The following is a 56,390-nucleotide window of genomic DNA, read 5'->3' on the forward strand; positions in this document are numbered from 1 at the left end:
AGGGCCGTGCCAGCGCCGAAAGATCGCGAACACTCTGTTATCTCAACACCATCGGTCGAAACTCTCGCCCCGCTTGGAATCGCCGGATCTTTCGGCGCGACCTCATGAAATATCCGGGTTAGCCGATTTTTCCCGTGCAGAGCCGCACGGCGGATCGACCTCCGTTTGGCTGCTCACCCTGCTTCAAGACGGTCAGCGGTTTTCGCGCGTGGCGCAAGCCGTTGCCTTCGTCGGACTCAATCCCAGAATGCGGTAAGGCGGGCTTGTCGCTTAGTCGGCGAGACGGTATCTACGCTTGCTCGACCTCGTTAGCTGCCGCATCAGTGATTTGGCATGTGGCAGTGAATGTCTCGTGCCGGACTATGTCGGCGGAACAACGGGTGTTGACCTGCGGCGGGCGATTCGCGCTTCGCGGTGTGCGATGTAGGCGGTGGAGAGGAAGATCACCGCGGCGCCGGTGAGGGTGAGGGTGTCGAGTGTTTCGTCAAACAGCCACCAGGCCAGGGCGGCGACGATGGGGAGTTGGACGAAACTGAGCGGGGTGAGGGCCGAGGCTTCGGCGGCGCGCAGGGCGCGGGTCCAGAGCAGGTGCGCGGCGGTGCCGAGCAGGCCGGCCATGCCGCCCCAGAACCAGCCCATGGGGGTGGGCCAGACCCACACAAACAGGGCCGGGACGAAGGATAGCGGTACCCAGATCAGGGTCGTGTAGATGACGATGGCGTTGGCCGGCTCGGTGCGTGAGAGAATCTTGATGCTGATTGCCACTGCGGCGCTGGCCAGGGCTGCGCACAGCGCGACCAAACTGCCAGAGGTGAAATCCGGGCTGCCTGGTCGCACGATGATCAACACGCCGACAAAGCCGATGAACACGGCGGTCCAGCGTCGCAGGCGTACTACTTCGTGCAGCACCAACACGGCGCCGATGGTGATGAAGATGGGTGTTGAGTAGGAGATGGCCACTGCTTGGGCCAGGGGCAGGTGGGCGATGGCCCAGAACCCGCACAGCATCGAGACGATGCCGATCGAGCAGCGGACAAAGTACAGCGGCAGCTTGTCGGTCTTGAGTAGCGCAAGGCCGCCGCGCAAGAGCAGGGGCAGGGCGAACAACAGCCCGAACAGGTTGCGCAAGAACGCCACCTCGAAGGCGTGCATGTGATGCGAAGCAAATCGGATCGCCACCACCATCAGGGCGAACAGGGCGGCGCTGCCGATCATGTAGGCGCTGGCAAGTGCGGTAGCGCCGGATTCCTCTGCGCGCTGCCCGCCAGGCACGCTCACCAGGTTGCGCCGATCAGGCGTACTTCGGGCTCGAGCCGCACACCGAAGCGTTGGTCGACAGTCTCGGCAACACGGCGGGCCAGGTTCAGCAGTTGCTCGCCGCTGGCTCGGCCATGATTGACCAGCACCAGGGCATGCTGCTCGGCGATGCCGGCATCGCCTTCGCGAACCCCGCGCATGCCACTGCGTTCGATCAGCCAGGCAGCCGATAACTTGGTGTGGCCGTCGCTGGCCGCAAAGCGCGGAACATCGTGATGTTCGGCAGCGATGGCCTCGGCCTGAGCGACCGGCACTTCGGGGTTCTTGAAAAAGCTGCCGGCGTTGGGCAAGAGCATCGGGTTGGGTAGTTTGCGCACCCGGATTCGACTGATCACTTCAGCGGCATGCAGAGGTCGTGGCGCATCGACACCAAGCTGCGCCAGTTCCTCGCGTACGCCGGCATAGTCGAGCTTGAGTTCGCCCTGGTCGTGCAGGTCGAACGCCACACGGGTGACTATCCAGCGTCCCGGTTGCTGCTTGAACAGGCTGTCGCGGTAGCTGAACTTGCATTGCTCGGCATTCAGGCGAATCTGTGTGTTGTGGTGACGATCAAAGGCATCGACCCAGGCCAGGGTCTGGGCGAGTTCGGCACCGTAGGCGCCGATATTCTGGATCGGCGCAGCACCGACCGAGCCTGGGATCAATGCCAGGTTTTCCAGGCCGTAGAGGCCGCGGCCGACACTCCAGCGGACCAGGTCATCCCAGCGCTCGCCGCCGGCCACCGAAACCCGAAAGCGGCTGCCTTCCTGCTCGATGATGTCGATGCCGGCGCTGCCCAGGCGCAGAATGACGCCGTCGTAGTCGCCGATGAACAGCAGATTGCTGCCTTCGCCGATCATCATCACCGGCTGTTGCTGCAGGTATGGCTGAGCCAGCAGTTCCGCCAGGCCAGCATCGCTGCGTACGTCGGCCAGCAGTGCAGCTCGGCTGGCGACCCGCAGCGTGTTCAGTGCTTCGAGGGGGGCATTCTCGCGCAGCAGATAGCCGCTCATCCGGTGGAGCTGGGCGCCTCGCGTCGCCGTCTAATGGCATTGACCGCTTCGGCGACCAGGCCTGGCCCGCGATAGATCAGGCCGGTGTAGAGCTGCACCAGGCTGGCGCCAGCGGCGATCTTGCCTGCTGCTTCGGCCCCCGACATGACGCCGCCGACGCCGATGATCGGGATCTCCTTCGGCAGATGCGCACGCAGCCTTCTTAACACATAGGTTGAGTGGCCATACAGGGGGCGGCCGGACAGGCCGCCCTCTTCAGTGGCATGTCGCTGGCCTTCGACCTGACTGCGGTCGATCGTGGTGTTGGTGGCGATCACGCCATCGATCTGCGCCTCGGTGAGTACCTTGGCGATGCTGTCGATCTCTTCATCGACCAGATCGGGTGCCAGCTTGATCAGCAGCGGCTTGCGCTGAGCATGGCGGGCGGCCAGCGATTCCTGCGCGTCACGCAGGCGCATCACCAGGCGACGCAGCGCATCTTCCTGCTGCAGGTCTCGAAGACCCTGTGTGTTCGGCGAAGAGATGTTGACCGTGATGTAGTCGGCCAGGGTGTAGACACGCTGCAGGCAGAACAGGTAGTCAGTGGCGGCGTTCTGCGAGCTGGTGTCCTTGTTCTTGCCAATGTTGATGCCCAGCACGCCCTTGTAGCTGGCCTTCTCGACGTTGCGCACCAGGGCATCGACGCCATGGTTGTTGAAGCCCATTCGATTGATGATTGCCTCGCTGTGGGCGAGGCGAAACATGCGCGGCAATGGGTTGCCCGGCTGTGGGCGCGGAGTGACGGTGCCTACTTCGAGGAATCCGAAACCCAGGGCGCCCAGCGCATCGATATGTTCGGCATTCTTGTCCAAGCCTGCGGCCAGACCGACCGGATTGGGAAACTCGATACCGAAGGCCTTGGTCTTCAGCGGTTTGGGCTGATGCGCCAACAGCGGTCGCAGGCCCAGACGATAGGCGGTTTCCAAGCCAGAAAGGCCCACTTGGTGGGCCTTCTCGGGATTCAATGCGAACAGCAGCGGTCGCAGCAGGGAGTACACGGCGCGAGTGGCTCCGCTTAGAACTCGAACTTGATGCCCTGGGCCAGCGGCAGCGCGTCGGAGTAGTTGATGGTATTGGTCTGACGGCGCATATAGGCCTTCCAGGCATCTGAGCCGGATTCGCGTCCGCCACCGGTTTCCTTCTCACCACCAAAGGCTCCACCGATCTCGGCGCCCGAAGTGCCGATGTTGACGTTGGCGATGCCGCAGTCGGAGCCGGCGGCGCAGAGGAACTGCTCGGCGTGTTTGAGGTTCAAGGTGAAGATGGCCGAGGAAAGGCCCTGCGGCACGGCGTTCTGCATCTCGATTGCCTCATCAAGGCTGTCGAACGGAATCACGTACAGAATGGGCGCAAAGGTTTCGGTCTGCACCGCATCACAGCTGTTGCTGACGCCGGTGATGATGGCCGGGGTGACGAAGTTGCCCGGACGTTCCAGCACGCTGCCGCCGGTCAACAGCTTGCCGCCGGCGCTCTTGGCCGAGTCGATGGCGGTGAGGAAGCGCTCCACCGACGCGGCATCGGTCAGCGGACCCATCAGGGTGGCCGGATCGGTGGGGTCGCCGATCTTGGTTTCGACCTGCTTGTAGGCGGCCACCAGCTTGTCGACCACTTCATCGTGGCGTGAGCGATGCACGAACAAACGACGGGTGGTGGTGCAACGCTGACCGGCCGTGCCGACGGCGCCGAACACGATGGCAGGGATAGCCAGTTTCAGATCGGCGGTTTCGTCGACGATGATGGCGTTGTTGCCACCGAGCTCCAGCAGCGAACGGCCCATGCGCTTGGCGACGCGCTCGCCGACCATGCGACCGACGCGGGTCGAGCCGGTGAAGCTGACCAGGGCCACACGATGGTCATCGACGAACTTCTGCGCCAGGCGATCGCCAGCGTCATTGAACAGGAAGAACAGGTCCGGGAAACCGGCCTTGGCCAGGGCTTCGTTGCAGACCTTCATCGAAGCGATCGCGGTGAGCGGGGTCTTCGGTGAGGGCTTCCAGATCGAGATATTGCCGCAGACCGCAGCAATGAAGCTGTTCCAGGCCCATACCGCGACCGGGAAGTTGAACGCGCTGATGATGCCGACCAGACCCAGCGGGTGCCACTGTTCGTACATGCGGTGGCCGGGGCGCTCGGAATGCATGGTCAGGCCGTACAGCATGCGCGACTGGCCGACGGCGAAGTCGGCGATGTCGATCATTTCCTGCACTTCGCCATCACCCTCGGCCTTGATCTTGCCCATTTCCAGGCTGACCAGGGTGCCCAGGGCGTCTTTGTGCTTGCGCAGCGCTTCGCCGCACAGGCGAATGGCTTCACCGCGCTGCGGGGCCGGGGTGGTGCGCCAGATCTTGGCGGCGGCCTGAGCGCGGGTGATCAGGGTTTCGTAGTCGGCTTCACTGCTGGCCCAGACGCTGGCAATGGTCTCATTGCGGCTCGGATTGTTGGCGTGGATCTGCCCGGCATCCTGGGTGTTCGACCATTCACCTTGGCCAAGGTAGGTGCCAGAGTTGAGCTCGGACAAACCAAGCGAAGTGAGAAGCTGTTGCGACATCGGAAACTCCATGTGCCCCGAGTGTGACCGGGGTCAAGAAAAAAGACGTGAAAGTTTAGCAGAGGCGGGCGGCCGGGTCGCGGGCTTCGGGCCACTACGGACGCTGGGTTGAGGTGGGCTTCAGCTGAGCGTGGCGCGTTGTGCCTTGGGTCGAGCTGGGGTAGGGTCGGCGGGTTCCGGGGCGCCCGTATGCCTTGGACGCTTACTCGAACCAGGATTTCTACATGCAAATTGCCTCCAAAACCGTCGCCAGCTTTCACTACACCTTGACCAACGACCAGGGCGACGTGGTCGATTCCTCCTCGGGCCGCGATCCGCTGGTTTATCTGCACGGCGCCGGCAATATCGTTGCTGGTCTGGAAAAGGCCATGGAAGGCCGTGCGGCCGGGGACAAGTTCGAAGTCGCCGTGCCGCCTGAGCAGGGCTATGGCCTGCGCGACGAACAGCTGGTTCAGCAGGTGCCGCGCGAGGCCTTTCAGGGGGTCGACACGATCGAAGTTGGCATGCACTTTCAGGCCAGTGGGCCGCACGGCGTGGCTTCGGTGGAAGTCACCGAGGTGAACGAGCAGGTCGTGACGGTTGACGCCAATCACCCGCTGGCCGGCCAGACCCTGCACTTCGCGATTGAAGTGATGGATGTGCGGCAGGCGCAGCCGGAAGAGCTGGAACACGGCCATGTGCACGGCGCCGGCGGTCACCACCACTAACTTGGTGGGGGCAGTTCCGGGAGAAGCTGGGCTTTGTCGAGGCAGGCTTCGGTGAGCTCAGGCTGCGTGCAGCTGCAACATGGTGTGCAGCTGCAACCGGGCCGGTCCAGCAACATCGAGTTTGGGCCTGATCTGGGCGTACAAGGCCTGAAAATTTCACGTGACCTGCACATATCATTCCACTTTCCGCCCGTCGATCGCTTTTTTAAGCTCGATGTTCAAGAAAAATGCAGTGTTTTGCTGCATCTTGCGCTGAATAGGTTTAGCATCGAACTTCGACAGCGGTAGCCGGCCTGGGTGAGGCTCGAACCGGTCCGCGGTCAGTCCCCAAACGAGGAGAGGGAAATGGCCAGAAAGAAACCTACCGGTGCATCACGCGTTGATCGTCCAGCCAACGGTGCCGTTGGCTGGCTGATGCGAATCCGACGTGGCGACACCTTCGTACAGGAGTTTTTCTCCGATGCAGCCTACGGCGGCAAGCGCAAGTCGCAACTGGCGGCTCAGAAGCGCTACGGCGAGCTGTCGGAATCGCTGCCTGCTCCGAGCACCTCAGAAGGCACCATGAGCGTGCGCAATACCAGCGGAGTGGTGGGCGTGCGTTTGGCCCGCGAGGGTACCAATGCTGCTGGCGAGCCGCGCGAATCGTATGTCGCCAGCTGGCGTGAAGGTGGTCAGGACAAGACGGTACGCTTCTCCTGCAGTCTGTTCGGCAAGCGCAAGGCGTTTCAGCTGGCCTGTCTGGCCCGCGACAAGCGCTCCACCGATCGCGATGCGCTGCTGCAAGAGCTAGGTGGCGCCAAGGCCAAGGCGCCGAAGGCAGCCAAGAAGGCAGCTGCCAAGAAAGCGGCACCGGCCAAGAAGGCGGCACCGGCCAAGAAGGCGGCAAAAGCAGCCAAGCCTGCGAAGAAAGCGGCCAAGAAGGCCGCCAAGCCAGCGAAGAAGGCAGCCAAGAAGGCAGCTAAGAAGCGCTAAGCGAAGCAGCATTGCGGAAAAAGAAAGGCCAGGGCGACTGCCCTGGCCTTTTTTCTTGTCTGGCCTTTGGCCTGCCCAAGGGGCGTCGATATCGGTGGCGCAGACGCTCAGCTGTTCTGCACGTGACACGCGAAGGGGCGATGTCAGACCGCCCCTTCGGAGGAAGTGCAACGAACCCGCGATCGGGCGCGGGGAAACCCGAGGGCGTGGTTCAGTCGATTACGCCCAGCCCAGCTTGGTCATGATGCCGTGGCCCATGACAATCGCGATCAGAAGGGGGGCGACTACCCGCAACAGCCATTTCCACACAGTGATGACCAGTGCAGGCTCGCCTTCGACTTGGCTTCGCACAACACGATCGTTCAGCATCCAGCCCGTGAAGATGGCAATCAGCAAGCCGCCAAGCGGCAGTAGGAAGTCGTTGGCCAGCAGTTCGATGAAGTCCATGATGGCAAAGCCAAGGATGCGAACGTGCGACCAATGGTTCAGCGACAGCACGGAGGCCAGGCCGACAAACCAGGTGAAGATCGCCATCGAGGTGGCCGCCGCCTTGCGCGACATCTTGGTGCTCTCAACGATGAAGGCGGTAGCCGGTTCGAGCAGCGAGATCGAGCTGGTCCAGGCAGCAACCGACAGCAGGGCAAAGAAAATCAGGCCGAAGATGGCGCCCATCTGATTGAAAGCCGAGGGCAGGGAGGTGAAGATCAGGCCTGGTCCGCCGCCGGTCGGTGCCCCCAGGTACTGAATCACGATTGGAAAGATGGCCAGGCCAGCCAGAAGGGCCACGCCGGTGTCGGCCAGGGCCACGCTCACCGCCACGCGAGGAATCGACACGTTCTGCGGCAGATAAGCGCCATAGGTCATCATGGCGCACATGCCGAGGCTCAGGCTGAAGAACGCCTGGCCCATGGCACTGAGCACGACGTTTGCATTGATCTTCGAAAAGTCGGGTTGGAACAGAAAGGCTGCAGCCTCGCCGAGGTGACCGGTGGTGGCACCGTAGCCGGCCAGGATCAGCAGCATGATGAACAGCGCGGGCATCAAAAACTTAACTGCGCGTTCCAGCCCCTTCTCCACGCCGAGGGCGACCACGCCAACCGTCAATACCATGAACACGGCATGCCAGAAAGTCAGCTCGGTCACGTTGCCCAGCAATTCGTTGAAGGTGGCGGCCGGATCTTCGATGCCGGCACCACCGAACAACTGCGCGGCATACAGAAAGGCGTAGTGCAGGGTCCAGCCGGCCACCACGCTGTAGAAGCTCAGGATCAGCACCCCGGCCACCATGCCTATCCAGCCGATACCGGCCCAGGCGCGGCTTCGATTGCTCTCCTTCGCCAGCGTGATGATGGCGTTGACCGGGCTCTTGCGGCCTTCGCGGCCCATCATGATCTCGGCAATCAATACCGGCAGACCACACAAGGCAATGCAGCCCAGATACAGCAACACGAATGCGCCACCACCGTTATCTGAGGTCAGATAGGGAAAGCGCCAGATGTTCCCCAAACCCACTGCCGAGCCACTGGCGGCCAGGATGAAAGCAAGGCGCGAGGACCACATTCCATGTTGTGAGGTTGTTTGCATTGTTGCTTGATTCCCTTATGACGAAGACGTGCGGGCGGCCCGCAAGCGGCTGTGGCGGTAACCGTACCCGAAATAGATCAGCATGCCGACCGCTGTCCAGCCGGCCAGCAAGGCCCAGTTGGCCCAGCCCATCGAGCTCAGCAGGTAAAGGCAGGCCAATACGCCGCCGCTGCACACCAGCGGAGCGAACGGTACCCGGAACGGTCGGCGAAGTTCCGGTCGGGTGCGACGCAGAATGAATACACCGGCACAAACCGTGGCGAACGCAAGCAGGGTGCCCATAGAAACCAGATCACCCAGCACGCCGAGCGGAAACATCGCGGCCAGCAGACCTGCCACCAGTCCGACAACAATCGTGGCTTTGTGTGGGGTTTGATGCTTGGGATGCACGGTGCCGAACATCGGCGGCAGCAAGCCATCGCGTGACATGGCGAAGAAGATGCGCGGTTGCCCCATCATCATCACCAGAATCACCGAGCTAAGCCCGGCAATCGCTCCGAGCTCCACCAGTGTTTTGAGCCAGGTAAGCTTGGGATAGGCCTCGAGTGCCGTGGCCACCGGTTTGGCGGTGCCAAGCTCCGTGTAGGACAGCATGCCGGTAAGTACGCCGGACACGATGATGTAGATCAGGGTGCATACCGCCAACGAGCCCAGAATGCCGATCGGCATATCGCGCTGCGGATTCTTGGCCTCCTGTGCCGCCGTGCTCACAGCATCAAAGCCGATGTAGGCGAAAAAGATGATCGAGGCGCCGCGCACTACGCCTTCCCAGCCGAACTTGTCGCCGCCCTCATTAGCCGGAATGAACGGTACCCAGTTGTCTGGATTGATGTAGTTCGCACCAAAGCCGATGAACAACAGAATCACCGTTACCTTGATGGCGACTACCACTGCGTTCGCCGTAGCCGATTGCCGGATACCGACGTAACAAAGGTAGGTGACGCCAGCCACGATCAGCACCGCCGGCAGATTGAACAATCCGCCAGTTAGCTGGAATTGCCCGCTGTGAAAGGTGAACGGCGCCGAGGTCAGCATGGCCGGCAACCCCAGCCCAAGCGTTTGCAACAGACTGTTGGTATAAGCAGACCAGCCGACGGCGACCGCTGAGGCCGCGAACAAGTATTCCAGCACTAAACTCCAGCCGACGAACCAGGCCACCAGCTCGCCGAGCGTGGCATAGGTGTAACTGTAGGCTGAGCCAGAAACTGGCAGCATTGCTGCAAACTCGGCATAGCAAAGGCCGGCAAAGGCGCAGGCCGTGCCGGCCAGCACAAAACTCAGCATGATGGCGGGGCCGGCATGATTTGCCGCAGCCTGGCCAGTCATGACGAAAATGCCGGCGCCGATAATGGCTCCGATTCCAAGCAGCAGCAGTTCTTTCGCACCAAGCGTGCGGTTGAGCTGACCGTGGCCTTTCAATGGGCCGTGGTCGTGCTCGCCAGCATCGACTTCCGGGGTGGGCGAAACTGGTTTGACAAGCAGTAGATTCTTGAACATGGAGTTTAGGCAATGGAGAGATTACGGCGCCCAAACGCATTGTCTGAGCGCGAGCGCAGGGGTCAGCGCGCGGGCTCAGGCTGCTTGACCAGTACTCCCTTCGGTTCTAATCGCAGAATCTTGAACCCGACATAGGCCATCACCGCAGCCACCAGTGGGTTGAGCAGATTGAATAGGGCGTAGGGTGCGTACTCCAGGGTGGCGATGCCCAGCGTCGCCGCCATGTAGGCACCGCAGGTGTTCCAGGGCACCAGGGGCGAGGTCAGGGTGCCGGCGTCTTCCAGGGCGCGCGACAGATTGACCGGATGCAGGCCGCGACGTTCGTATTCGGGGCGATACACGCGGCCGGTAAGCACGATCGCCATGTATTGGTCCGAAGCCACTACGTTGCAGCCAAAGGCCGTGGCCAGCGTGGCCGCGATCAGACTGCCGGTGCTCTTGGCTGCGGCCAGCACGCCTCTAACCAGTCGTTCCAGCATGCCACTGCGATCCATCACTGCGCCGAAGGCCATCGCGCAGATGATCAGCCAAACCGTGTTCAGCATGCTCGACATGCCGCCACGCGAAAGTAGCTTGTCCACCGCCTCATTGCCGGTCTGTGAGCTGTAGCCGTCACTGAGTGCCAGCCAGGCACCAGCCAGCAAGGCCTGGCCGCGACTCAGGGCTTCGTTGCCGGCTCGGGCGACGGTGACATCGGGCTGGAACAACACGGCGAATACGGCGCCGAGCATGGCGCCGATAAGAATGGTCGGGAAAGCGGGCACTCGCATGATTGCCAAGGCAAACACCACCACCAACGGCAGCAATAGGTGCAGGCCGAGGTTGAACTGCTGTGCCATGGCCTTGGGCAGGGCGTCGAGATCGGCGCCGCCGGCGCTCTCCGCCGGCGATGAGCTGACCCCGATCACCGAGAAGATGATCAAGGCCAGGACGATGCTCGGGCCGGTGGTCCAGGCCATATGCCGCACGTGGTGGAACAATTCGCTTCCGGCCGCGGCCGGCGCTAGATTGGTGGTGTCGGACAGCGGCGACATCTTGTCGCCAAAGTAGGCGCCGGAGATGACCGCGCCTGCGGTGATGGCGGGCGATAGTCCCAGCCCTTGGGCGACCCCCATCAGGGCCACGCCCAGCGTGCCTGCCACCGTCCAGGAGCTGCCGATGGTGAGGCCGACGATGGCACAGACCAGGGCCGCGGCAGGGTAGAACCAGGTCGGGTTCATCAACTTCAGGCCGAGGTCGATCATGGTCGGCACCGTGCCGCACAAGATCCAGGTACCGATCAGGGATCCGACCGCCAGCAGGATCAGCAGCGCATTGGTGGAAATCGAGATGCCGTGCACGATGGCTTGTTCGATATCCTTCCATTTCAGGCCATTGCGAAGCGCAATGACGCCGGCCACGCAGGCGCAAAGCAGCAGGACGATCTGATTCGGCCCATAGGATGAATTGTCAGCAAACAAATAGACCGAGAGTGCGAGCAGCCCCATCAGCAAGACCAAAGGGGTCAGCGACTGCAGTAGAGTCGGCTGACGCTCGTTGACGACTTCGGACATGGTGAACCCCGGCAAAACGAAGCGCCGAGTCTAGCCGGAATGAAGCCCGCGGGCGATCGCTTGCGGCAAATTGAAGCAAGTAAAACCGCCATTGGACCGATTGTGAACTGCGAGATTGGTTCGCCCTATGCCAGATTCCCGGGGATGACGGCGGCGCGGTCTTCATGATTTCATGGCGGGATGTCCAACCTGTTTGATCTTTCCCGCGAACTGGCTCGCTTTGCCACCCGATATCCGCAGCAGCGCGCTGACGCGCAGATGTTTCAGGACTTTCTCTGCGCGCAATCACGACCGTTCGACCGCCATACGCAGCAGGGGCACTTCACCGGCTCGGTCTGGTTGGTCAGTGCCGATGGTCAGCGCTGCTTGCTCACCCACCACCGCAAGCTCAATCGCTGGCTGCAGCTCGGCGGGCATGCCGATGGCGAGGCGGATCTGGCGCAGGTGGCATTGCGTGAAGCCGAAGAAGAATCCGGGTTGGCTGACTTGGCATTGGAATCAATTGAGATCTTCGACCTCGATCGGCACCTGATCCCGGCGCGCGGAGAGATGCCGGCGCATTGGCACTACGACGTGCGCTTCGTGGTGCGGGCGCTGGGTGAACAGCAGTTTGTGGTCAGCGAAGAATCACATGATCTGGCCTGGGTAGAGGTGCGCCAGATTGCCAATGATCCGCAGGCCGACGAGTCACTGCGTCGTATGGCGCTGCGTTGGCTGTCGCCAACATAGGGTTCGCCTTGGAGCCACCGCTTAACGCATGATTTGATTCACGACGGTGCGCCCAAGGCGCACCCTATGTATTCGATTCTACGGTGCGCTCAAGGCGCACCGTATGCAAACCAACAGTTGGGTCGACTTGGCTTGGCAGGCAGCTGAAAAACTCCGTCCCGGAGTTATTCAGGCGCGGCCGGCGTATTCGCCGGTCAGCGTGTTGATGCTGATCTTGTCGCCATTGACGATGTACTCGGGCACCTGAATTTCGATTCCGGTACTGAGCTTGGCTGGCTTGGAGCGCTTGGTGGCGGTGGCGCCTTTCATTTCCGGTGCCGTCTCGATCACGTCCAAGGTGATACTGGGCGGCAACTGCAGTGCCACCGGCGCATCGTCCACCAACTGAACGTAGCAACCGGTCAGGCCTTCAGTGATGTAGCCCGCTGCATCGCCCACCAGGCTGGCATCGAGCATGAACTGGGTGTAGTCCTCATCATCCATGAAGACGAAGGCTTCGCCATCCATGTAGGAAAAGCTTGCCGCCCGCCGCACCAGTTCCACCTCGCTCATGTCGTCATCGGCACGCAGGCTCAAATCGAGCTTGTTGCCAGCAGGGATGCCGTACAGGGTGAAGCGAAAAGTTACATTTCCGCCGCGCGCCGTCGGGCTGCTGCGCTCTATATCGCGGATTTGAAACAGTGCACCATTGTGCTCAATGACATTGCCCTTCTTGGCGTCGGCGGCTTTCATTTGGAGTCCGGGATTCAGGATTGGTGATTCGGGATTCGTTGGGTAAGGCAAGTGCCAGCTTTGGGGTTCGAATCGGGTGTTCTGAGGGCGTCATGCTCAAGCACCGGCGCACTGTTCCGAATCCCGAATCTCGAATCCCAAATCCCGGCTACTTAGGCTGCAACCGAATGGCGCCGTCGACGCGAATGACGCCGCCGTTGAGGTAGCGATTCTGCAGGATGAAGGCGACGGTGGCGGCGAATTCTTCGGGTTTGCCGAGGCGCGAGGGGTAGGGGACCTGGGCGCAGAGCGAGTCATAGACTGCTTGCGGCATGCCGTCGACCATCGGGGTATGGAATACGCCGGGGGCGACGGTCATCACGCGCACGCCGATGCGGGCGAATTCGCGGGCGATCGGCAGGGTCATGCCAACCACACCGCCCTTGGAGGCGGAGTAGGCTGCCTGGCCGATTTGCCCTTCGAAGGCGGCAATCGAGGCGGTATTGATCACCACGCCGCGCTCGCCGTCTTCGCCGGCCTCGTTGGCCTGCATTTCGTTGGCCGCCGCCTTGGTGATGTTGAAGCTGCCAATCAAGTTGACCCGCACCGTGGTTTCAAACTGCGACAGCGCCATCGGGCCTTCCTTGCCGAGCACGCGGCCGGCGCCCAGAATACCGGCGCAGTTGATCGCGGCGTTAAGGCCGCCCATGGCGGATTTGGCCGCAGCGATCTGCTCGGCGACAGCCGCTTCATTGCTGACATCGACCTTGGCAAAGCGGGCGCGCTCGCCGAGTTCGGCAGCAGCGGCCTGTCCTTTCTCCTCGTTCACATCGAACAAGGTGACGGTGGCGCCTTGCGATAGCAGATGCTTGGCGACGGCCAAGCCAAGACCAGAAGCACCGCCAGTGATTACGGCGCGGACGTCAGACAACTGCATGGGAGTCTCCCGAGAGCAAGCGAGTAAACCCGGCATTCTAACGCCTGGGCCGGGCATGGGCGATGCAGGCTTGACCCGGATCTGAAAAATCCGGGCTAGGCGGTTGATCGCAGTGGCTTTATGCCGTGATTCGGGTGGCGCGTCACCGACGTGTTTGGGCTGGTCTGCTGAGCAGACGGCTGCTAGCGCGCAGCTGGCCAGATCTCCGGCAATGGTGTTTGCGCTAGCCAGCGCAGGTGCGCCTCGCGTTGCGTGATGCGTCGGTAGCCGACCGCAGCCACAACGGCGCTGTAGGTCGCAAATGCGGCCAACAACAGTGCCCCGACGGGTACCACGCCCTTGCCTAGCCAACGCTCCATTAGCCAGTTAAGAGGGAGCAGTGAAATAAGGCAGCTGTAACTCACCAGCAAGAGTCCGTGGGTCTGCGGGGCCCAAGTCAAGCCGCTCTCCGATGTTTGCTCTCCCTTGATGCTGCGGAAATCGATCAGCAGGCTTGCCCCGCGAATCACTATCGGCAGCGCAGCGAGCCATGCAGTGCCATCGCGCCAGAATGACAGATCTGTCAATGCCAGCACGACAAATAACGGCAACAATACAGTGTGAAATCCGAGCGCAAATGTACTCAGCAACAATTGCCATGGCGCATCGGGGACAAAGCGAGCGAATCGGTGTCGCAATACGCGTTCGGAAGCGCTGCGATTGCTGAGCCGTTTTGCCAGCCTGGCGACCTCGCCGAGATCGAACAGGGTGTCCATGGCTTGTTGGGCGTGATGACGGGCCCAGGCCAGCTTGATGAGATCGGTCAGCCACGCCATGAACAGGTCGACGATCAAGGTGAGGAACACCAACGTGGTAGAGCCCCCTGCGGCAACCACGATCAGTGGAGTCAGCCCGCACTCAAGCAACGCAAACGCTTCCTTGCGCCAATGATCAAGCTGCTGCGCTTGATCGTGCGCCAGGTACAGTTGCGCGCGTGATTGCGCTGCCACCACATCTCCCTCGGTGACGTTGCGAGCAGGCTGCAAGCGACAAGCGAGGAGATGAATGGGTAGCAGGGTCGACATGGGCGGATGTTGCGCGGAGTGGTGCGCCGATGCAAATTGGCGGAAGAGATCAGCGCGATAGAGCCCGACTGAGTGACAAGGTATCAGGCCTGGCTCAATCCTTGGACGCGTTCCAAACCCGCCAGGGCCAGTCGCGAACTTGCCGGTCGCTGCAATTCACCGTTGATCCAGCGCGCGATTTCGATCAGGGCTTCGAGGTTGATCTCGGTGTTCATGCCGAGTCCGTCGAGCATGTAGACCAGATCCTCAGTGGCAAGGTTGCCGGAGGCGCCTTTGGCATAGGGGCAGCCGCCGAGTCCGGCGATGGAGGCATCGACCACGCGAACGCCGGCTTCCAGGCAGGCGTAGACATTGGCCAGAGCCTGGCCACGGGTATCGTGGAAGTGCACCGCCAGCGCGCTCATCGGCACCTCGGCGGCGACCGCTTCGAGCATCGCGCGTGCCTGGCGCGGTGTGCCAACGCCGATGGTGTCGCCGAGCGAGATCTCGTAGCAGCCCATTCGGTGCAGGGTGCCGGCCACGCGTACCACGTCGGCCACGGGCACCGCGCCCTGGTAGGGGCAGCCCAATACGGTGGAGACGTAGCCGCGCACGGCCACCGCGTCGTTCTTGGCGGCAGCGATCACCGGTTCGAAACGCTGCAGGCTTTCGGCGATGCTGGCGTTGATGTTCTTCTGGCTGAAGGCCTCAGAGGCGGCGCCAAACACCGCAATCTCCTCAACACCTACTTCCCGCGCGCGGCGGTAGCCTTGTTCGTTCGGCACCAGGACAGGGTAGCGCACGCCTGCCTGCCGCTGGATAGCGCTGAATACCTCGCTGGCGTCGGCCATCTGCGGCACCCATTTCGGGCTGACAAAGCTGGTCGCCTCGACCGTGGTCAAACCGGCCTTAGCCAGTCGCTCGATCAGCGCGATCTTGGTGGCGGTGGCCACGTGCTGCTTCTCATTCTGCAGGCCGTCGCGCGGGCCGACGTCGACGACGCGAACCTGATCAGTCATGGCTGGACGACTCCTCGGTGGGCCGGTGCAGGATCAGCGGGTCCTGACTGGCGGCCATGGCCAGGTCCAGGGCCTTGCGGTTGTTGGCGCGGTTGCCGCGCACGCGCACGGTCCAATCGTCTGCCTGCTTCAGCACATCGCCTTTCACTTCGCCGCTGATCACGGCGGCGGCCAGGGCGCGCGTTGCCGGCGGGTCGAGAATCACCCGTTCGCTTTCGATGCGGTAACGGTAGACGTATACGCCGCGCCCGTCGTCGAGCGGGCCGGTCTCGATGCCGAAATTGCGATTGACCCAGGCGGCGTCAAGCCAGAGATAGTCATGATCCTGCCAGCGCGCGGCACCCAGTTGGGTCGGTTCGAGTACCTGCCGTCGATCGCCCTGTCGAGCTTCGCCACGAAGCCGGCAGTGCGGGTCGACTGCGAGGCGCAGGAAGTCGTTGGAATCGGGCTCGGCCAATGAATGCCACGCGCCGATCAGGCGCGCATCGCATTGCTCCGCCGCGGCAGTGGGAGGCAGGCCAAATACGCTGCGCTGACAGGCCGATAGACCGAGTAGCAGGAGCAGGGCGATGGCGGCGCGGGCAAGCGGGTGAACCATCCTAGCCCTCCTCGAAGGCGATCAGTACCGCATCGGCTTCGACGATGTCGCCGACTGCCCCACGGATTTCCGCAACGGTGCCATCGCGTGGAGCGCGTAGGCTGAGTTCCATCTTCATCGCCTCCATCACCAGCAGTACCTGTTGCGCGGAAACCTGGTCATTGGTCTGGCACTGGATGGCGACGATGCGGCCGGGCATCGGCGCTCGCACGGTATTGGCACCGCTGTCCTGGCTGCCTTCAAATTCGAACGGCCGCGCTGGGTGGAACTTGTAGCGTTGGGCCTGATGGTGAATCAGAAAGTCATGGCCTGGTTGGCGTGCCGCCAGACGCAGGACTTCGGCGTCGCTCGATTCGCCCAGGCGCAGGCTGATCGAGCCATGCTCACGTCGCACCACTTCAACCTTCAGCGTCTGGTCGAGGTGCAGTAGAAAGGCATCGGCATGCCCTTCGATCACGAAATCGAGGGTATGGCCGCGCCACTGCAGACTGATCGGCTGCTGCCCGGGCTGACCGATGCGCCAGCCATCGGCCAGTGCCCAGGGCGAATGGCGATCTTCGCCCTGGCGGCTGAGTGAGAGTGAATCCTCGCGTTCAGTGGCCAGATGCAGGGCACAGGCAGCGGCCAGCACGGCAGCCGGCGGTCGTTCGGGTTGCTCGGTGAATTGATCCAGGTGGCGATCGAGATAACCGGTGTCGATGCGGCCTTCGGTCACCGAGGGATGGGCGATAAGACGTTCCAGGAAGCCGATATTGCTGGCCGGCCCTTCGACATCGCAGAGGGCCAGTGCATCGGCCGCGAGACGCAGGGCCTGTGGGCGGTCAGCCGCGTGAACGATCAGTTTGGCGATCATCGGGTCGTAGAACAGGCTGACCAGGTCGCCTTGTTCGACGCCGGCATCGACGCGAACGCCATCGCCATCGGCTGGCAGGCTGAGCCGATGCAGCACACCGGAGCCGGGCAGGAAACCGCGATCGGCATCTTCGGCATACAGACGCAGCTCGATTGCGTGGCCGCGACTCTTGACCTCGGATTGCGCCACCGGAAGGGCCTCGCCCGCGGCCACCCGCAGCTGCCACTCAACCAGATCAAAGCCGGTGACGCACTCAGTCACCGGATGTTCGACCTGCAGGCGCTGGTTGATCTCCATGAAGTAGAACTGGCGATCGGCACCGAGGATGAATTCGACGGTGCCGGCGTTGCGGTAGCCCACCGCCTTGCCTGCGGCGACCGCGGCGGCGCCCATCGCTTCGCGCAGCGCCTCATCCAGGGCCACCGAGGGTGATTCTTCCAGCACCTTCTGATAACGCCGCTGGGCTGAACACTCACGTTCGTTGAGGTGGATGATCTTGCCGTGGGCATCGCCGAAGATCTGAAACTCGATGTGTCGAGGTTGCTCGATGTAGCGCTCCAGCAGCACGCGGTCGCGGCCAAACGCGCCGGCTGCCTCTCGCTGGCATGAACTCAACGATTCATCGAACTCGCTCAGGCTGCGCACCACGCGCATGCCCTTGCCGCCGCCGCCGTGAGCGGCCTTGATCATCAGTGGAAAACCGATCAATTCGGCTTGCTGACGCAGCAGGGCAGGGGCTTGGTCCTCGCCGGTGTAGCCTGGCACTACCGGCACGCCATGGGTCTGCATCAGTTCCTTGGCGCCGGCTTTCGATCCCAGCTGACGCATGGAGGCGGCCGAGGGGCCGATGAAGATCAGGCCGGCGGCTTCGACAGCTTCCACAAAGTCAGCGTTTTCTGACAGAAATCCATAGCCCGGATGGATCGCCTGCGCGCCGCTTTGACGAGCGGCGGCCAGGATCGTCTCAATTCGCAGATAGCTTTCGGCCGGGCGCGAGCCGCCGATATGGATGGCCTGGTCCGCCAGGCGCACGTGGCGCGCCTTGGCGTCGACGTCCGAATAGACGGCAATGGCGCGAATGCCTAGGCGTCGGCAGGTGCGGATGATTCGGCAGGCAATCTCGCCACGGTTGGCGATCAGAACGGAGTGGATCGTCGGCATCGGCGGCTTATTCTCCGTCCCAATAGTCTAGGTTGTCGGTTTCCCGGTTCATCAGGCGCACGGCCTTGGGAATGCCCTTTTCGTCTCGTCCCAGCACCACGGCGGCACCGCTCTTGCCGGAATCCGGGTACTGAACATAGTCGGGTGAGATCGCGGTCGAAACGGCGAGATAGCGCAGATCAGCGGAACTAGATGTGTTGTAGATCTGGTGTGCGGTTTCCGGGCCGCCAGGCGGGCAGGCGATGACGTCGCCGGCACGCAGCGGAATGCGCTGCTCGCCGACCCGCAATTCACCTTGGCCAGCAATGATGTAGAACATCTCTTCATTGCCGTAATGATTGTGCGCTGGGAAGGCTGCCTTACCCGGTGGTAGTTCGGTGAGGTTGTAACCGAGCTTCTGCGCACCAATCAGCGGGCTGATCGGTCCCAGCCGGGCGCCTTGATACTTGGCCGGCGCGTTGGGCTTGAGGGCCATGATGGTCTGGCAGTTCACCTGATCAATATTGATGACGGGTTTCATTGCGCGGCCCAGCCCGGTTTCCGCTTGTCGAAGAACGCTTGCAGCCCTTCCTGACCCTCTGGGCTGACACGTAGCGCGGCGATCAGGCTGGCATTGTGGTTGTCGATGTTAATGGCGACCGCGGTATCCGGTTGTTGCAGGTGCATCACCAGCCGTTTGGCTGTGCGAGTGGCGATGGGGCCGGCATCCTGCAGGCGCTGCAGCACCGCCTCGACCGCCACGTCGAGGCGCTCGTCTTCCACGCACTCGTGCAGCAGGCCAATGCGCTGCGCCTCGCGGGCATCAAAGATTTCGGCGGTCTGAAAATAGCGACGCGCCTGGCGTGCGCCGATCGCCTCGACCACGTAGGGCGAGATCACCGCGGGTACCAGGCCGAGCTTGGTCTCGGTGAGGCCGAAGCGGGCGGAAGAAACGCCGATGGCGATGTCACAGCAGGCGATCAGCCCAACACCGCCACCGAATGCGGCGCCATTGACTCGCGCGATGGTCGTCATCCTGAGGTTGTTCAGGGTGCGCATCAGTTTGGCCAGCTGCAGCGAGTCGCGACGATTCTCTTCCTCGCTGGCCTCCGCCATGCGTTGCATCCAACCAAGATCGGCACCGGCGGAGAACGACTTGCCGGCGCCGGTCAATACCAGGGCTCGCAAGGCGTCGTCTTGGTCCAGCCGATGCAGCGTTTCGATCAGCTCAGCGATCAACGCATCATCGAAGGCGTTGTGAACGGCAGCGCGACTCAGGGTAAGCGTGGCGACGTGGCGGTCGATGACCAAGGATGTGGCGGACATAGAGTCTCCCGGACTTACATGCGGAACACGCCGAAGCGCGTGGGTTCGATCGGGGCATTCAAACTGGCAGACAAGCCCAGGGCCAAGACCCGACGGGTGTCCGCGGGGTCGATGATGCCGTCGTCCCAGAGGCGGGCGCTGGCGTAGTAGGGGTGGCCCTGATGCTCGTACTGTTCGCGAATCGGCGCCTTGAAGGCCTCTTCGTCTTCGGCGCTCCAGGACTTGCCCGCCGCCTCCAGGCCGTCGCGCTTGACCGTGGCCAGTACGCCGGCGGCCTGCTCACCGCCCATCACGCTGATCCGCGCGTTCGGCCACATCCACAGGAAGCGCGCGCCATAGGCGCGGCCACACATGGCGTAGTTGCCGGCACCAAAGCTGCCGCCAATCACCACGGTGAATTTCGGCACCGAAGAGCAGGCGACCGCGGTCACCATCTTGGCGCCGTCCTTGGCGATGCCGGCGTTCTCGTATTTGCGGCCGACCATGAAGCCGGTGATGTTCTGCAGGAACACCAGCGGAATGCCGCGCTGATTGCACAGCTCGATGAAGTGCGCGCCCTTCAGCGCCGACTCGGCAAACAGGATGCCGTTGTTGGCGATGATGCCGACCGGGTAGCCATGCAGATGAGCAAAGCCGGTGACCAGGGTCTTGGCGTAGCGCGGCTTGAACTCCTGCAGTTCCGAGCCATCCACCACACGTGCAATCACTTCCCGGATATCGAACGGGCGGCGAGTATCGGTGGGCACCACGCCGTACAGTTCTTCGGCTGCATAGAGCGGTTCGCGAGGTGCTTGCGTGGCCAGCGGCATTGGCTTCTTGCGATTGAGCTGGCGCACGACGTCGCGGGCAATCGACAGGGCGTGGCGGTCATCCTCGGCCATGTAGTCGGCTACGCCGGACACACTGGTATGGACATCGGCACCGCCAAGCGCTTCCGCATCGACCACCTCACCCGTGGCAGCCTTTACCAAGGGCGGCCCGCCGAGAAAGATGGTGCCCTGTTCCTTGACGATGATCGACTCATCGCACATCGCCGGCACATAGGCGCCGCCTGCCGTGCAGGAGCCCATCACCACCGCGATCTGCGGAATGTTCTTGGCCGACATGCGGGCCTGGTTGTAGAAGATTCGCCCGAAGTGCTCGCGGTCGGGAAAGACTTCATCCTGCAGTGGCAGGAAGGCGCCGCCGGAGTCGACCAGATACACGCAGGGCAGATGGTTTTCATCGGCGATCTGCTGCGCGCGCAGATGCTTCTTGACCGTCATCGGGAAGTACGTACCGCCTTTGACGGTGGCATCGTTCGCCACAACCAACACTTCCATACCGTGGATGCGGCCGATGCCGGCGATCACGCCAGCGGCCGGCGCAGCACCCTCGTACATTCCCTCGGCAGCCAGCGGAGCAATCTCGAGGAAGGGCGAGCCGGGGTCGAGCAGGGCGGTGATGCGATCGCGCGGCAGCAGCTTGCCGCGTTGCGTGTGCTTATCGCGCGCTTTCTCACCGCCGCCCTGAGCGATCCGCGCCAGGCGCTGCCTGAGCTCGTCGACCAGGCCGCGCATATGGCTGGCGTTGTGCTGAAACTCGCTGGAGCGAGGGTCGAGCTGGGTGTTGAGTGCGGCCATTGCGCTTTCCTTGCGGCTGGCGAGGGGCAGGCCGGGATGGCCTGCCGCATCGCGGGGTAGCGATCAGTTGTCCTGGGTGGCTTCCTTGACGTCCTCAGCCACTTCCTTGGCCTTGTCCTTGGCCTTCTCGGTGGCATCCTTCATGGCATCGCCGGCCTCGTCGATCGCCTCACCGGCCTTGTCCAGCGCATCGGCCGCCTGATCCATGGCCTTGTCGCTGGCATCGCTGACTGCCTCGCCGACCTCTTCGCTCATTTCCTTGGCTTCTTCCTTGGCTGCCTCAGCGCCTTCCTTCACCGCGTCAGCGGTGTGCTTGGCTGCTTCCTTCGCTGATTCCATGGCTTCTTTGGCCGAGGCCTTGGCCTTGTCAGCAGCCGATTCTTCTTTCTGGCAGGCAGTCAGACCTAGGGTGGCAGTCAGCAGTGCAATCAAAATAACTCGGCTCATAGAGCAACTCCTCAGATGGTGATGATGGACCTGGTCCAAGCGGGATACCAGGTCAGATTGCGCAGCTCGAACAGCCAGCTGCGCTTGGGTGAAGAATGGTGTTATGGGGCTCAAGCGCAAAGTTCGATCGCGATGGCCGTGGCTTCGCCGCCGCCAATACACAAGGCAGCGATTCCGCGCTTGCCACCTTTCTTGCGCAGTGCATTGATCAGAGTCACGACGATGCGCGCACCGGTGGCGCCAATCGGATGGCCGAGTGCGCAGGCGCCGCCAAACACATTGAGTTTGTCGTGCGGAATGCCGAGCGCCTTGACTGGGGCCATCGCCACGCAAGCAAACGCCTCGTTCACTTCGAACACATCGACATCAGCAACCGACCAGTTCTGCTGCTTGAGCAGTTTCTCGATGGCGCTGACCGGGGCGGTAGTGAACCACTCCGGTTCCTGGGCATGCACGGTGTAGCCAAGAACACGCGCCAGCGGCTTAAGGCCGCGCTTTTCCGCTTCCTGCTCGCTCATCAGCACGGTGGCGGCAGCGCCGTCGGAAATACTGGATGAGGTCGCGGCGGTGATGGTGCCGTCCTTCTTGAACGCGGTGCGCAGGGTGGGAATCTTGTCCAGCGCGCATTTGCCTGGCTGCTCGTCGCTATCGACCAGCACATCGCCCTTGCGACCGGCGACCGTGACTGCGGCGATCTCGTCCTTGAAGGTGCCGTCGGCGACAGCCGCCTGGGCCCGGCGCACACTTTCAGAGGCGAACGCATCCTGCTCTTCGCGGGTCATGCTGAACTTCTCCACGCACATCTCGCCGAACACGCCCATCGCCTGCTTCTGGTACGGGTCGGTCAGACCGTCCCAGGCCATGTGGTCGAGGAATTCCGCGCTGCCATAGCGAATGCCGCTGCGCGAACCGTTCAACAGATGCGGCGCATTGGTCATGCTCTCCATGCCGCCGGCCACTACGATCGAGGCCGAGCCGGCCTTGATCTGATCAGCACCCAGCATGATGGCGCGCATACCGGAACCGCAGACCTTGTTGATCGTGGTGCAGGGTGCGCCCACCGGCAGGCCAGCGCCGAGCGCGGCCTGGCGCGCCGGGGCCTGACCCAGGCCGGCCGGAAGTACGCAGCCCATGATCACTTCGGACACCTGATCAGCGGCCACACCTGCCTGTTCCAGCGCCGCCGAGATGGCCGTAGCGCCCAGCTTGGGTGTCGGCACACCGGTGAATTGACCCATGAAAGAACCAATGGCCGTGCGCTTGGCACCGACGATGACGATCGAGTTGGACATGGTGAAACTCCTGGGAGGGAATGGGGCCGCCAAGCGGCAAACACCCCATTGTAAGCGCTTGCCGATTTCAGTTCAGGGCGCGGGAAAAAAGGCCATGCGCGATTGCCGCATCAGCCGCGGGTAACCAGCCAGACGAAGGGCAACAGGGCCAGGCCGATGGCCATCAGCAACAGGGTCAGCAAGACCAGCATACGCAGCGGTTCGGCCCGCAGCCGCGACCAGAGATTGGCGCTGGGGTCGTCGGCGAATGTCCGCCGTGCATGCTCGCGGCGATCGTTCTGGTACTGATCGAACAGCTGCTTGGCGCGCTCCCAGTCAGTCTCTTCGACCAGCCAGATGCCGCCGTGCGATATGCCCCAGCGGCTGGCTGGCGTCATGTAGTGCTCGATGTTGGCCGCTTCCAGCAGGCGCAGCACGTCGATGCATTCGTCTTCGGGTACCGCGCGCAGGTTGAGCAGGAGTTTGGGCATGGAGAGGGGCTCAGGCGTCAGGATTCTTGTGGCGCATGACGCGCTGCTTTTCACGTTGCCAGTCGCGCTCTTTCTCGGTGGCGCGCTTGTCGTGCTCGCGCTTGCCCTTGGCCAGGGCCAGTTCCAGCTTGACCTTGTTGCCCTTCCAGTACATCGCGGTGGGAACCAGGGTATAGCCCTCGCGCTCGACCCGGCCGAGCAGACGATCAATCTCGTGGCGATGCAGCAATAGCTTGCGCGTGCGTCGATCGTCGGCCACGACATGGGTCGAGGCGCTGATCAGTGGCGTGATCTGGGCGCCGAACAGGAAGATTTCGCCGTCGCGAACCAGTGCATAGCTTTCACCGATATTGGCTCGGCCGGCGCGAATGGCCTTGAGTTCCCAGCCCTGCAGGGCCATGCCGGCCTCGAAACGATCGCCCAGGCTGTATTCGTGCCGTGCGCGTCGGTTCAGCGCGATGGTGCGGTCGGATTGGTTAGACTTGTCGGCTTTCTTGCTCATGGAGACGATTCCTTGTCGCCTGTATTGGCCGAATTCTTGGCCGGTTTGGCTCGGGCCCCGATGGCGGCGGTCGGCCTGCTGGTTGCTGTGGAACCCGGCATTGTGGCCGATTGTGGGCCGGCATGGCGAGTTGATCATCGCCGTGACCCTTGGAGTCATGGGCGATGAGCCATATCGAGCGCAGCGCCCTGGTGCGCGTACCCGCCGAGTGCATGTTCCATCTGGTGGATGATGTGGAGGCTTATCCGCGCCGATTCAACTGGTGCGAGGGCAGCGAGTTGCTGAGTCAGACTGAGACAGAGCGCGTGGCCCGGCTCGACGTTCGAATGGCCGGCCTGCGGATGAGTTTCACGACCCGCAACACGGTGCTGCCCGGCGAGCGGATCGAACTGCAATTGGTAGAAGGCCCGTTCAAGCAGCTGTCCGGCGCGTGGTCGTTTGCAGCACTCACCGAGCAGGCCTGCAGAGTCAGTCTACTGCTCGACTTCGAGGTGGCGGGTAAACTCATGGGCGGCGCGCTTGCGGCTGGCTTTCGCAGCTTGGCGGATCACCTGGTCGACGATTTCGTGCGCGCGGCAAGAAGCGAATTGCACCCGTCGTGAGTAAGTCGATTGAAGTCGATGTTGTGTATGCCGAAGCTGCGCGGCAATGGCGTTGGCGCTTGAGCTTGCCAGCGGGGTCAACCGTGGCAGATGCGATTGCGGCGTGCCCGATTGCTCAGCTGAGGCCGCAATGGTCGGTCGAACAGGCCGGGGTCGGGCTGTTTGGCAGGTCGGTGGCACCGGACTGCGAACTCACCGCTGGCGATCGAGTTGAGTTGTACCGGCCTCTGCTATGCGACCCGAAGGAAGTACGTCGGCAGCGGGCGCTGCGTGAGCGCTAAGCGCTCGGCAGGCTGATGAGACTCATTTCAGCGGCCTGAACCAGCCGGCCTGAGGACGGCGCGCTTGGAAATCAAACACTTGCCGCGTTCAATTTCAACCCGCTAGCGCTGCGCGCGGCGCTTGTTCTTCTCGTCGCGCGGCAGGTTCGGGCCGTACTGGCGATACAGCTCGCGGATCAGCTCCAGATCCTGCTCCGGGAAATAATCGCCGCCGATGTCGGCCAGCTGATCACCATCGAAGGTCAGGGTCAGATTCTTGATTTCCGGGTCGCTGCCACGGCGGCTGACGGTGGCCACGTAGTCCCAGCGATCCTTGTGAAACGGATCCTGGACCGACGGGCTGCCCAACAGGGCCATGACCTGGCGCTTGTTGAGGCCGGGTTTCAGCTGTTCCACGTCACGCGCTTCCAGCAGATTGCCCTGGTAGACATTGACCTTGTAGATGATGCCGCAGCCACTGAGGGCGGTGGCGAGCAGGGCAGCGATGGCAAGTGCGCGCATAGTCGAGTCGGAAGTGAAGCCGGGCCCGGATGATACACTACGCCGCCCGCTTGTCTCGGCGCGGGTTTCGTTTGGTTCAGCTGTGCCAAGTCAGTGGAGGACGCGTGGAATCGCAAGATCTTCGAAAGGCCGGACTCAAGGTCACCCATCCGCGCATGCGTGTGCTGGAAATTCTGGAAACCTCAAGTCCGCGGCACATGACCGCCGAAGACATTTATCGCCAGTTGCTGGAGTCGCAGGACGATATCGGCCTGGCCACCGTGTATCGGGTGCTGACCCAGTTTGAAGCGGCTGGTTTGGTGATGAAGCACAACTTCGAGGGCGGTCAGGCCGTGTTTGAACTCGATCGCGGCAAGCATCACGATCACATGGTCGATGTCGATACCGGCAAGGTGATCGAGTTCGTCAGCGACGAGATCGAGCGCCTGCAGCACCAGATCGCCGAAAAGCACGGCTATCAGATCGAGGACCACAGCCTGGTTCTGTACGTGCGCAAGAAGAAATCGTAGGCCGCTTTCACTGGCTCGAACGCTGCGCCAAGGCGCAGCCTATGGAACCACCGGCTCGGAATTTGCGGCGCGATCCAACAACTGCCTGGCCAGGGTGCGGGTGGCTGCGGTGATTTCCACGCCGCCCATCATGCGTGACAGCTCTTCGACCCGTTCCGTCTTTCCGAGGCGCTGAATGGCACTGCTGGTCTGGCCTTCCTGGGTAACCTTGCTCACTCGGAAATGCTGATGCGCCTGGGCGGCAACCTGGGCCAGATGAGTAACGCAGAGCACCTGACGCTTTTCACCCAACTGGCGCAGCTTCTGCCCAACGACCTCGGCCACTGCGCCGCCAATGCCGCTGTCGACCTCATCAAAGATCAGGGTGGGCAAGGCATCGGCGCCCAGACTGGCGACTTCGATCGCCAGGCTGATGCGCGCCAGTTCGCCGCCGCTGGCGACGCGCCGCAGGGGGCGTGCCGGCTGCCCTGGGTTGGCGCTGACCATGAATTCCACTCGCTCGGCGCCCAACTCATTGGGTTCGCCAGAATGCCGCTCGAGTGCGACCTCGAAGCGGCCGCCGGCCATGCCGAGTTCGCTCATCAAGGCCGACACCGCATCCGAGAGCCGTTGTCCGGCCTGGGCGCGAATCGCTGAAACGACAGCGGCGGCGCCTTGCCAGGCTTGTTCCGCCTGGCTGAGTTCGGCCTCTGCGCGGCGTCGCTCCTCTTCCAGATTGTCCAGCCGACTGACCCGCTTGTTCAGCTGATCACGTACAGCCTCCAGCTCTTCCATGGTGCAGCGATGCTTGCGCGCCAGGTCGTGCAGCTCGCTGAGCTCTTCGTCCAGCCGATCCAGGCGGGCCGGGTCGAGGTCGAGATCGTCCTGAATTCGCTCAGCGTTGGCAATCGCCTCGTCGACCTGGATGGCAGCGCTGCTCAGCAGTTCAATGGTGTCCGCCAGCTCCGGCGCATGCTGTACCGCACGCTGCAAAGCGGCGCTGGCGCTTTGCAACTGGCGTCGGGCACCACGGCCGGTTTCATCGGCCAGGGCCTGCAGCCCTTGCTGCAGACTGGCGAGGATGTCCTGCGCTGCGGCTTGCCGACGATGATCGGTCTGCAGCGTGCTCAGATACTCTGCACTGAGCTGACGGCGCTCCAGTTCGGCCAGATGATGACGCAGCAGCTCGATTTGCTCGGCGTCGCCATGTTCGGCTTCGAGTTCGCTCAGCGAGCGTCGACAGTCGCGCCACCGTCGGTGGGCTGCCGACAGTGCTGTCAGTGCGCTGGGTTCGGCGGCGAACGCATCCAACAAGGCCAACTGCTGGCGCCGATCAAGCAGCGCCTGGTGCTCATGCTGACCGTGGATTCCGACCAGCAGGGCGCTGAGTTCGGCCAGTTGGCCCAGGGTGGCCGGTCGCGAATTGATCCAGGCGCGGGAGCCGCCATCGGCGCGAATCACGCGACGCAGCAGGCATTCGCCGTCCGACTCCAACTCGGCCTCGCGCAGCCAATGGGCAGCCGATGCCGCGCCGTCGAGCTCGAATTCGGCGATCAGCTCGGCCTTGGACGCACCGTGACGCACTACGCCAGCGTCGGCGCGCGCGCCGGTGAGCAACAGCAGAGCGTCGACCAGCAGGCTCTTGCCGGCGCCGGTTTCGCCAGAAATCACGCCCATGCCGGGGCGCAATTCAACCTCGATCTCGGCGGCAATCGCGAAATCCTTCAGAAACAGGCGGCTGAGCATGGTGGCGGGCGCGGGCTGGGGTGGGCGCGAGGGCGGCAACGGTAGCATGCGGCTGCGGAGTCGCCAATCCACGACCCTGCAGCCGCCCGAAAACGGCCATATCGAAACGCGGGCTTGTGTTCCGACCGCCTGGGACGTATCTATTGACCTAGATACCCGAACTGCACTGCGCCGTGACCCCAGCACTCGATCAACGCTCCCGTGCCCTTCTGCGTGCCTTGATCGCCCAATACGTGCGCGATGGCGTGCCGGTGGGCTCGCGTACCCTGGCCAAGCACAGCGGTCTTGATGTCAGTCCGGCCACCATTCGCAACGTGATGGCCGATCTGGAAGATTTCGGTCTGGTATCGACGCCGCACACCTCGGCCGGTCGCATCCCCACGGCCCAGGGCTATCGCCTGTTCGTCGACAGCCTGCTGCAGGTGTCCGAGCCGCAGGCCAATGAAGTAGCCAATCTGCGCGCTCAGCTGTCGGCCAGTCAGGGCACTCAGCAGCTGCTCAGCAGTGCCTCGGAATTGCTCTCGGCGATGACCCACTTCGTCGGCCTGGTCACTGTGCCGAAACGGCAGCAGTTTGCCTTTCGACATATCGATTTCGTGCCGCTGGATGGCCAGCGCCTGCTGGTGATCCTGGTGTTCACCGACAACGAGGTGCAGAACCGCATCGTGCAAATGCCGCGGCCGTTCGAGGTCTCGGAGCTCGAGCAGGTGGCCAACTATCTTAACTCACAGTTCAGTGGACTGACCTTGCCGGAGATCCGCGGTCGGCTGCAGCGCGAGCTGCGCGAAGCCAAGAGTGCCGTCGAGCGCGCCCTGGCCTCGGCAGCCGAGCTGTCGGAAACGGCCTTTGCCGACGCCGAGGGAGAAGACGTGCTGGTGGCCGGGCAGACCCGCTTGATGGGCGTGCAGGACCTGTCCGATCTTGATCGCCTGCGCGAACTATTCGAAGCGTTCTCACGCAAGCGTGAGCTGGTGCAATTGCTGGAGCGCTGCATCAATGCCAAGGGTGTGCGGCTGTTCATTGGCGAGGAGTCCGGCGTTGCTACCTTGGATCAATGCTCCCTGGTGACCGCGCCCTATGGCGTCGACGGCAAGGTGCTGGGCGTGCTGGGCGTGATCGGACCGACTCGCATGGCCTATGAGCGGGTGATTCCGGTAGTGCAGGCGGCGGCGCAGGCGGTGGGCGCTGCCATCGCTCGCGGCTGAGACGAGCCCGGTGGCAAGGCCGATCAGGCCCTTGAAATCTCTGCCAGCGACCCCCAACTGCCCCGCAGGCGGTGCTGCTGGGGCGGTTTCCGCGCACTGATATGGCCGGTCGCCTTGCGGCCTGGCCGACACCCATCAAGACTGACGACATAAAGGTGGAAGCAATGCAAGCGACCGACGCTCATTCGGCCGAACACGATGAACAGGCTGGAATCGACGCCCGACAGGACGACGCCATTGATTCGCTGGGGGCTCGTGTTGCCGAGCTCGAAGCCGCGCTGTTGGCGGTGAAGGACGAGCAATTGCGCGAACGCGCCGAGTTGGATAACCAACGCAAGCGCCTGACGCGCGACGTCGAACAGGCGCGTCGCTTCGCCAACGAGCGGCTGCTGAACGAGCTGCTGCCGGTGATCGACAACCTGGAGCGCGGCCTGAACGCCTCCGGCGGCCAGGATGGCCTGCGCGAAGGGGTTGAATTGACCCTACGTCAGCTGCAGAAGGTGACCGAAGACAATGGCCTGACGGCAATCGATCCGACCGGTCAGCCATTCAATCCCGAGCATCATCAGGCCATGAGCATGGTCGACAGCGCCGAGCACCCGTCCAATACGGTGGTGCAGGCCATGCAGAAGGGCTATCTGCTCAATGGCCGCCTGTTGCGCCCGGCCCTGGTCGTGGTTTCCAACTAATTGCCGCCAAGCGCTTGAAAACGCTCGGCAAGCTCCCCACTTCAAAACACAGCAGCGGTCGCCCCGGCCGCGAACAAGAAATCTGGAGAACTCATCATGGGCAAGATCATCGGTATTGATCTCGGAACCACCAACAGCTGCGTCGCGGTGATGGAAGGTGGGCAGGTCAAAGTGATTGAAAACTCGGAAGGTGATCGCACGACGCCGTCGATCGTTGCCTTCAACAAGGATGGCGAAACCCTGGTCGGCGCCTCGGCCAAGCGTCAGTCGGTGACCAATCCGAAAAACACCTTCTACGCGGTGAAGCGCCTGATTGGCCGCAAGTTCACCGACGCCGAAGTGAAGAAGGATCTGGACCTGGTGCCGTACGGCATCGTGGCACATGACAACGGCGATGCCTGGGTAGCGACTGCCGAAGGCAAGAAGATGGCACCGCCGCAGATCTCGGCCGAAGTGCTGGGCAAGATGAAGAAGACCGCCGAAGCCTATCTGGGCGAGACGGTCACCGAGGCGGTGATCACCGTGCCGGCCTACTTCAACGACAGCCAGCGTCAAGCGACCAAGGACGCCGGCAAGATCGCCGGTCTCGAGGTCAAGCGCATCATCAACGAGCCGACCGCAGCGGCCTTGGCCTATGGTCTGGACAAGAAGGGCGCTGATCGCAAGATCGCCGTGTACGACCTCGGCGGCGGCACCTTCGACGTGTCGATCATCGAGATTGCCGAGGTGGACGGCGAAAAGCAGTTCGAAGTGCTGGCCACCAATGGTGACACCTTCCTCGGTGGTGAGGACTTCGACAAGCGCGTCATCGATTACTTGGTAGACGAATTCAAGAAGGATCAGGGCATTGATCTGCGCAAGGATCCGCTCGCCTTGCAGCGTCTGAAGGACGCCGGCGAGCGTGCCAAGATCGAACTCAGCTCGTCGCAGCAGACCGAAGTCAATCTGCCCTACGTGACCGCTGACGCCTCCGGCCCGAAGCATCTGAACATCAAGTTGACTCGCGCCAAGCTTGAAGCCTTGGTGGAAGATCTGGTTAAGCGTACCATCGAGCCGTGCAAGGTGGCCTTGAACGATGCCGGTCTGCGCGTTTCCGATATCGGCGAAGTGATCCTGGTCGGCGGCCAGACCCGCATGCCGCGGGTGCAGGCTGCTGTGGCCGAGTTCTTCGGCAAGGAGCCGAAGAAAGACGTCAACCCCGACGAAGCCGTGGCCATTGGTGCAGCGGTGCAGGGCGGTGTGTTGGCCGGCGATGTGAAAGACGTGCTGTTGCTTGACGTCACCCCACTGAGCCTGGGTATCGAAACCCTGGGCGGCGTGATGACCAAGCTGATCGAGAAGAACACCACGATTCCAACCAAGGCCTCGCAGGTGTTCTCCACTGCCGAAGACAACCAGACCGCGGTTACCGTGCACGTGCTGCAGGGCGAGCGCGAACAGGCCCGCTACAACAAGTCGCTGGCCAAGTTCGACCTGGCCGGTATCGATTCCGCCCCGCGCGGCATGCCGCAGATCGAAGTCAACTTCGACATCGACGCCAACGGCATTCTGCACGTCACTGCCAAGGACAAGAAAACCGGCAAGGAGCAGCGCATTGAGATCAAGGCCGGCTCGGGTCTGTCGGAAGACGAGATCCAGCGCATGGTGGCCGACGCCGAAGCGCACCGCGAGGACGACAAGAAGTTCCACGAGCTGGTCGGTGCACGCAACAAGGCCGACGCCCTGATCCACGCCACCAAGAGCGCGATCAAGGAGTTTGGCGACAAGGTGGGCGCCGATCAGATTGGTCCGATCGAAGCTGCCGTGGCCGAGCTGGAAACCGCCATGAAGTCCGACGACAAGGCGCAGATCGAAGCCAAGACCAGCGCGCTGGAACAGGTGGCTCAGTCGCTGCAAGCCGCCGCTGCAGCCGGCTTCCAGGCCGGTGCTGAAGCCGCCGACGCCAGCAGCGAAAGCAAGACCGGTGCGAAAGACGATGTGGTCGACGCCGAGTTTACTGAAGTGAAGGATGATAAGAAGCAGTGATTTGTGATTAGTGATTCGTGATTCGCAGTCAGCAGCTGGCGGCGAATGCGAATCTCGAGTCAGAACCACGCGATCCGTCAGGCGCTGTGCTGCAGCGCCTGATGCCTTTAACGAATCACCAATCACGAATCACCAATCACGGCTGCAAATGAAACGCGACTATTACGAAGTTCTGGGTGTCGGCAAGACTGCCACTGAGGACGAGCTGAAAAAGGCCTATCGTCGATTGGCGATGAAGCATCATCCTGATCGCAATCCGGGCGACAAGGCGGCTGAGGACAGCTTCAAGGAGGCCAAAGAGGCCTACGAGGTGCTGTCCGACGGCGGCAAGCGGCGGATGTACGATCAGTACGGTCATCAAGCCTTTGAAGGCGGCATGGGCGGTCGCGGTGCCGGGCCGGGTTTTGCCGATGTTGGCGACATCTTCGGTGACATTTTCGGCGACATCTTCGGCGGTGGCCGCGGGCGGCAGCAGGCACGGCGCGGTAGTGATCTGCGCTATGTGGTCGATCTTGATCTGGAAGAAGCGGTTTCCGGCATCGAGAAGCAGATTGTCATTCCGACCTTGGCCAGCTGCGAGCCCTGTGGCGGGACCGGCTCGGAAGACGGCAAGGCCACCACTTGCGGTACCTGTCGTGGTCAGGGCCGGGTGCGCATGCAGCAGGGTATCTTCTCGGTGCAGCAGGCCTGTCCGCACTGCGGCGGAACCGGCAAGGTCATCAGCAACCCCTGCAAGTCGTGTCGCGGCGCGGGCCGGCTGGAAAAGGAAAAGACCCTCGCGGTGAAGATTCCGGCCGGGGTGGATACGGGCGATCGCATCCGCCTGGGCGGCGAAGGTGCGGCCGGCCCGAACGGTGCACCGGCCGGTGATCTGTACGTCGAAGTGCAGGTGCGTGAGCACGCCATCTTCCAGCGTGATGGCGACGATCTGTACTGCGAAGTGCCGATTCGCTTCTCACAGGCGGCCTTGGGCTCTGAACTCAAGGTTCCGACTTTGAACGGTGAAGCGATCATGCGCATTCCGGCCGAGACGCAGACCGGCAAGCTGTTCCGTCTGCGCGGCAAAGGCGTGAAGTCGGTGCGCAGCAGCGCGCCGGGCGATTTGCTCTGTCGGGTGGTGGTGGAAACCCCGGTCAAACTGACCAAGCGGCAGCGTGAGCTGCTGGAAGAGTTTGAGTCGACCTTTGAAGGTGCCGAAGAAGCCCATTCACCGCGCGCCACCTCCTGGCTTGACGGCGTGAAGTCGTTCTGGGAGAAGATGACTACCTGATCGGTGGCGGGGTGGCATTCGGTGCGTCTCGGGCGCACGCTGCGCGACATCTCGCCAAGTCGACCGATCAGCTTCGACCCGCCACGCAGGAGCCTTCATGAACACCACGATTGTCTGGCTGCACGGCGCCACGGGTCGAATGGGGCGGGCGATTCAGGAAGTCGCAGGCGACTTCAATTCGATGGCGATCCTTGCGCTGGCACGCGAGGGTTCGCGGCCGACGGACAAGCCCGCCGTCATCATCGATTTCAGCTTGCCCGATGGTTTGATCAGTGCCGTTCAGATGGCGGCTGAACAGGGTGTTCCCCTGGTCAGCGGAACTACCGGGCTGGTGGAAAGTCATTGGCAGGCGCTGGATGAACTCTCGCGTCGTCAGCCTGTCCTGCATGCACACAACTTCAGCCTCGGCCTCGCTGCCACGCGCAAGGCTGCGGCGCTACTGGGCGGCTTGCTCGACTGGGACTGCGAGATCGTCGAAACTCATCATCGATTGAAGCGCGACGCGCCGTCCGGCACGGCCTTGTCCTTGGTCGAATCGGTGCGCAGCGCCCGCAGCCAGGATGTTTCCTGGCAGGATCGCATGGCCGAGTCACGGCTGGGCGAGCGCCGCCAGCCGGGTTCACTGGGCATCGGCAGCCTGCGTGGCGGCAGCGTGGTCGGCGATCACAGCGTTCATTTCCTCGGCGATGGCGAACGCGTTGAATTGACCCACCGCGCCGATGACCGGCGGATCTTCGCTCGCGGTGCGCTGCATGCTGCGCAAAAGATCATCGGCAGGCCAACAGGCCGATATCAGTTGGATCAGGTGTTATGGGGCTGAGCGCTGATGCCGGCGTCGAGCACTTGCCTGCACTGAATCGCTTTCAGCAGCACACAGCGATGGGCCCGGCGGTACTTGAATATCGGATCGAAGGCGATGTGCTGAGCGCGCTCAGCACGCGGGTGCCGGATGCTGCGCGCGGTCGCGGGGTCGCCCAGCAACTCACCGAAGCGATGCTCGACTTTTGTCGGCAGCAGCAGCTGGCACTGCGTCCTCTGTGCAGCTACACGGCGGCCTTCGTCGCACGGCATCCGCCGCAGGACGTACAGGTGCTCGAATAGTCGCTGGACCGCGACGAAGCATGGGCAGCGGTTCGACCCACTTTGAACCGATGGGCAATCGCAGCTATTCCCACTCACGCGACCTCAGCACCAGCCGCCGCCGCGGTCGGCCAATCTGGTCTAGGAAGCGATTGAATACGACAGTGGCATTGGCTTGCATAAGGGCGATGTGCTGCTCGGTGTCGGCGAGAATCTCGGCCGCTCCGTAGTTGAGGCCGCAGCTTTCCAGCTCGCGACGGTACTCGGGATTGCTGAGCCAGCGCTCGATCAGCGGCCGATCCATCTCCAGGTGAAACTGGAAGCCGTAGGCGTTGTCGCCATAGCGAAACGCCTGGTTCTCGCAGCTGTCGGTTCGACCGAGGTGGACTGCATCGTGCGGGATATCGAAGGTGCAGCTATGCCACTGGAAGATCGGTGATTGCTGGGCCAGCGGGGCCAGCACCGAGTCGTGCTGCGCGTGTTCAGTGGGTTGCCAGCGGTACCAGCCGATCTCATCCAGGTGATGCCGTCGCACAGTGGCCCCCAGGGCGTGGGCGAGCAGCTGCGAGCCGAGGCAGATGCCGAGCACCGGCTTGCCCTGGCGCAGGGCCCGTTCGATACAACGCAACTCGGTGCGAAGATGAGCGCGGTGGGCCTGATCGGAGACGTTCATTGGCCCACCGAGCACGATCAGCCCCTGATAGCGATCGACATCGGGTTGCGCTTCAGGCTCGCGTTCGAAGTTGACGAAGCGAATGCGATGCCCACGGGCGCGGATCAGCGCATCCAGTGTGCCCAGCGGCTCAGCGGCCACATGTTGGAAAACCAGAACCTTCGACATGGTGTAGCACCGACTAAACAGCGCCCTTGCGCGGCAGCCCGTCATCCGCGGGCGTGGCCCAGGCGACGTGGCTGTCCCAGAACACGTGCGCTTGCGGCTGGCGATCAACGGCATCGCGTATCTGGGCAAAGGCGATATGCAGCTCACCCGCCCAGCGCGACGATCTGAAGAACAACGGGCTGCCACAGCGGGCACAGAAGCCGCGCTCGGCCTCGGGGCTCGAGGCGTACCAGCGCAGCTGCTGCTCCGGGTCCTGGATCTGGCAACGCTCAGCGGCCATGCCCAGCCAGGTCACATAGCCGGCGCCGTGGGCGTGTCGGCACATGTTGCAGTGGCAGTGTGCCAGCCACTTCGAGGGAAGGGCCAGTTCAAAGCGGACGGCACCGCATTGGCATTGGCCGCTGGCCTGACTGATCAGGTCGCCCATTCAACTTCTCCACGCACGATGGTGTTGCTGTGTCCACCGACCCAGACCGCATGCTGCGATTCAATCAGAATTTCGATGCGCGCGTCGTGCCCCATCTCGCGTCCCTGGGTGACCGGATAGCCGCGACTCAGGGCGCCTTCGGGCTCGCGTTCGGCCAGCCAGGCGGCAATCAAACCGTTGGCGGCGCCTGAGGCAGGATCTTCGACAATGCCGGCGCCAGCGGGGAAGGCACGCACCGCCAGGGCGGCCCGGCCATCGATGTCGGTACGCACAAAGACGCAGACGCCCAGGGTGTCGGTGGCCCGCGCCAGCGCTTCGGTCGCCGCGTGCGCCGGCCGCCAGGATTGCAAGTCCGCCAGTTCCGGCATCTCCACCAGCCACCAGCGACGCCCGCCTTCGACCAGGGCGCGCGCGCTCGGCGCGTGCGGGGCGTCTCTAAACAGCTGATCCACGGCGCTGCAGTCGGCGCCGATCACCGTGGCCTTGGGCGCTTTAACGAACAATTCCGGCGCCGCATCAGGGCGCTCGATCACCCGGATCGGCAGCAGTCCGGCGCCGCACTCCTGCACCAGTTGGCCGTTGCGAGGCGTGAGTCGCGCGCTCTGCAGCAGGGCGTGAGCGCTGCCGATGCTGGGATGTCCGGCGAACGGTATCTCCTTGCTGGGGGTGAAGATACGCAGGCGATAGTCGGCGTCCTTTGAGCTCGGCGGCAGAACAAAGGTGGTTTCAACCAGATCGGTCCAGCGGGCGAAGCTTTGCATGGCGGCATCGCTCCAGCCTTGGCCGTCCAGAACCACGCCAAGTGGGTTGCCGCCACCGCGGCGGTGGGCGAATACATCGATCTGCCAATACTCAAGACGCGCCATTGCCTGCACTGCGGGTAACCATGGGGGATCGGCAAGCATCGCGTTTGCGTCAACAACAATCAACCAACCCTTGCTTGGCGCCATGCTGAAGCGGTGTCGCAGCGAACCCAAGCGACGATTGATTATGAGGCCATGTGTGCGTTGTGCTTTCCGCTGTCAGGCGATCGCTTCAATTGTGCTGCCGTTTTGTGTCTGGCCGGCAGCGGCGGTTGCGCTGTAGGCCTGCTCACGGCGCTGCTGCTCGGCCAATTCGATGCGCGCACGTTGCTCCATCTGGCTGGCGCGTGCGGCGGCCTGGCGATCGGCGGGCGAAGGATCGGCCGGCGCCAAGGCAGCGGCGCGAATCTGCACCGCTTTCTGGATGGTTGCCTCGGGATCACCGCGTACCGGCGATGTGTCGATGCCCACTTCGCCACCGACCGCATAGCGGCGGTTGTCGGGGCCGGTGGTGTACTGGTAGGTCGGGCCGGAGGTGATCAAGGAGCCGCCGACGGCGATGTGAGCCTGTTCGTGGGCGCGGACTTCGCGGTCGCGTTGCGCCAACTGTGCGATTTCCCGTTGTACCTCGGGAGAGGTAAGGGGGTCTTCCGCCGGGGTTTCAGTCTCGGTGCTGGAGCGCGAGGCATCCGCGGTCGACGCTTCGCTGCCAGAAGGCGAGGGCGATTGCGTCGATCTGGGCGGTATGGTCGCCGCGACTGGGCTGATGGCGCCGATCATGCAGGTTCCTCCACGCTCCAGCGTGGCGCTGATTTGGCGCAAAATCAAGCGAAACTGTACTCAGTTTCCTCGAGACCGCCCCGTCCGAGGCAGATTCCGCCCCGTTTCAATGGCGGATATCGAACCCCGGGTTATCGTCCAGGGTGCCATCGTCGCGAAGTACCGCGAATTGCTTTCTATCGCCGTCGAACACCACCGGAACGGTCGGCTGAAACAGCGGGTGACGGATGAACTTGAGCTCCCAGCCCAACATTTCGAGCTGGCGCAGAGTGTCCTGCTGCGCCTCGTTCAACTCAGCCTTCATCACGGATTGTCGGTGATGGTCTTCTCTTCGACGATTCTTTTCGTCCATTGCCAACCCCCTGTGGGTCTGCGTCGGAGCCAACATGGACTGAAACGGCTCCGCGGATCATGGTACTGCGGCTTGCGCCATCGTCACAGTGGGCCGGCGGTGTGGCGAAGCAGGACCATCACCTCGGCATGGCCGGTATGCGGAAACATATCGAAAAGCCGAGCCCGGACCGGCAGATAGGTGGGCAGAGCAGCAAGATCATCTTGCAGGGTGTGAGGATTGCAGCTGGAGTAGAGCAGGTAGCGGGGTGCCTCGGAACGAATCTGTTCGATCAACCAGCGGCCGAGACCGCGGCGCGGTGGGTTGACTACCCAAAGATCGGCGGCCGTTCCGCGCAGACTGAGGCCCTCTACGCTGGCGCACTCGAATTGTGCGGGAAGCGCGCTTGCTTCAGCCGCCCGACGTGCAGACTCCACCGCCGCCGGGTGCAGCTCCCAGCCGCTCACCGTCAGCCCGGCCTGGGCAAGATGCAAGGCAAAGCCGCCCACCCCGCAAAACAGATCCAGTGCTCGATCGACGGCGAGCTGCGAACACCAGCGAGCAGCGCTGCAATAAAGCTCGGCAGCAACTTCGGTATTGGTCTGGAAGAAGCCGCCGGGCATCAGCCCAAACTCCAGATCGCCAAAGCGCATCGGCAGCAGTTGCTGCTCGCTCAACGCAATTTCAATTTCGCCTTCGACGATGGCCGCCGGCTTCGGCTGCAGATTGACCGACACCACCGATAGATCCGGCAGCCATTCTTTCAGTGTTGGCAAGGCCGCACGAATGCGCTCGATCAGAAGAGGCGATCGCAACACGAAGCGCAGCATCAGCGCATCGCCTGCGCCAAGGGTGAGCAGCAGATATTTCAATTCGCCGTGTCGTTCGCTGACCGAATACGGGGGCAGTTCGCACAGACGAATGAAATCGCGCAGCGGCTCGAAGCAGCGCTGAATCTGCGCCGGGTACAGCAGACACTGGTCCAGATCGATACCGTGGTAGTCGGCATCGAGGATGCCCAGGGTGGGCTGCTGCGCACTGCCGGCAACGGCCAGCTTGGCCTTGTTGCGAAAGCCCGTGGTCTTGCTGGCGACCGGTTCCTCCCATTCGACCTGTGGTGCAAAGGCCAGTAGCTCGGCGATCTCCTCGGACTTGGCCTTGAGCTGCTGCACGTACGGGACCGGCAAATAGGTGCAGCTGCGGCATTCGTTACCGGCAAAGTGCTGGCAATGCAGTATTTGCCGCGCTTCGCGTGGCGCCGGGCCTGGTCCCGAGGTGATGGCGGTGGCATCGTGCCTGGCAGCCCACTGGGTGGCTGCCAGGCCGGCAATTCGCCCGGAAGCGAAACATGCGGTTAATAGATAACCGCCAGTGGGCGCTTCCCAATCGAGCATTTCGCCAGCACAGAAAACACCCGGCAGGGCACTCAGCATCAGCTGATCGTTCAATTGCTCCAGCTGCACGCCGCCGGCACTGCTGATTGCCTCCTCGATCGGCCTCGTCGTCAATGGCGGCAAGGGCAAACGCTTGATCAGCCGCGCCAGCTGCTCCGGTTGAACGGGCAGGGGGCGCGGCCCGAGTTCATGCAGCAGTCCCAGTCGCACTCCCTGCAGGCCCAGCTTGCGGCGCAGATATTCACTCAAGCTGCGCTTGCCACGTTCTCCGCGCAGGCGTTCGATGACGGAGTCGACTGATTGGCTGGGCAGCAGGTCGAGCCAGGCCTGGGCAGGTCGGTCGCCTTGGATGGCACGCAGCTCAGCCCCCAGGGCGTACAGCAGCGAGCCCTCAATGCCGTAGTCGGTGATGACGAACTCGCCTTGCCGCGGCTCTGGGTTGCGGTCAGCACCGAGGCCGTCGATGCCCAAAGCTACGGGTTTCACCGGCTGACCGGCATAGCGCTGCAAGAATGCCTCCGACCAAGGTAGGTCGAAGCCGACATTGGCCGGCTGCCAGGGCGCGACGCTGACACCGTGCGCGGTCAACAGCGAGGTCCAGTTGCCCTCGCTGCCCAGGACTGGCCAGCTGGCGCCGCCCAGGGCCAACACCCAGGCGTCGGCACTGAACAGCAGCTCACCTTGTGGTGTTTGGAAGCGAGCCTGGCCCTGCTCGAAGCCGCGCCAGCGATGATGAACACGCAGATCCAGCCCGTCGCTGCGCAAGCGACGCAACCAGCCGCGCAGCAAAGGGGCGGCTTTCAGATCGGACGGAAACACCCGACCGGAGCTGCCGACAATGGTCTGAACGCCCAGTTTGAGTGCCCATTCACGCAGCTCGGTCGGGCCAAAGGCACTCAGCCAACGAGACACGGTTGACGATGCCGGGCCGTAGCGCTCGACAAACAGCTCGATGGGTTCGGAGTGGGTGAGGTTCAGCCCGCCCTTGCCGGCGATCAGAATTTTGCGGCCGACGGAGGCGAGATGGTCGAACAGCAGAACCTGGGCGCCGGCAGCCAGGGCTGCCTCAGCGGCCATCAGGCCGGCCGGTCCGCCGCCGATCACGCCGACGACCATCGGCAGAGAATCTGATGCACTCAATGAAAGGGCCCGCAGAACGCAGGCCCCATTATCGCCGTAAGTGGTGCGGGAGCGAACGGCTTGGACGTTCGCTCCACTCTCATCGAGCGCCGCGCCGCAGTCGGTTAGTGAGCAGTGGCGCCGGAGGCCAGGCCACGGCGTTGCAGCAACGGTGCGATATCCGGTGCTCGGCCACGGAACTGGTTGAACAGTTCCAGCGCTTCTTCGCTGCCGCCGCGCGACAGCAGGGTCTTGCGGAAGTGGTCGCCATTGGCACGCTTCAGGCCACCGTTCTCCTTGAACCACTCCACGCTGTCGGCGTCCAGCACTTCGCTCCACAGGTAGGAGTAATAGCCTGCCGAGTAGCCGCCAGCGAAGATGTGCGAGAAATAGGTGCTGCGGTAGCGCGGCGGCACCGGCGCAAAATCGAGTCCGAGATCCTGCAGCGTCTTGGCCTCGAATGCCAGCGCATCGGTCGGTACCTGATCGGCGCTGAGTTGATGCCATGCCTGATCCAGCAAGGCTGCCGCCAAGTATTCGGTCGTGGCGAAACCTTGGCCGAATTGCTCGGCGGCCAGCACCTTGTCGAGCAATTCCTGCGGAATCTGCTCGCCGGTCTTGTAGTGCTTGGCATAGTTGGCCAGCACTGAAGGCCAAGTGGCCCACATCTCGTTCACTTGTGATGGGTACTCGACGAAGTCGGTCGGCACATTGGTTCCGGCGAACCGTGGGTAGCGCACATCCGAGAACAGGCCGTGCAGCGCATGACCGAACTCGTGGAACAGGGTGGTGACTTCGTCGAAGGTCATCAGGGTCGGCTGGCCGGCAGCCGGCTTCGGGATGTTCAGATGGTTGCCGATCACCGGCTGGGTACCGAGCAGCTTGGACTGCGAGACGTACTCATTCATCCAGGCGCCGCCGCGCTTGTTGGCGCGGGCATAGAAGTCGGCGATGAACAGCCCGAGCGGCGTGCCGTCGGCTTCGTTGACCTGATAGACCTGCACGTCTTCCTGATACACCGGAAGGTCGGTGCGGCGTTCGAATTGCAGGCCGTACAGCTGGCCGGCGGCATAGAACACGCCCTTTTCAAGCACGTTGTTAAGCTCAAAGTAGGGGCGCAACTCGCTGGCATCGAAGTTGTACTTCTTCTGACGTAGCTTGTTGGCGTAGTACGCCCAGTCCCAGCCGGCCAGCTCAAAATCTTTGCCGTCGGCCTTGATCATCGCCTGCATCTCGGCCGCTTCGCGCCGGGCATTGGCCACGGCCGCCGGGGCAAGTTCGCGCATCATCTTGTTGACGGTATCTACTGAACGCGCAGTCTGGTCCTCCAGCATGTATGCCGCGTGCGTGGGGTAGCCGAGCAGATTGGCGCGTTGAGCACGCAGTTTGGCCATCTCGATCGCCAGCTGACGATTGTCATGCTCGCCACCGCTGCTGCTGCGCAGGATCGATGCTTCAAACAGGCGCTGGCGCACCTCGCGATTCTCCAGGCTGGCCAGGGCCGGTTGACCGGAGGTGTTCATCAGCGCGATCAGATAAGGCGCTTCTGAGCCCTTGGCCTTGGCCGCGGTTTCAGCGGCCGTGATGGCCTCCTCGCTCAAACCGGCCAACTCGGCCTTGTCACTCACCGACAGCCCGCGGGCATTGGTCTCGTTCAGCACGTTCTGGCTGAACTGGGTTTGCAGTTCGGCCAGACGCGCGTTCAATGTCTTCAGCTGCTCGCGCTGCTCGCCCTGCAGCTTGGCGCCGGCGCGCACAAAGTCCGTGTAATTGCGCACGATCAGGCGCTGGTCCTCGTCATTCAAGCCGAGCTTCTGACGCGCCTGATAGATCGTCTCAACGCGCTTGAACAGCGCCTCGTTGAGCACGATGGCGTCCTGATGGGCGGCGAACTGCGGCGCAAAGTCGCGCTGGATCTTTTGCAGCTCGTCGTTGGTGTTGGCGCCGGAAAGGTTGAAGAACACATTGGAGACGCGCGTCAGTAGGGCACCGCTCTTGTCCAGAGCGACGATGGTGTTTTCAAAGCTGGGTGCGTCCTTGCTATTGGCAATCGCCTCGATCTCGGCACGATGCTCGGCCATGCCGCGGGTCAGCGCCGGGACATAGTGCTCGTCCTTGATCTTGTCGAACGGCGGCATCTGGAACGGCAACTCGCTCACCGTGTAGAACGGGTTGTCGGCTGCGTTCGTCGCCTGTGCAGCGCCGAACGGGAGGGAAAGCGCGAGGCCAAGAGCCGCCGCCATCAAAGCTTGTTTCATCATCCGCTACCGGGAATGGGCCAGCGAGCGAGGTTAGCCTAAGTCTGGCCCCGGCATACGTGACAGAAGGCATGCTTGGGCGAGTGGCGGTCGCCTTGGTCGGATCAAATGGGCTTCAGAGCGGGCCGAGAAATCAATCGCCGCCACAACCGCCGCAACCACCCCCACCGCCACTGTCGCCGCCACTATCGCCACTGTTACTGCTGCACGAAGTGCAGCCGGCGCCGCTACCGCTGTCGGTACCGGAGGTGGGTTGGCGAAAGTCGTGGTAGCCGGCCAGTGCTGTGCCGGCAAGTACCGTGGTGCCGGCTAGGGCGACTGCCATGGCGACCTGATCATTGCTGTGGCTTCTCGAAGTAAGCTCATGTTTTTGCTTGATTTCCTCGAATGCCTTGCGGCCGCGGCCGGTGACGCCGGGGCGCTTGAAGTACATCACCGCGGCGACGATGGCGCAGGCGATAGTCAGCAATACCAGGAACAGCACCGGCTTGTCCCGGCTCAGGCCGATGCCGATCTTCAGCACCCCGAAGCCACTGAGTACGGCAAACGGCAGCGCAGAGATCTGCGAGATGCGCAGGGCCGCATCGGCCGAAAACCACCAGCCGCGTTGTTGCAGATTGCGCCGAATTGCTTCGAAGTGTCCGGACTTCACCACCTCGAGAACACTCGACATGGTGCGCTGTCGCACTGCGGCGAACACGGTGCGCAGCAATGGATCGTCAGGCTCGCCGCGCTCGGCCGATTCGACTCGCTTGCCTGAAGTGTTCCACCGGATGAATTCCTGACGATGAAGTTCGGCTACGGCGGCATCCAGCACCCGTTGAGGGCCGCCGGAAAGATAGGCCACCGTCCATACGTCCGGTTCACCTAGGCTGAGTCCACCACGTTCATCGCCGCGCGTCAGGCGATTGCGCAGAATTGTGGTCAGCGCAGCGGCCAGCCCCATCAGAACCATGAACAGTCCGAGGAATGCCGGTCCCTGCCAATCCAGCGGATTGGCCTGGGCGATCGCGCTCAACCCGAGGATGCCCACCACGGCGGCCAGCCACCTGCCGGTGCGGCGTTTCAACCAACCGCTTTGGCGCACAGCGCCGACGGTTAGCGGGTGCGCCGGCCACCACTTCGCAGGTGGCTGACCAAACAGCGCTTGATAGCGCTGCAGGGTCAGGCCGTATAGATGACGCAGCCGGGCTGCCTCGCCGGGCTGTCCCATGCCCGGCTGGTGGTGTAAATCGAACCCCAGTCGGTTGGGGCAGAAATCCAGCCAGTAGTCGCGGCTGTAAGTGAGGTGCAGATGCCAGACCTTGTCGACCGCTGGGCTCGGGCTGACTTCGCCGTGCTGCAGCGCTGCAACTGTACAGAAGCGTCGGTATTCTTCCATCGCCTGCAGGCAGTCGGTCGGCGTCCAGCCGCTGGCTTCCGCGAGCTGCCGGCGGAACGTTAGGCTAAGGGGGGAATCGTCACGCATCCAGCTCTCGATGCGCTGCCAGTGGTCCTCGATTTGGTCGGACTGTTGTGTGCAAAGCATTGAGTCACCTCCATAGCCCAGATGGCGCCGGATCTGCTGCCCCACCATTGTGTACCAGATCGACGCCAGAACGGTGACCGTGTGACGGGCTTGGGGCCGGACGCCCGGGTGTGGGAGAATTCGCGGCTCGCCCCCGTAGCTCAGCTGGATAGAGCGTCCCCCTCCTAAGGGGAAGGTCGTGCGTTCGAATCGCGCCGGGGGCACCAAAAATCAACACGTTGTACGCTTGGCGTATTGCATCAGAGTGCACATTAGGGCACTGAAAAAGCACAGCAAGCAGCGTTCCCGATGCCAGCTTTCTTGGCGTTGGCTGAGAAGCAGTTCGACAGCGTGTCGCGGTGAGCCGACACCATCGGTGCGGGACTGATTCGAGTGCGGCCTTGGCCTGCCATGGCTACATATCTGCCAGCGCAAACTCGATGCCGCGGCATCACATCGCCTCAATCGTCTTCACATGCTGGTTTCCGAAAACGCGGGTTTGGGTAAAGGTCATCGTGTCGCCCGGCTGCGGATTGGGCGGGATGGGATTCGTGGTTCCATCCTTGGCCTGCACGAGGAATTTGGCTGCGGTGGTTGTGGACACGACAAAGGTTTCATCGCCCATTTGGCGCGTAACCATGATCTCGTCCGAGCCCTCTGCGTAGCGCTGGATGACTCCGACCAAGTCCTGCGTGCTGATCTAGCCTGCTGACTGAAGAAAACGAAGGTGAACGCCAGGTGCGTCTGGCCACTGCAACTACCCGAGCTGGCGCCTCCCCTCAGTCGATCACTGCATGCGATTGAGTGGCGGCCAGGGTGTAGGCCTGCAACAGCAGGCGGTCGGCCTTGGCGACGTTGTCGAAGGCCAGGCCGAATCGGTGCTGGGCTTCGGCGCCGGAGGCGTGGCAGACCCTGCCGGCGAGTTGCAGGGTGTAGACCTTGCGTTCGAACTCAATCTCGAAGTTAAGCTGCAGTTCGCCGCCGACGGCGATGCCGTTGCCGCTCATCTCGATCATGGCACCGGCCGCGCTGAGGTCGATCACCTGTGCATCCTGCTTCGGGCTGTTGCCGCTCCATGCCTTGGCGGCGAGGGCAGTGGGAATGCGCAGGGCACTGCGTACCTTGCGAGCACTTACCTGCTCGGGATAGGAAACCAGCAGATAGGCGAACGGTATGCTGAAATTGCCCAGGACGCGGGCGGGAAAGCGGAAATCATGCTGGCCGGTGAAACCACTGATGTCGACCTTGACGTTCTCTACCCAGCCCGAGGGTGGCGCTGACTTGTCGAGCGGTACCAGCATCACGCCCTTGTTCTCGATGGCAGCGCAGAATTTTGCTTCAACCACTTGCTGGTTGCCGATGTGCATCTGCAAGAACATCCCGGGTCGCAGCCGCAAGGCCCGGAGGGACAGCGAGCTTTCGGGTTCCGTACTGACTTGAGTCATCGACACGATCCTTGCGCTGGGGGCCCGGCATGCGTTGCAACGGCTGCCGTGCCTGTGATTCAACTGCGCGCCGCGGCGGGCGTCAACTGTATCGTTTGCCAGCCGGGCCGGGCCGAGGTGGGGCAGGCTCCGTGATTCACGGCGACAGGTCTACTCGAACAGGCCCGTTTGACGGCTCAGCGGCTGGCACAGCTGCGGCCCCTGCGAGCGCACGTTGCCCACGGCGTTGTCGACCGCATGCCAGGCCAGGCTGGGCGAAACGTACTGTTGAGCCCACTCCAGCGGCTGCACGGGGGCGTGCTCAATCCAGGCCCGCCCGGCCTCGGGTTGCAGCATCACCGGCATCCGATCATGCAGTTCAGCGACCTTGCCGGTGGCCGGGCAGGTGAGGATGCTGAAACTCGGCAGCTCAGGGCCGCTCGGCAGTGGTGGTTCCCATAGCGCCGCCATGCAGAGCAGAGGCGCCGTGGCGTCTTGGATGTAGTGCGCCTGCTTGCTGCCGGTCTGGGTCTTCCACTCGTAGTAGCCTGAGGCCAGCAGCAGCGCGCGATGACGCCGAAAGGCATGGCGAAAGGTCGGTTTGCTGGCAGCGGACTCGATGCGCGCGTTGAAGGTGCTGTAGCCGGTTTTGCCGGGGTCCCGGGCCCAGGCCGGGATCAGGCCCCAGCGCATTGGTTGCGCGCTGAGCACGCCCTGGATGGGCAGCACTACCCAGGCGCTCTGAGTCGGTGCCACATTGAACTGTGCCGCTGGCTGCTGTTCGGGCGAACGAAATTCAATAGGCTGTAGAAAGGCCCGCACTTCGGCCCAACTGGTGTCTTGGGTGAAACGTCCGCACATCGAGTTGGCCCTGTCGCGAAGGGACGGTTACATCTCATTGTCATCAATGACATGGGCGCAATCCAGCGCCGAGGCGGGTCCGCAGGGCGGGTGTTTCCGTTAGAATTCCACCTAGTCGATTGATTGGAGCTCCCGCATGTCCGCAACCCGTAAACACGCCTTGGCGTTTGCCGCTCTCGCCCTGGTGATGGTGCTGACGCGGATTCACCACTTCGGCCCGATTCCCGATGCATCTTGGGCGGTATTCTTCGGCGCCGGCTTCTGGATGGGTCGCGCCTGGCGCTGGGCGTTCCCGAGCCTGATGCTGGTTGCCGTGACGGTCGACTATTTCGTCATCACCGCCAGCGGGCAGAATTTCTTCAGTCACTACTGTGTTTCGCCGGGCTACTGGATGTTGTTGCCGGCGCATGCCGCGATGTGGGCCGGCGGACGCTTGCTCGCCTTGCGTGCGCAGCGCCCCGCCTGGCAGCGCGGGCTGGAACTGCTGGTGGTGGTGCCCGCGGCGGTGGCTTTGTGCCATCTGTTTGCCCAAGGCGGTTTCTACTGGCTGAGCGATGTCGTGGCCGAGCCGACGGTAGCCGGCTGGGCGAAGAACTATGCCGACTGGTTCCTGCCGTACCTGAAAGTGGCCGCTATCTATATCGGCCTCGCTGCCCTCGGTCAGGCCAGCGTTGAGGCGCTCAGCGGGCAGTCCTTGCGGGCCGATCGAACGGCAGGCTAAGGGACGGTCATGGGGAATCGGCTGTCGAAAATCTACACTCGCACCGGCGATGACGGCACCACCGGACTGGGCGATGGCTCGCGAGTGGCGAAAGATTCGGCCCGAGTTTCCGCCTACGGCACGGTGGACGAGCTGAACAGCTCGATTGGTGTGGTGCTGGCCTGCGAGTTGCCCGAGTCAGTGCGGGAACTGTTGGTTCGGGTGCAGCACCAGCTGTTCGATCTGGGCGGCGAGCTGTGTATCCCTGGGCATGCCGCCATCCAGGCCGCCGATATCGATGGCCTGGAGCAGGCGCTGGACGGCTTCAATGCCGATCTTCCGGCGCTTAAGGATTTCATCCTGCCGGGCGGTGGAATGGCGGCAGCACAGTGCCATATGGCGCGCACCATCTGTCGCCGTGCGGAGCGCGAAACGGTCAGCCTGGCGCATCACGATCCGGTGCGGTCGGAAGCGATTCGCTACCTCAATCGCCTGTCTGACCTGCTGTTCGTGCTGTGTCGCGTGCTGGCCCGCACCAGCGGCCATGGCGAAGTGCTGTGGCAGCACGCGCGGCGCTGATACGGCCCGCAACCTGTGGCAGCGCTCAATCGCGCGGCGCCAGCATCCACAACTGAAACCGTCGGTCGTCAACCTCGAGGTTGAGCGGTGTCCCTTCGATGGGCAGCACGTCCTGCCAGCAGCTGCTGCCGATTTCGCACAGCACGGCGGCGCCTTCACGCTCAACATCCGCGCGACTCAGCCAGGGCGATAGATCAAAGCGACCCTCGATCAGCATTGAAGGCCGCGAGCCCGCATAGGTCGACACGATGGCGGTCAGTATGTGGTCTCCGGCAACGATGCGCAGCGGGCGCTGGAAACGATCGTTCCATGTGTTTTCCACCGCCAAGGCCAAGGCCGGTCCATCGAATACCGTCTTTGACTGGCTGCCGCGCAACTTGTAGGCCAGGTGTCCCGCCGTCAGGCCAAGCATCAGCAGCGCAAGAAGAATCCCGAACACGCGCAGGCGTACCGGCTGCAGGCTCAGCGGCAGCCACTGCAGCAGGCAGATTCCAAACAGGTTGAAGAACGGAAATGCCCAGGTCGACTTCAGTCGACTGCCGCTGATCGCGCCATACAACATGGCCAGTATTAGCGGTCCCAAGCAGAGCGCCAGCAACTGCCAGCGAAGCGGCGAGTGCGGCGTAGCGTCGGTGTGCCGCTGCACCAGGCTCAACGCAACCACAGCGCTCAGCAGCATGCCGGCCAGCGCACCGATGGCAAAGCGCAGTGGCTCCAGCAGGTGGGACGTCCAGTCGCCTGCGCCCTGTTCATCAAAGCGCTGCAGGTAGGCCGCAGGCAGTCGCCAGTTTTCGAGCAGCCAGATCAGGTGCGGGCTGATCAACAGCAGCCCAAGCACGGCGCCGCCCCATAACCAAGGGTTTCGCCATTGCCTGCGTGCATCAGGATCGATCAACAGGATCGAGACGAAGGTGAGCAGCAGCAGGGCGCCGGAGTACTTGGTCAGCAAGGCTGCTGCCGACCACGCCGCCAGCCACAGCCAATGCTGCGACGCCCCTCGCGTTGCGCGCAAGAAGTGGAAGCCCATCGCGGCCCAGATCGGCAGCTGCAGGCTGTTCATGTTGAAGTTCGGCGTGAGGACGGTGTGGAAGTAACTCAGTTCCAGCACCAGCGTGGCAATGATCGAAGCGGTGGGTGCCAGCACCAGTCGCGCTGTTCGCCACACGTAGTACAGCGTGACCAACACACCGAGTTGCGCCAGCAGGTAGAGGCTTTCTGGTTGCTGGCCACTGAGCTGAAAAGCCGCCTCGCCGAGCCAGGGGCCGAGCGGCGGATGCTTGTAATAGCCCAACTGCCACTCCATGCCCCAGCCGAGCAATTCGGCGGCGTCCAGCGGCAGCATCTGGTAGCTCAGCGCGGGTAGCAGCACCCAGATCACGGCGTGCCAGAGTAGCAAGGCGGCCAGCAGCCATGGCGGCCATTCGCGCAAACTCGGGCTGAAGCTCGGGCCGTAGCGCTCGGCCGAGAGAGTCAACGTCACCTCAGCCGCTCTGCGCTGCAGCAGGATCGCCTGGCTGCCTTAGATGACGGCGTTGGCGCTTTGGCGTGGCGCCAGCGGCGTTCTGCCTGGTGCCGGCCGGCTTGGCTTCGAAATCCAGTGGGCCGCGTGCCCCGCCGGCCGAGTGGTCAGCCTGCAAAGCGGCATCGAAGACAGCGAGCTGCTGCGGGCGACACTGTTCGATGTACTGATGCAGCAGCCGCGCCAGACGCTCCGGTGCAAACGCATGCGACTTGCCGGTGAGCTGGTACAACCAGTCGGAGAAGGCAAGAAAACTGGCAAATGGCGTGTCCCCCAGCAGCAGCGGCAGGCTGAGGGTGAAGCGCCCGGAGTTGGCGATGATGTCCCAGTAACGGGCAAAGCGACTCAGACGTTGCATGGTGGAGAAGTCGATATCGCGGGTGCTGAGAATGTTGTACGGCGGCGCCGGGTTGAAGCGCAGATCAAACTCGGTGCTATGACGGGCGATCGGTGCACCGCGCAGCCGCTTCAGAATGCCGAATTGAATCTCGTGCGGTCGCAAGGCAACCAGCTGATCGAAGCCGCGGGCGAACATGTCCACCGTTTCGCCGGGCAGGCCAGCAATCAGATCAACATGCAGATGCGCTTGCGTGTGCTGTCGCAACCATTCGAGATTGGCTCGGGCCAGCTCGTTCTTCTGCCGCCGCGAGATGCGTTGCTGTACCTCGGGATCAAAGGTCTGGATACCGATCTCGAATTGCAGGGTGCCAGCGGGAAATCGGGTGATCCATTCGCGCAGACGCTCGGGCAGGTGGTCGGGCACAAGTTCAAAATGTACGAACAGCGGATCCTCAGGAGACTGTTCGAGTTTGTCCAGAAAGAACTGCAGAATGCGAATGGAAGTGTCGATCTTGAGATTGAAGGTGCGATCGACGAACTTGAACTGACGTACGCCGCGCTGGTAGAGGCGCGAGATGTCGTCGAGAAATGCATCCAGCGGGAACGGCCAGGCGGTCTTGTCCAGGGCTGACAGACAGAACTCGCATTTGAACGGGCAGCCGCGCGAGGCTTCGACGTAAACGTAGCGTTTGGCCACGTCTTCGTCGGTGTATTCGTCGTAGGGTCGCTGCAGTGATTCCAGCGGCGGTTGGATGCCCAGAATGAACTTACTCTCCGGCTTTGCGCCCTCAAAGATCTGAACGCATAGATCAGCAAAGCTGATGTCGCCCCAGCCGCTGATCACATAGTCGGCCCATTGGCAGATTTCCGACTCGCCCGACTCGTAGCTCACCTCCGGGCCACCCAGCACCACGATCAGGTCGGGCTGCAGCCGTTTCAGCAGCCGAACCAGTTGGGTACATTCGTCGACGTTCCAGATGTACACGCCCAGCCCGACAACGCTCGGCTGTTCGGCCAGAATCTGCTCAGCGATGTCCTCGCTCTTCTGGCCGATTATGAATTCGCGAATCGCCGAGCGCGACCGCAGTGCGCCGAGATTGGCGCGCAGATAGCGCAGACCCAGCGATGCGTGGGCGTAGCGGGCATTGAGGGTAGTCAGCAGAATGTGGTTCACGGGGTGCATTATCCCTGGTTGGCGGGTCGTTGCGACCGCCCAGCGTTGAATTTGGTCCCAAGCGACGGGTGCTGTGGTTACTTTCCAGCGTCCTCGGCAGCGAGCGCTTGGTTGTCGGCCAGCCTCATGCGAGCATCGGCATTCTGGGGCGGCCATCGGGTTTCGACATCTGGGGAGAGTCGAGAACTTCGGCCCGATGACAGCTCGTTTTCAGGCGAAGTGGGCGGCGCTGTGGCCGTTCGCGCTGAGGCCCTCAAAGAGCGAGGCTCTCGGCGATCAGTTTGGGGGTGCCAATGACAAACGTGTTGCTGATCGATGATCACGCCCTGGTGCGTGCTGGATTCAAAGCAATTCTGGAGGGTGAACCTGGGTTCACGATTGTGGGGGAGGCGGAGAACGGTGAGTCCGGGCTGCGTATGGCGCGCAGCCTCAGGCCCGATGTGGTGATCTGTGATCTGCACCTGCCGGGACTCAGTGGTCTGGAGGTAACCGAACGCATTCGCCAATCCATGCCCGAATTGAAGGTGATGATCGTGACGGTGCAGGAGGAAGGCCCGCTGCCACGAAGGTTGCTTGATGCCGGCGCCCATGGCTATGTGGTGAAAGCCTGCGAGCGCAAGGAGTTCATTCACGCGCTGCGTGAGGTCTCGTTGGGGCGGCGTTACCTGTCGGCAAGTATCGCGCAGCGACTGGCGCTGGAGTCGGTGAACGCCCCGAAGGGCAAGTCGCCGTTCGATTCCCTGACCGCCCGCGAGTTGGAAATCACTCGCATGTTTTGCCTGGGCCGGCGGGCGGTGGATATTGCTGAGTCCTTGTCGCTGAGTCCGAAGACCATTGCCACGCACAAGACCCGACTGCTGGCGAAACTTGGCGTGGGTGACCTGGTCAGTCTGAGCCGCATGGCGCGAGCCTACGGATTGTTCGACCCCAACGTCGAATAGTCGGGCTCGATCCAATGCTGATCGGGCAGCGCAGCCACCCGATCAGAAATCCGTTTGTTAGCGGGCGTCCGGCGTTCCAGTCTTGGCAGCGCCAGTCGATTCGTCATTGGCCGCGCCATTGGATTCGACGGCTGATCCTGGCGTTGAAGGCGCGGGTTCCGGCAAGGGCAGGGGCTGGGTCTGACCACTCAGCACGGCGGAGCGTTCAGCCGTCGCAGACTCAGCCTTGGCCGCTTCTGCATCCTTAGCGGCTTGTGCAGCCTTGGCGGCCTCCTCCTCAGCCTCGGCATCTTCCGCAGCCTTAGCCGCTTCTGCAGCCTTTGCCGCTTCTGCAGCCTTTGCTGCTTCCTCAGCCTTAGCCGCTTCCTCAGCCTTGGCCGCTTCTGCAGCCTTTGCCGCTTCTGCAGCCTTTGCCGCTTCTGCAGCCTTAGCCGCTTCCTCAGCCTTGGCCGCTTCCTCAGCCTTGGCCGCTTGCTCAGCCCTAGCCGCTTCCTCAGCCTTAGCCGCTTCCTCAGCCTTAGCCGCTTCTGCAGCCTTGGCTATTTCCTCAGCCTTGGCTATTTCCTCAGCCTGGGGTGCGAGGTCTGTCGGTGAGGCTGGCTCGTGCTTGGCGATCAGGTCGGCTGTCGGGGCGGTTGTGGGCTGACTTGGTGCGGTTTGCGGCGACGGATCGGAAGTGGCAGGCGCTGCGACCGCAAGCTTGGCGGCCGCTGCGGCCAGTGGCGCGGGTTCCAAAGCGCGTACGCTCGAGGTCCCCGTCGCGGGCAGCTCAGTGTCGGGCTCGATGGCCTGTGCTCGGGAGTCGTCTTCGCTCGCCGATTGGTGGTCGGCCTGCGATTCGCTGGCGTCGTCACCCATCTGAAAGCTTGACTCTGTACCGTTGGCGGCTTCGATCTCGCTGTCCTGGTCATCGTCGTTTTCCGACGGATCCTGATCCAGACTCGCCGCGGTGTCGGCGGCGCCGTTCTGCTTGCGACGGCGGCGGCCGCCGCGACGTCCGCGACGGCGTCGCGAGTTGCCTTCAGCTGCGCTTGCAGCGCTGGCCTGTTCGCCGTCTGCTTCGCCTAGGCTTGGGCTGGCATTTTCCGCCGTTTCGGCAGCACTGGCCGCCGCGGCTGCCAGCGCCAACTGAGCAGCCGCTTCGTCGGTCTGCTGTGCCTTGGCCTGCTTGTTCTTCTCCTCCGCCGCGGCGCGCTGCTTCTCTCTGTTCGCTTCCTTGGCAGCCTGGGCGGCTTGCTGGCGTGCACGCTGCTCTTCGCGCTGCTGCGCCTTGGCCTGCTCCTGCTTGCTGTTGTCCTGGCGGCTCTCTGGCTTATCTTGCCGCTGACGCTGCTGAGCTTCCTGCCGGGCCTGCTTACGACGATCGTTGCGATCCTGGCGTCGGCTGCGCTCGCCGCGATCCTGCCGCGGTTGCTCGCGCGCTTCCTGTGCTTTTGCCGGTTCGCTTGCGGCAGGCGCTGCCGGCGCGGCCGGTGTGCGCTTGAACAGACGCACGATGCGCGAAATCAGGCCCTCGGAATGGGTCGGTACCGGCGTGGCAGCGACTGCCGGTGCGGCGGCCTGAACCTCTGGTTCCACCTGCTCGCGAATCGGTGCCGGGGTTGCCGGCTTTACCGCCGTGACAGCTGGCGGCGGCGGGATGTTGAGGTTCGACTTCGACAGCGCCACCACTTCCACCTTGCGTGGTGACCCGCGTTGGTAGCTGGGTTTCGAGGTTTCCTCGTTAAGCTCATTCTCGCGCAGGCGTGTGACGTTGTAATGCGGCGTTTCCAGCTGCGGATCGGCCACGATCACCACCGGCACATTGTGACGAGTTTCGATTTCACTCAACGCACGGCGCTTTTCGTTGAGCAGAAAATTGGCGATTTCATTCGGCGCCTGCACCAGCACCTGGCCGGTGTTTTCCTTCATTGCGTGCTCTTCACACAGGCGCAGAATGGACAGGGAGAGCGATTCGATCGAGCGCAGGCGGCCATGGCCTTCGCAGCGAGGACAGACGTTCTGAGTCGATTCTCCCAGGCTGGGACGCAGACGTTGGCGTGACATTTCCAGCAGACCAAAACGCGAGATGCGCCCCACCTGCACACGGGCACGATCCTGCTTCAGCGCCTGCGCCAGACGATTTTCGACCTCGCGCTGATGCTTGCTCGAGGACATATCAATGAAGTCCACCACCACCAGCCCACCAAGGTCGCGCAGTCGCAGCTGGCGCGCCACTTCGTCGGCGGCTTCGAGGTTGGTATTGAACGCCGTTTCCTCGATGTCGCCGCCCTTGGTGGCGCGTGCCGAGTTGACGTCGATGGCGGTCAGCGCTTCGGTTTGATCGACCACGATCGATCCGCCGGACGGCAGTCGAACCTGGCGTTCAAAGGCGCTCTCGATCTGGGTTTCGATCTGGAACCGCGAGAACAGAGGGGTGGTGTCGTGGTAGTGCTTGAGCTTGCGCAGGTTGTGCGGCATGACCTGCTCAACAAAGTCACGCGCTTCGCCGTACAGCTCATCGTTGTCGACCAGGATTTCGCCAACGTCGGCGCGCAGATAGTCGCGCAAGGCGCGAATGATCAGTCGCGACTCCTGATAGATCAGGAAGGGCGAAGGCTTCTTCAGCGCTGCTTCGGCGATGGCTCGCCAGATCTGCAGCAGATAGTCGAGATCCCACTGCAACTCGTCGGCAGCACGACCGATGCCGGCGGTGCGGATGATCACACCCATCTCTTCCGGAATATTGAGCTGGTCCAGCGCTTCTTTCAGGGCCGCGCGGTCATCGCCTTCGATGCGGCGCGAGACGCCGCCAGCGCGCGGGCTGTTCGGCATCAGCACCAGGTAGCGACCGGCCAGCGAGATGTAGGTGGTGAGCGCTGCGCCCTTGTTGCCGCGCTCTTCCTTGTCGACCTGTACGACGACCTCCTGGCCTTCGCGCAGCAGTTCCTTGATGCTGCCCTTGTTGGCATCAGCACCGTCAACGAAGTAGTCGCGGGAGATTTCCTTCAGCGGCAGAAAGCCGTGACGTTCGCCGCCATATTCGACGAAGGCAGCTTCCAGAGAAGGCTCAAGGCGGGTGATCCGGCCCTTGTAGATGTTGCCCTTTTTCTGCTCTTTGGACGGTTGCTCGATGTCCAGATCGTAAAGGTTCTGGCCATCAACAATGGCCACTCGCAACTCTTCTTCCTGGGTTGCGTTAATCAGCATCCGCTTCATTGTTATTCATTCCTCACGCGCTCATACCGCGAGGAACGCCGGGCGTCCGCACCCTGTTCGGGGAATCGTCGGCGCCACGCGCCTGACGATCCTGCAGAAACTCCAGCGCTACCAAACCGCCTGCGTACCGCCGCGGGAGCGCTTTGTTCAATATCATCTGGTTGCAACAGAACGAGTTCCGCGCCACCGCCATGCCGAAGTACCGACATCGGTCTTCGTGCGATCACATCTGACTGATTCCTTACATCAGCGTTTACACTTCGCGGTTGATCCGCGTCGCCAATATTCGGGTCGGTCTACGCTGTTGGCGCTAAACGCTTGAGCCAACAGCAGAATAGGGACGTAATTTCGCGCAGCGAGTGTAGCAAGCGAAGCTGCACCGCAGCAATGACGAGGAGCAGGGCATGAGTGCGGGTTCGGGGGTCAAGTTGGTCAAGGTGGACCCCGATAGGGCCGGGCAGCGGCTCGATAACTTTCTCCTGGGGCAGTTAAAAGGTGCGCCCAGGTCATTGATTTATCGAATACTTCGCACGGGTCAGGTGCGAGTAAACGGCAAGCGGGCCAAGCCAGATACGCGCCTGGAGGGGGGCGAAGAGGTGCGCATCCCGCCGGTGCGTCTGGCTGAGCCGGGCGATCCCGGCAAGCCGGCGCCGGCCCTGTTGCAGCGCATCGAGAAAGCCATCCTGCACGAGGATCGCGACTTGCTGGTGCTGGACAAACCCTCCGGCATTGCCAGCCACGGGGGCAGCGGGATCAGTTTCGGTGCCATCGAGCTGATGCGTCAGTTGCGCCCTGATCAATCGCTGGAGCTGGTGCACCGTCTGGATCGCGACACCAGCGGCATCCTTTTATTAGCGAAGAAGCGCTCGGCGTTGTCCGAATTGCAGCGAATGATGCGTGAGGGTGGCATTGAGAAGCGCTATCTGGCTCTGCTCTCAGGCCAGGTGCGCAAGCCGAAGTTCAGTGTCGATGCGCCGCTGGAGAAATCGGTGCTGCAGGGCGGCGAGCGGATGGTGCGGGTTGACGCGGCCGGCAAGGAGTCGCTGAGCCATTTCAGTCTGATCGACCGCTACGGCGACTTCAGCTATGTCGAAGTGAAAATCGACACCGGCCGCACCCACCAGATCCGCGTGCATTCCGCCTATGCCGGGTTTCCGGTGGCCGGCGACGACAAGTATGGCGACAAGGAGGCCAATCAAAAGGCCAAGAAGGTCGGGCTGAAACGGCTGTTTCTGCACGCGGCCACCCTGAGCTTCGCCCTGGGCGACGGCGAACGCCCTTATGTGCTCAACGCACCCTTGCCAGATGAACTCAAAGCGGTGTTGGATCGGCTGGTGTAGCAGCCTGCAAGGCTTGTTGCCCGCGGTTCATGGGTGCGGCTTGGGCCGGCGGGCCATAGGCCCACCGTGCGAATGCACCTATTTGGCTGCGTCGGCGAACAGCGCTTCGGCCTTGGCGGCGCAGATCAAGTCGTTGTCGGTCACGCCATCGGCATCATGGGTCGAGAAGCGAACCACGCAGCGGTTGTAGTGCACGCCGAGATCGGGGTGGTGATCTTCGCCGTGCGCTACATAGGCCAGCGCATTGACGAAGGCCATGGTGTGGTAGTAATCGGGGAAACTGTAGGTTTTGCAGATCGCCTTGCCATTGTCAATGACAAGCCAATCGGGAAACGAACGCATGGCAGTTTCCAGAGCATCGGCCGCCAGCTGATGCTCGGCGCCTTTCAGCGGTTGGCAGTGGCGGGATTGATAGTTGGCTAGGGTCATGGTCGGCAGGAATTATGAACAGATGCCAGTATAGCAACGCCGGTCTAACGACCCCGGTCTTACACTACGGCATCAAACAGTCACTCCATCTGAAGAACGCACATGATTCAAATCAGCGAGTCCGCCCAGACCTACTTTCGTCAGCTGCTCGATCAGCAGGATGAGAATTTCGTCGGTATTCGATTGACTGCCTTGCGGGCCGGCACCCCTGGCGCCGATGCTCGTCTGGAGTTCTGTGAGTCTGCCGACTTGCAGGGCGATGAGTGGGCGGTGGACTGCGAGGGCTTCACCTTGTTTGTCGATAGCGCAAGCGTCCCTTTCTTTGATCAGGCTGAGATCGATTTCGAGAAGTCCGCCGGCGGTGGGCAGGTCAATGTCAAGGCGCCGAAGATCAAGGGAGTCGCGCCCGGCGAAGGCAGCTCATTGGTGGAGCGGGTGCGCTTTGTGCTCGATCAGGAGATCAATCCGCAGTTGGCCAGTCATGGCGGTCGCGTGGCGCTGCAGGAAGTTTCGGCCGAAGGAGTGGTGGTGCTGCGCTTCGGCGGTGGCTGCCACGGCTGCGGCATGGTCGATGTGACCTTGCGCGAGGGTATCGAGACGACGCTGAAACAGCGTGTTCCGGAAATCACTGCCGTGGTCGA

Annotated in this window: 54 protein-coding genes and 1 tRNA gene (1 of these 55 running past the window's edge); 18 read left to right on the top strand and 37 right to left on the bottom strand. The window is 62.7% G+C overall.

Translation table 11 applies throughout. The annotated features are described in order from the left end of the window. Positions 1-360: 360 nt before the first annotated feature. From IFO71_RS01925 to amaB, 4 genes are read right to left on the bottom strand one after another with little or no spacing between them, the layout of a single operon-like run. Positions 361-1,215 (bottom strand): DMT family transporter, encoded by an 855-nt coding sequence (locus tag IFO71_RS01925; RefSeq protein ID WP_192027994.1) that lies wholly within the window; start codon positions 1,213-1,215, stop codon positions 361-363. Between the two features lie 59 nt (positions 1,216-1,274). Further along, positions 1,275-2,309 carry a UDP-N-acetylmuramate dehydrogenase gene (gene murB / locus IFO71_RS01930; RefSeq protein WP_192027840.1) on the bottom strand — a complete coding sequence of 345 codons (1,035 nt, stop codon included), beginning with the start codon at positions 2,307-2,309 and terminating at the stop codon, positions 1,275-1,277. Then, positions 2,306-3,346, bottom strand: coding sequence for a quinone-dependent dihydroorotate dehydrogenase (locus IFO71_RS01935; protein ID WP_192027841.1), 1,041 nt, complete (start codon positions 3,344-3,346; stop codon positions 2,306-2,308). Before IFO71_RS01935 ends, murB begins: the two co-directional genes overlap by 4 nt. A 17-nt stretch (positions 3,347-3,363) precedes the next feature. Continuing rightward, on the bottom strand, positions 3,364-4,896 hold the full coding sequence (gene amaB / locus IFO71_RS01940; RefSeq protein WP_192027842.1) for an L-piperidine-6-carboxylate dehydrogenase: 1,533 nt from the start codon (positions 4,894-4,896) through the stop codon (positions 3,364-3,366). Positions 4,897-5,120: 224 nt separating this feature from the next. Here amaB and IFO71_RS01945 point away from each other — a divergent pair, with 224 nt between their 5' ends. Next, the gene (locus tag IFO71_RS01945; RefSeq protein WP_192027843.1) at positions 5,121-5,603 is read left to right on the top strand and encodes an FKBP-type peptidyl-prolyl cis-trans isomerase; all 483 of its coding nucleotides are present in this window, start codon (positions 5,121-5,123) and stop codon (positions 5,601-5,603) included. Positions 5,604-5,948: 345 nt separating this feature from the next. Continuing rightward, on the top strand, positions 5,949-6,575 hold the full coding sequence (locus IFO71_RS01950; RefSeq protein ID WP_192027844.1) for an AP2/ERF family transcription factor: 627 nt from the start codon (positions 5,949-5,951) through the stop codon (positions 6,573-6,575). 219 nt (positions 6,576-6,794) lie between these two features. Here IFO71_RS01950 and IFO71_RS01955 read toward each other — a convergent pair whose 3' ends face one another. The 3 genes from IFO71_RS01955 to nhaC all read right to left on the bottom strand — a co-directional run bounded on the left by IFO71_RS01955 (position 6,795) and on the right by nhaC (position 11,209). After that, the gene (locus IFO71_RS01955) at positions 6,795-8,159 is read right to left on the bottom strand and encodes a sodium-dependent transporter (RefSeq protein WP_192027845.1); all 1,365 of its coding nucleotides are present in this window, start codon (positions 8,157-8,159) and stop codon (positions 6,795-6,797) included. 15 nt (positions 8,160-8,174) lie between these two features. Further along, complete coding sequence (locus tag IFO71_RS01960; RefSeq protein WP_192027846.1) at positions 8,175-9,656, bottom strand: amino acid permease; 1,482 nt, start codon at positions 9,654-9,656, stop codon at positions 8,175-8,177. A 62-nt stretch (positions 9,657-9,718) separates the two neighbouring features. Beyond that, positions 9,719-11,209, bottom strand: a complete 1,491-nt coding sequence (nhaC, locus tag IFO71_RS01965; protein ID WP_192027847.1) for a Na+/H+ antiporter NhaC — start codon at positions 11,207-11,209, stop codon at positions 9,719-9,721. Between the two features lie 180 nt (positions 11,210-11,389). Here nhaC and IFO71_RS01970 point away from each other — a divergent pair, with 180 nt between their 5' ends. After that, positions 11,390-11,938: an NUDIX hydrolase gene (locus tag IFO71_RS01970; protein WP_192027848.1), complete on the top strand. Its 549-nt coding sequence runs from the start codon at positions 11,390-11,392 to the stop codon at positions 11,936-11,938. A gap of 168 nt (positions 11,939-12,106) precedes the next feature. Here IFO71_RS01970 and efpL read toward each other — a convergent pair whose 3' ends face one another. The 13 genes from efpL to smpB form a co-directional block, all read right to left on the bottom strand. Next, on the bottom strand, positions 12,107-12,670 hold the full coding sequence (efpL, locus tag IFO71_RS01975; protein WP_192027849.1) for an elongation factor P-like protein EfpL: 564 nt from the start codon (positions 12,668-12,670) through the stop codon (positions 12,107-12,109). A gap of 148 nt (positions 12,671-12,818) precedes the next feature. Then, a complete protein-coding gene (locus IFO71_RS01980) occupies positions 12,819-13,586 on the bottom strand; it encodes an SDR family NAD(P)-dependent oxidoreductase (RefSeq protein WP_192027850.1) in 768 nt (255 codons plus the stop codon). Between the two features lie 182 nt (positions 13,587-13,768). Then, positions 13,769-14,650 carry a hypothetical protein gene (locus IFO71_RS01985; protein ID WP_192027851.1) on the bottom strand — a complete coding sequence of 294 codons (882 nt, stop codon included), beginning with the start codon at positions 14,648-14,650 and terminating at the stop codon, positions 13,769-13,771. 83 nt (positions 14,651-14,733) lie between these two features. Next, the gene (locus tag IFO71_RS01990) at positions 14,734-15,648 is read right to left on the bottom strand and encodes a hydroxymethylglutaryl-CoA lyase (RefSeq protein ID WP_192027852.1); all 915 of its coding nucleotides are present in this window, start codon (positions 15,646-15,648) and stop codon (positions 14,734-14,736) included. Beyond that, positions 15,641-16,246, bottom strand: a complete 606-nt coding sequence (locus IFO71_RS01995) for a hypothetical protein (RefSeq protein WP_192027853.1) — start codon at positions 16,244-16,246, stop codon at positions 15,641-15,643. Before IFO71_RS01995 ends, IFO71_RS01990 begins: the two co-directional genes overlap by 8 nt. Position 16,247: 1 nt before the next feature. Continuing rightward, positions 16,248-18,260, bottom strand: a complete 2,013-nt coding sequence (locus IFO71_RS02000; protein WP_192027854.1) for an acetyl/propionyl/methylcrotonyl-CoA carboxylase subunit alpha — start codon at positions 18,258-18,260, stop codon at positions 16,248-16,250. A 7-nt stretch (positions 18,261-18,267) separates the two neighbouring features. Further along, on the bottom strand, positions 18,268-18,780 hold the full coding sequence (locus IFO71_RS02005) for a cupin domain-containing protein (RefSeq protein WP_192027855.1): 513 nt from the start codon (positions 18,778-18,780) through the stop codon (positions 18,268-18,270). Further along, positions 18,777-19,565: an enoyl-CoA hydratase-related protein gene (locus IFO71_RS02010; RefSeq protein WP_192027856.1), complete on the bottom strand. Its 789-nt coding sequence runs from the start codon at positions 19,563-19,565 to the stop codon at positions 18,777-18,779. The genes IFO71_RS02005 and IFO71_RS02010 overlap by 4 nt, the downstream gene beginning before the upstream one ends. Before the next feature lie 14 nt (positions 19,566-19,579). After that, positions 19,580-21,187, bottom strand: a complete 1,608-nt coding sequence (locus IFO71_RS02015; RefSeq protein ID WP_192027857.1) for a carboxyl transferase domain-containing protein — start codon at positions 21,185-21,187, stop codon at positions 19,580-19,582. A 63-nt stretch (positions 21,188-21,250) separates the two neighbouring features. After that, a complete protein-coding gene (locus IFO71_RS02020; protein ID WP_192027858.1) occupies positions 21,251-21,634 on the bottom strand; it encodes a hypothetical protein in 384 nt (127 codons plus the stop codon). A gap of 110 nt (positions 21,635-21,744) precedes the next feature. Then, positions 21,745-22,926: a thiolase family protein gene (locus tag IFO71_RS02025; protein ID WP_192027859.1), complete on the bottom strand. Its 1,182-nt coding sequence runs from the start codon at positions 22,924-22,926 to the stop codon at positions 21,745-21,747. Positions 22,927-23,036: 110 nt separating this feature from the next. Further along, on the bottom strand, positions 23,037-23,396 hold the full coding sequence (locus IFO71_RS02030; protein ID WP_192027860.1) for a DUF6164 family protein: 360 nt from the start codon (positions 23,394-23,396) through the stop codon (positions 23,037-23,039). A 10-nt stretch (positions 23,397-23,406) separates the two neighbouring features. Beyond that, positions 23,407-23,898, bottom strand: coding sequence for an SsrA-binding protein SmpB (gene smpB, locus IFO71_RS02035; protein ID WP_192027861.1), 492 nt, complete (start codon positions 23,896-23,898; stop codon positions 23,407-23,409). Positions 23,899-24,062: 164 nt separating this feature from the next. On the opposite strand from smpB, the gene IFO71_RS02040 reads away from it, so the two are divergent. Beyond that, complete coding sequence (locus IFO71_RS02040; protein ID WP_192027862.1) at positions 24,063-24,500, top strand: type II toxin-antitoxin system RatA family toxin; 438 nt, start codon at positions 24,063-24,065, stop codon at positions 24,498-24,500. Then, positions 24,497-24,781 carry an RnfH family protein gene (locus IFO71_RS02045; protein ID WP_192027863.1) on the top strand — a complete coding sequence of 95 codons (285 nt, stop codon included), beginning with the start codon at positions 24,497-24,499 and terminating at the stop codon, positions 24,779-24,781. Before IFO71_RS02040 ends, IFO71_RS02045 begins: the two co-directional genes overlap by 4 nt. A 102-nt stretch (positions 24,782-24,883) precedes the next feature. On the opposite strand, the gene IFO71_RS02050 is transcribed toward IFO71_RS02045, so the two are convergent. Next, positions 24,884-25,282: an outer membrane protein assembly factor BamE gene (locus tag IFO71_RS02050; RefSeq protein WP_192027864.1), complete on the bottom strand. Its 399-nt coding sequence runs from the start codon at positions 25,280-25,282 to the stop codon at positions 24,884-24,886. Positions 25,283-25,386: 104 nt separating this feature from the next. Between IFO71_RS02050 and fur the strand changes: the two genes are divergently transcribed. Then, complete coding sequence (gene fur / locus IFO71_RS02055) at positions 25,387-25,791, top strand: ferric iron uptake transcriptional regulator (protein WP_192027865.1); 405 nt, start codon at positions 25,387-25,389, stop codon at positions 25,789-25,791. 39 nt (positions 25,792-25,830) lie between these two features. Here the strand turns inward: fur and recN are convergent, their stop codons facing one another. Further along, a complete protein-coding gene (gene recN / locus IFO71_RS02060) occupies positions 25,831-27,516 on the bottom strand; it encodes a DNA repair protein RecN (RefSeq protein WP_192027995.1) in 1,686 nt (561 codons plus the stop codon). A gap of 161 nt (positions 27,517-27,677) precedes the next feature. Here recN and hrcA point away from each other — a divergent pair, with 161 nt between their 5' ends. The 6 genes from hrcA (at position 27,678) to IFO71_RS02090 (ending at position 33,806) form a co-directional block, all read left to right on the top strand. Beyond that, positions 27,678-28,721 carry a heat-inducible transcriptional repressor HrcA gene (gene hrcA / locus IFO71_RS02065; protein ID WP_192027996.1) on the top strand — a complete coding sequence of 348 codons (1,044 nt, stop codon included), beginning with the start codon at positions 27,678-27,680 and terminating at the stop codon, positions 28,719-28,721. A gap of 164 nt (positions 28,722-28,885) precedes the next feature. Further along, entirely contained in the window at positions 28,886-29,410 is a 525-nt protein-coding gene (gene grpE / locus IFO71_RS02070; RefSeq protein WP_192027866.1) for a nucleotide exchange factor GrpE, read from the top strand. 96 nt (positions 29,411-29,506) lie between these two features. Further along, positions 29,507-31,435: a molecular chaperone DnaK gene (gene dnaK / locus IFO71_RS02075; RefSeq protein WP_192027867.1), complete on the top strand. Its 1,929-nt coding sequence runs from the start codon at positions 29,507-29,509 to the stop codon at positions 31,433-31,435. Between the two features lie 148 nt (positions 31,436-31,583). Then, a complete protein-coding gene (gene dnaJ, locus IFO71_RS02080; protein ID WP_192027868.1) occupies positions 31,584-32,705 on the top strand; it encodes a molecular chaperone DnaJ in 1,122 nt (373 codons plus the stop codon). Positions 32,706-32,802: 97 nt separating this feature from the next. Continuing rightward, positions 32,803-33,525, top strand: coding sequence for a 4-hydroxy-tetrahydrodipicolinate reductase (dapB, locus tag IFO71_RS02085; protein ID WP_192027869.1), 723 nt, complete (start codon positions 32,803-32,805; stop codon positions 33,523-33,525). Continuing rightward, the gene (locus IFO71_RS02090; RefSeq protein WP_225444307.1) at positions 33,516-33,806 is read left to right on the top strand and encodes a GNAT family N-acetyltransferase; all 291 of its coding nucleotides are present in this window, start codon (positions 33,516-33,518) and stop codon (positions 33,804-33,806) included. The genes dapB and IFO71_RS02090 overlap by 10 nt, the downstream gene beginning before the upstream one ends. Before the next feature lie 64 nt (positions 33,807-33,870). On the opposite strand, the gene IFO71_RS02095 is transcribed toward IFO71_RS02090, so the two are convergent. The 8 genes from IFO71_RS02095 to IFO71_RS02130 form a co-directional block, all read right to left on the bottom strand. Beyond that, the gene (locus IFO71_RS02095; protein WP_192027870.1) at positions 33,871-34,626 is read right to left on the bottom strand and encodes a type 1 glutamine amidotransferase; all 756 of its coding nucleotides are present in this window, start codon (positions 34,624-34,626) and stop codon (positions 33,871-33,873) included. A gap of 13 nt (positions 34,627-34,639) precedes the next feature. Beyond that, positions 34,640-35,053, bottom strand: a complete 414-nt coding sequence (locus IFO71_RS02100) for a GFA family protein (RefSeq protein ID WP_192027871.1) — start codon at positions 35,051-35,053, stop codon at positions 34,640-34,642. Further along, complete coding sequence (locus IFO71_RS02105) at positions 35,041-35,958, bottom strand: PhzF family phenazine biosynthesis protein (RefSeq protein WP_225444308.1); 918 nt, start codon at positions 35,956-35,958, stop codon at positions 35,041-35,043. Before IFO71_RS02105 ends, IFO71_RS02100 begins: the two co-directional genes overlap by 13 nt. Positions 35,959-36,075: 117 nt before the next feature. After that, positions 36,076-36,636: a putative metalloprotease CJM1_0395 family protein gene (locus IFO71_RS02110; RefSeq protein ID WP_192027872.1), complete on the bottom strand. Its 561-nt coding sequence runs from the start codon at positions 36,634-36,636 to the stop codon at positions 36,076-36,078. 106 nt (positions 36,637-36,742) lie between these two features. Further along, positions 36,743-36,988 carry a hypothetical protein gene (locus IFO71_RS02115; RefSeq protein WP_192027873.1) on the bottom strand — a complete coding sequence of 82 codons (246 nt, stop codon included), beginning with the start codon at positions 36,986-36,988 and terminating at the stop codon, positions 36,743-36,745. A gap of 83 nt (positions 36,989-37,071) precedes the next feature. Beyond that, positions 37,072-39,501: a TIGR03862 family flavoprotein gene (locus tag IFO71_RS22425; protein ID WP_192027874.1), complete on the bottom strand. Its 2,430-nt coding sequence runs from the start codon at positions 39,499-39,501 to the stop codon at positions 37,072-37,074. Positions 39,502-39,605: 104 nt separating this feature from the next. Continuing rightward, the gene (locus IFO71_RS02125) at positions 39,606-41,741 is read right to left on the bottom strand and encodes a M3 family metallopeptidase (protein WP_225444309.1); all 2,136 of its coding nucleotides are present in this window, start codon (positions 41,739-41,741) and stop codon (positions 39,606-39,608) included. A 130-nt stretch (positions 41,742-41,871) separates the two neighbouring features. Further along, on the bottom strand, positions 41,872-43,266 hold the full coding sequence (locus tag IFO71_RS02130; RefSeq protein WP_192027876.1) for a TIGR04222 domain-containing membrane protein: 1,395 nt from the start codon (positions 43,264-43,266) through the stop codon (positions 41,872-41,874). Positions 43,267-43,395: 129 nt separating this feature from the next. On the opposite strand from IFO71_RS02130, the gene IFO71_RS02135 reads away from it, so the two are divergent. After that, a tRNA-Arg gene (locus tag IFO71_RS02135) sits at positions 43,396-43,472 on the top strand. 224 nt (positions 43,473-43,696) lie between these two features. Here IFO71_RS02135 and IFO71_RS02140 read toward each other — a convergent pair. The 3 genes from IFO71_RS02140 to IFO71_RS02150 form a co-directional block, all read right to left on the bottom strand. Beyond that, positions 43,697-43,930: a hypothetical protein gene (locus IFO71_RS02140; RefSeq protein ID WP_225444310.1), complete on the bottom strand. Its 234-nt coding sequence runs from the start codon at positions 43,928-43,930 to the stop codon at positions 43,697-43,699. A gap of 94 nt (positions 43,931-44,024) precedes the next feature. Further along, the gene (locus IFO71_RS02145; RefSeq protein WP_192027878.1) at positions 44,025-44,690 is read right to left on the bottom strand and encodes a PilZ domain-containing protein; all 666 of its coding nucleotides are present in this window, start codon (positions 44,688-44,690) and stop codon (positions 44,025-44,027) included. A 150-nt stretch (positions 44,691-44,840) separates the two neighbouring features. Continuing rightward, positions 44,841-45,530: an SOS response-associated peptidase gene (locus tag IFO71_RS02150; RefSeq protein WP_192027879.1), complete on the bottom strand. Its 690-nt coding sequence runs from the start codon at positions 45,528-45,530 to the stop codon at positions 44,841-44,843. 136 nt (positions 45,531-45,666) lie between these two features. Here IFO71_RS02150 and IFO71_RS02155 point away from each other — a divergent pair, with 136 nt between their 5' ends. Both IFO71_RS02155 and IFO71_RS02160 read left to right on the top strand, forming a co-directional pair. Then, positions 45,667-46,251: a hypothetical protein gene (locus IFO71_RS02155; protein WP_192027880.1), complete on the top strand. Its 585-nt coding sequence runs from the start codon at positions 45,667-45,669 to the stop codon at positions 46,249-46,251. A gap of 9 nt (positions 46,252-46,260) precedes the next feature. Beyond that, the gene (locus IFO71_RS02160) at positions 46,261-46,809 is read left to right on the top strand and encodes a cob(I)yrinic acid a,c-diamide adenosyltransferase (RefSeq protein WP_192027881.1); all 549 of its coding nucleotides are present in this window, start codon (positions 46,261-46,263) and stop codon (positions 46,807-46,809) included. A gap of 25 nt (positions 46,810-46,834) precedes the next feature. Here IFO71_RS02160 and IFO71_RS02165 read toward each other — a convergent pair whose 3' ends face one another. Together IFO71_RS02165 and IFO71_RS02170 are read right to left on the bottom strand one after the other, a co-directional pair. Then, on the bottom strand, positions 46,835-48,289 hold the full coding sequence (locus IFO71_RS02165) for a glycosyltransferase family 39 protein (protein WP_192027882.1): 1,455 nt from the start codon (positions 48,287-48,289) through the stop codon (positions 46,835-46,837). Between the two features lies 1 nt (position 48,290). Next, on the bottom strand, positions 48,291-49,841 hold the full coding sequence (locus IFO71_RS02170) for a B12-binding domain-containing radical SAM protein (RefSeq protein WP_332309291.1): 1,551 nt from the start codon (positions 49,839-49,841) through the stop codon (positions 48,291-48,293). Positions 49,842-50,134: 293 nt separating this feature from the next. Here IFO71_RS02170 and IFO71_RS02175 point away from each other — a divergent pair, with 293 nt between their 5' ends. Further along, positions 50,135-50,782 carry a response regulator gene (locus IFO71_RS02175; RefSeq protein WP_192027884.1) on the top strand — a complete coding sequence of 216 codons (648 nt, stop codon included), beginning with the start codon at positions 50,135-50,137 and terminating at the stop codon, positions 50,780-50,782. Between the two features lie 57 nt (positions 50,783-50,839). Here the strand turns inward: IFO71_RS02175 and rne are convergent, their stop codons facing one another. Beyond that, positions 50,840-53,980 (bottom strand): ribonuclease E, encoded by a 3,141-nt coding sequence (gene rne, locus IFO71_RS02180; protein ID WP_192027885.1) that lies wholly within the window; start codon positions 53,978-53,980, stop codon positions 50,840-50,842. Positions 53,981-54,384: 404 nt separating this feature from the next. Between rne and IFO71_RS02185 the strand changes: the two genes are divergently transcribed. Next, positions 54,385-55,320, top strand: a complete 936-nt coding sequence (locus IFO71_RS02185; protein WP_192027886.1) for an RluA family pseudouridine synthase — start codon at positions 54,385-54,387, stop codon at positions 55,318-55,320. A 78-nt stretch (positions 55,321-55,398) separates the two neighbouring features. Here IFO71_RS02185 and IFO71_RS02190 read toward each other — a convergent pair whose 3' ends face one another. After that, entirely contained in the window at positions 55,399-55,749 is a 351-nt protein-coding gene (locus IFO71_RS02190; RefSeq protein ID WP_192027887.1) for a 4a-hydroxytetrahydrobiopterin dehydratase, read from the bottom strand. Positions 55,750-55,851: 102 nt separating this feature from the next. Between IFO71_RS02190 and IFO71_RS02195 the strand changes: the two genes are divergently transcribed. Next, positions 55,852-56,390, top strand: partial view of an NfuA family Fe-S biogenesis protein gene (locus IFO71_RS02195; protein ID WP_192027888.1) — the 5' portion only. 52 nt of this gene lie beyond the right edge of the window; 539 of the gene's 591 nt are visible here — the first part of the coding sequence; the start codon lies at positions 55,852-55,854; its stop codon lies off the right edge, out of view.

Source organism: Pseudomarimonas arenosa (genome assembly GCF_014841215.1).
Lineage (GTDB): Bacteria > Pseudomonadota > Gammaproteobacteria > Xanthomonadales > Xanthomonadaceae > Pseudomarimonas > Pseudomarimonas arenosa.

Coding starts and splice junctions, on each gene's coding strand:
- IFO71_RS01925 (WP_192027994.1), bottom strand. CDS start 1,215: ATGATCGGCAGCGCCGCCCTGTTCGCCCTGATGGTGGTGGCGATCCGA.
- murB (WP_192027840.1), bottom strand. CDS start 2,309: ATGAGCGGCTATCTGCTGCGCGAGAATGCCCCCCTCGAAGCACTGAAC.
- amaB (WP_192027842.1), bottom strand. CDS start 4,896: ATGTCGCAACAGCTTCTCACTTCGCTTGGTTTGTCCGAGCTCAACTCT.
- IFO71_RS01945 (WP_192027843.1), top strand. CDS start 5,121: ATGCAAATTGCCTCCAAAACCGTCGCCAGCTTTCACTACACCTTGACC.
- IFO71_RS01950 (WP_192027844.1), top strand. CDS start 5,949: ATGGCCAGAAAGAAACCTACCGGTGCATCACGCGTTGATCGTCCAGCC.
- IFO71_RS01955 (WP_192027845.1), bottom strand. CDS start 8,159: ATGCAAACAACCTCACAACATGGAATGTGGTCCTCGCGCCTTGCTTTC.
- IFO71_RS01960 (WP_192027846.1), bottom strand. CDS start 9,656: ATGTTCAAGAATCTACTGCTTGTCAAACCAGTTTCGCCCACCCCGGAA.
- nhaC (WP_192027847.1), bottom strand. CDS start 11,209: ATGTCCGAAGTCGTCAACGAGCGTCAGCCGACTCTACTGCAGTCGCTG.
- IFO71_RS01970 (WP_192027848.1), top strand. CDS start 11,390: ATGTCCAACCTGTTTGATCTTTCCCGCGAACTGGCTCGCTTTGCCACC.
- efpL (WP_192027849.1), bottom strand. CDS start 12,670: ATGAAAGCCGCCGACGCCAAGAAGGGCAATGTCATTGAGCACAATGGT.
- IFO71_RS01980 (WP_192027850.1), bottom strand. CDS start 13,586: ATGCAGTTGTCTGACGTCCGCGCCGTAATCACTGGCGGTGCTTCTGGT.
- IFO71_RS01985 (WP_192027851.1), bottom strand. CDS start 14,650: ATGTCGACCCTGCTACCCATTCATCTCCTCGCTTGTCGCTTGCAGCCT.
- IFO71_RS01990 (WP_192027852.1), bottom strand. CDS start 15,648: ATGACTGATCAGGTTCGCGTCGTCGACGTCGGCCCGCGCGACGGCCTG.
- IFO71_RS01995 (WP_192027853.1), bottom strand. CDS start 16,246: ATGGTTCACCCGCTTGCCCGCGCCGCCATCGCCCTGCTCCTGCTACTC.
- IFO71_RS02000 (WP_192027854.1), bottom strand. CDS start 18,260: ATGCCGACGATCCACTCCGTTCTGATCGCCAACCGTGGCGAGATTGCC.
- IFO71_RS02005 (WP_192027855.1), bottom strand. CDS start 18,780: ATGAAACCCGTCATCAATATTGATCAGGTGAACTGCCAGACCATCATG.
- IFO71_RS02010 (WP_192027856.1), bottom strand. CDS start 19,565: ATGTCCGCCACATCCTTGGTCATCGACCGCCACGTCGCCACGCTTACC.
- IFO71_RS02015 (WP_192027857.1), bottom strand. CDS start 21,187: ATGGCCGCACTCAACACCCAGCTCGACCCTCGCTCCAGCGAGTTTCAG.
- IFO71_RS02020 (WP_192027858.1), bottom strand. CDS start 21,634: ATGAGCCGAGTTATTTTGATTGCACTGCTGACTGCCACCCTAGGTCTG.
- IFO71_RS02025 (WP_192027859.1), bottom strand. CDS start 22,926: ATGTCCAACTCGATCGTCATCGTCGGTGCCAAGCGCACGGCCATTGGT.
- IFO71_RS02030 (WP_192027860.1), bottom strand. CDS start 23,396: ATGCCCAAACTCCTGCTCAACCTGCGCGCGGTACCCGAAGACGAATGC.
- smpB (WP_192027861.1), bottom strand. CDS start 23,898: ATGAGCAAGAAAGCCGACAAGTCTAACCAATCCGACCGCACCATCGCG.
- IFO71_RS02040 (WP_192027862.1), top strand. CDS start 24,063: ATGAGCCATATCGAGCGCAGCGCCCTGGTGCGCGTACCCGCCGAGTGC.
- IFO71_RS02050 (WP_192027864.1), bottom strand. CDS start 25,282: ATGCGCGCACTTGCCATCGCTGCCCTGCTCGCCACCGCCCTCAGTGGC.
- recN (WP_192027995.1), bottom strand. CDS start 27,516: ATGCTCAGCCGCCTGTTTCTGAAGGATTTCGCGATTGCCGCCGAGATC.
- grpE (WP_192027866.1), top strand. CDS start 28,886: ATGCAAGCGACCGACGCTCATTCGGCCGAACACGATGAACAGGCTGGA.
- dnaK (WP_192027867.1), top strand. CDS start 29,507: ATGGGCAAGATCATCGGTATTGATCTCGGAACCACCAACAGCTGCGTC.
- dnaJ (WP_192027868.1), top strand. CDS start 31,584: ATGAAACGCGACTATTACGAAGTTCTGGGTGTCGGCAAGACTGCCACT.
- dapB (WP_192027869.1), top strand. CDS start 32,803: ATGAACACCACGATTGTCTGGCTGCACGGCGCCACGGGTCGAATGGGG.
- IFO71_RS02090 (WP_225444307.1), top strand. CDS start 33,516: ATGGGGCTGAGCGCTGATGCCGGCGTCGAGCACTTGCCTGCACTGAAT.
- IFO71_RS02095 (WP_192027870.1), bottom strand. CDS start 34,626: ATGTCGAAGGTTCTGGTTTTCCAACATGTGGCCGCTGAGCCGCTGGGC.
- IFO71_RS02100 (WP_192027871.1), bottom strand. CDS start 35,053: ATGGGCGACCTGATCAGTCAGGCCAGCGGCCAATGCCAATGCGGTGCC.
- IFO71_RS02105 (WP_225444308.1), bottom strand. CDS start 35,958: ATGCTTGCCGATCCCCCATGGTTACCCGCAGTGCAGGCAATGGCGCGT.
- IFO71_RS02110 (WP_192027872.1), bottom strand. CDS start 36,636: ATGATCGGCGCCATCAGCCCAGTCGCGGCGACCATACCGCCCAGATCG.
- IFO71_RS02115 (WP_192027873.1), bottom strand. CDS start 36,988: ATGGACGAAAAGAATCGTCGAAGAGAAGACCATCACCGACAATCCGTG.
- IFO71_RS02125 (WP_225444309.1), bottom strand. CDS start 41,741: ATGATGAAACAAGCTTTGATGGCGGCGGCTCTTGGCCTCGCGCTTTCC.
- IFO71_RS02130 (WP_192027876.1), bottom strand. CDS start 43,266: ATGCTTTGCACACAACAGTCCGACCAAATCGAGGACCACTGGCAGCGC.
- IFO71_RS02145 (WP_192027878.1), bottom strand. CDS start 44,690: ATGACTCAAGTCAGTACGGAACCCGAAAGCTCGCTGTCCCTCCGGGCC.
- IFO71_RS02150 (WP_192027879.1), bottom strand. CDS start 45,530: ATGTGCGGACGTTTCACCCAAGACACCAGTTGGGCCGAAGTGCGGGCC.
- IFO71_RS02155 (WP_192027880.1), top strand. CDS start 45,667: ATGTCCGCAACCCGTAAACACGCCTTGGCGTTTGCCGCTCTCGCCCTG.
- IFO71_RS02160 (WP_192027881.1), top strand. CDS start 46,261: ATGGGGAATCGGCTGTCGAAAATCTACACTCGCACCGGCGATGACGGC.
- IFO71_RS02175 (WP_192027884.1), top strand. CDS start 50,135: ATGACAAACGTGTTGCTGATCGATGATCACGCCCTGGTGCGTGCTGGA.
- rne (WP_192027885.1), bottom strand. CDS start 53,980: ATGAAGCGGATGCTGATTAACGCAACCCAGGAAGAAGAGTTGCGAGTG.
- IFO71_RS02185 (WP_192027886.1), top strand. CDS start 54,385: ATGAGTGCGGGTTCGGGGGTCAAGTTGGTCAAGGTGGACCCCGATAGG.
- IFO71_RS02190 (WP_192027887.1), bottom strand. CDS start 55,749: ATGACCCTAGCCAACTATCAATCCCGCCACTGCCAACCGCTGAAAGGC.